Source organism: Rhizobium sp. 01L419 (assembly GCF_056400025.1).
The window spans coordinates 571,744-628,871 of the sequence record NZ_JBFTSM010000002.1 but is presented as its reverse complement, the minus strand read 5'-3'; the positions used below and the strand labels follow the sequence as shown (position 1 = coordinate 628,871).

53 protein-coding genes (2 of these 53 only partly in view) are annotated in these 57,128 nt (G+C 60.5%); 31 read left to right on the top strand and 22 right to left on the bottom strand.

Features of this window, described 5'->3' with window-relative positions; translation table 11 throughout:
- The 6 genes from AC1DUP_RS06690 to AC1DUP_RS06665 form a co-directional block, all read left to right on the top strand.
- Window positions 1-1,118, top strand: partial view of an ABC transporter substrate-binding protein gene (locus AC1DUP_RS06690; RefSeq protein ID WP_113307545.1) — the 3' portion only. Its footprint begins 139 nt before the window's first position; 1,118 of the gene's 1,257 nt are visible here — the last part of the coding sequence; the start codon falls outside the window, past its left edge; its stop codon occupies window positions 1,116-1,118.
- Complete coding sequence (locus tag AC1DUP_RS06685) at window positions 1,115-2,032, top strand: carbohydrate ABC transporter permease (RefSeq protein WP_113307544.1); 918 nt, start codon at window positions 1,115-1,117, stop codon at window positions 2,030-2,032. The genes AC1DUP_RS06690 and AC1DUP_RS06685 overlap by 4 nt, the downstream gene beginning before the upstream one ends.
- Window positions 2,032-2,889 carry a carbohydrate ABC transporter permease gene (locus AC1DUP_RS06680; RefSeq protein WP_113307543.1) on the top strand — a complete coding sequence of 286 codons (858 nt, stop codon included), beginning with the start codon at window positions 2,032-2,034 and terminating at the stop codon, window positions 2,887-2,889. Before AC1DUP_RS06685 ends, AC1DUP_RS06680 begins: the two co-directional genes overlap by 1 nt.
- An 11-nt stretch (window positions 2,890-2,900) precedes the next feature.
- Entirely contained in the window at window positions 2,901-3,857 is a 957-nt protein-coding gene (locus AC1DUP_RS06675) for an SIS domain-containing protein (protein ID WP_113307542.1), read from the top strand.
- On the top strand, window positions 3,854-5,155 hold the full coding sequence (locus tag AC1DUP_RS06670; RefSeq protein ID WP_113307541.1) for a D-tagatose-bisphosphate aldolase, class II, non-catalytic subunit: 1,302 nt from the start codon (window positions 3,854-3,856) through the stop codon (window positions 5,153-5,155). The genes AC1DUP_RS06675 and AC1DUP_RS06670 overlap by 4 nt, the downstream gene beginning before the upstream one ends.
- 71 nt (window positions 5,156-5,226) lie before the next feature.
- Window positions 5,227-6,297: a sn-glycerol-3-phosphate ABC transporter ATP-binding protein UgpC gene (locus tag AC1DUP_RS06665; protein ID WP_113307540.1), complete on the top strand. Its 1,071-nt coding sequence runs from the start codon at window positions 5,227-5,229 to the stop codon at window positions 6,295-6,297.
- 76 nt (window positions 6,298-6,373) lie between these two features.
- Here AC1DUP_RS06665 and AC1DUP_RS06660 read toward each other — a convergent pair whose 3' ends face one another.
- Window positions 6,374-8,602, bottom strand: a complete 2,229-nt coding sequence (locus tag AC1DUP_RS06660) for a methyl-accepting chemotaxis protein (RefSeq protein ID WP_113307539.1) — start codon at window positions 8,600-8,602, stop codon at window positions 6,374-6,376.
- An 812-nt stretch (window positions 8,603-9,414) separates the two neighbouring features.
- Complete coding sequence (locus AC1DUP_RS06655) at window positions 9,415-9,828, bottom strand: cupin domain-containing protein (protein ID WP_113296567.1); 414 nt, start codon at window positions 9,826-9,828, stop codon at window positions 9,415-9,417.
- Between the two features lie 259 nt (window positions 9,829-10,087).
- On the opposite strand from AC1DUP_RS06655, the gene AC1DUP_RS06650 reads away from it, so the two are divergent.
- On the top strand, window positions 10,088-11,278 hold the full coding sequence (locus tag AC1DUP_RS06650; RefSeq protein ID WP_113296568.1) for an MFS transporter: 1,191 nt from the start codon (window positions 10,088-10,090) through the stop codon (window positions 11,276-11,278).
- Window positions 11,279-11,335: 57 nt separating this feature from the next.
- Here the strand turns inward: AC1DUP_RS06650 and AC1DUP_RS06645 are convergent, their stop codons facing one another.
- The gene (locus AC1DUP_RS06645; RefSeq protein WP_477832263.1) at window positions 11,336-12,355 is read right to left on the bottom strand and encodes a LacI family DNA-binding transcriptional regulator; all 1,020 of its coding nucleotides are present in this window, start codon (window positions 12,353-12,355) and stop codon (window positions 11,336-11,338) included.
- A 168-nt stretch (window positions 12,356-12,523) separates the two neighbouring features.
- Between AC1DUP_RS06645 and AC1DUP_RS06640 the strand changes: the two genes are divergently transcribed.
- From AC1DUP_RS06640 to AC1DUP_RS06620, 5 genes are all read left to right on the top strand, one after another.
- Window positions 12,524-13,768: an ABC transporter substrate-binding protein gene (locus tag AC1DUP_RS06640; protein WP_113296569.1), complete on the top strand. Its 1,245-nt coding sequence runs from the start codon at window positions 12,524-12,526 to the stop codon at window positions 13,766-13,768.
- A 79-nt stretch (window positions 13,769-13,847) separates the two neighbouring features.
- Complete coding sequence (locus AC1DUP_RS06635) at window positions 13,848-14,768, top strand: carbohydrate ABC transporter permease (RefSeq protein ID WP_113296570.1); 921 nt, start codon at window positions 13,848-13,850, stop codon at window positions 14,766-14,768.
- Window positions 14,768-15,637 carry a carbohydrate ABC transporter permease gene (locus tag AC1DUP_RS06630; protein ID WP_113307537.1) on the top strand — a complete coding sequence of 290 codons (870 nt, stop codon included), beginning with the start codon at window positions 14,768-14,770 and terminating at the stop codon, window positions 15,635-15,637. The genes AC1DUP_RS06635 and AC1DUP_RS06630 overlap by 1 nt, the downstream gene beginning before the upstream one ends.
- A gap of 29 nt (window positions 15,638-15,666) precedes the next feature.
- The gene (locus AC1DUP_RS06625; protein ID WP_113307536.1) at window positions 15,667-17,598 is read left to right on the top strand and encodes a glycoside hydrolase family 127 protein; all 1,932 of its coding nucleotides are present in this window, start codon (window positions 15,667-15,669) and stop codon (window positions 17,596-17,598) included.
- A 10-nt stretch (window positions 17,599-17,608) separates the two neighbouring features.
- The gene (locus AC1DUP_RS06620; protein WP_113307535.1) at window positions 17,609-18,706 is read left to right on the top strand and encodes a sn-glycerol-3-phosphate ABC transporter ATP-binding protein UgpC; all 1,098 of its coding nucleotides are present in this window, start codon (window positions 17,609-17,611) and stop codon (window positions 18,704-18,706) included.
- Window positions 18,707-18,739: 33 nt separating this feature from the next.
- Here the strand turns inward: AC1DUP_RS06620 and AC1DUP_RS06615 are convergent, their stop codons facing one another.
- Complete coding sequence (locus tag AC1DUP_RS06615; protein ID WP_113307534.1) at window positions 18,740-20,038, bottom strand: alpha/beta fold hydrolase; 1,299 nt, start codon at window positions 20,036-20,038, stop codon at window positions 18,740-18,742.
- A gap of 95 nt (window positions 20,039-20,133) precedes the next feature.
- Between AC1DUP_RS06615 and AC1DUP_RS06610 the strand changes: the two genes are divergently transcribed.
- From AC1DUP_RS06610 to AC1DUP_RS06540, 15 genes are all read left to right on the top strand, one after another.
- Complete coding sequence (locus AC1DUP_RS06610; RefSeq protein ID WP_477832262.1) at window positions 20,134-21,279, top strand: M24 family metallopeptidase; 1,146 nt, start codon at window positions 20,134-20,136, stop codon at window positions 21,277-21,279.
- A 280-nt stretch (window positions 21,280-21,559) separates the two neighbouring features.
- Entirely contained in the window at window positions 21,560-22,348 is a 789-nt protein-coding gene (gene phnF, locus AC1DUP_RS06605) for a phosphonate metabolism transcriptional regulator PhnF (RefSeq protein WP_113307532.1), read from the top strand.
- Window positions 22,341-22,799 carry a phosphonate C-P lyase system protein PhnG gene (locus AC1DUP_RS06600; protein WP_113307531.1) on the top strand — a complete coding sequence of 153 codons (459 nt, stop codon included), beginning with the start codon at window positions 22,341-22,343 and terminating at the stop codon, window positions 22,797-22,799. The genes phnF and AC1DUP_RS06600 overlap by 8 nt, the downstream gene beginning before the upstream one ends.
- Entirely contained in the window at window positions 22,799-23,344 is a 546-nt protein-coding gene (gene phnH / locus AC1DUP_RS06595; RefSeq protein ID WP_113307530.1) for a phosphonate C-P lyase system protein PhnH, read from the top strand. Before AC1DUP_RS06600 ends, phnH begins: the two co-directional genes overlap by 1 nt.
- Complete coding sequence (locus AC1DUP_RS06590; RefSeq protein WP_113307529.1) at window positions 23,344-24,426, top strand: carbon-phosphorus lyase complex subunit PhnI; 1,083 nt, start codon at window positions 23,344-23,346, stop codon at window positions 24,424-24,426. The genes phnH and AC1DUP_RS06590 overlap by 1 nt, the downstream gene beginning before the upstream one ends.
- The gene (locus AC1DUP_RS06585; protein WP_113307528.1) at window positions 24,423-25,337 is read left to right on the top strand and encodes an alpha-D-ribose 1-methylphosphonate 5-phosphate C-P-lyase PhnJ; all 915 of its coding nucleotides are present in this window, start codon (window positions 24,423-24,425) and stop codon (window positions 25,335-25,337) included. The genes AC1DUP_RS06590 and AC1DUP_RS06585 overlap by 4 nt, the downstream gene beginning before the upstream one ends.
- Window positions 25,334-26,167, top strand: coding sequence for an ATP-binding cassette domain-containing protein (locus AC1DUP_RS06580; protein ID WP_113307527.1), 834 nt, complete (start codon window positions 25,334-25,336; stop codon window positions 26,165-26,167). The genes AC1DUP_RS06585 and AC1DUP_RS06580 overlap by 4 nt, the downstream gene beginning before the upstream one ends.
- A gap of 21 nt (window positions 26,168-26,188) precedes the next feature.
- A complete protein-coding gene (locus tag AC1DUP_RS06575; protein WP_113307526.1) occupies window positions 26,189-26,929 on the top strand; it encodes an ATP-binding cassette domain-containing protein in 741 nt (246 codons plus the stop codon).
- Window positions 26,916-28,088, top strand: a complete 1,173-nt coding sequence (locus AC1DUP_RS06570; protein ID WP_113307525.1) for an alpha-D-ribose 1-methylphosphonate 5-triphosphate diphosphatase — start codon at window positions 26,916-26,918, stop codon at window positions 28,086-28,088. The genes AC1DUP_RS06575 and AC1DUP_RS06570 overlap by 14 nt, the downstream gene beginning before the upstream one ends.
- A 217-nt stretch (window positions 28,089-28,305) precedes the next feature.
- On the top strand, window positions 28,306-29,127 hold the full coding sequence (gene phnC / locus AC1DUP_RS06565) for a phosphonate ABC transporter ATP-binding protein (protein WP_477832261.1): 822 nt from the start codon (window positions 28,306-28,308) through the stop codon (window positions 29,125-29,127).
- Window positions 29,128-29,182: 55 nt separating this feature from the next.
- Window positions 29,183-30,097, top strand: a complete 915-nt coding sequence (phnD, locus tag AC1DUP_RS06560) for a phosphonate ABC transporter substrate-binding protein (protein ID WP_113307523.1) — start codon at window positions 29,183-29,185, stop codon at window positions 30,095-30,097.
- 61 nt (window positions 30,098-30,158) lie between these two features.
- A complete protein-coding gene (gene phnE, locus AC1DUP_RS06555; RefSeq protein WP_113307522.1) occupies window positions 30,159-31,079 on the top strand; it encodes a phosphonate ABC transporter, permease protein PhnE in 921 nt (306 codons plus the stop codon).
- Window positions 31,080-31,082: 3 nt separating this feature from the next.
- On the top strand, window positions 31,083-31,937 hold the full coding sequence (phnE, locus tag AC1DUP_RS06550; RefSeq protein WP_113307521.1) for a phosphonate ABC transporter, permease protein PhnE: 855 nt from the start codon (window positions 31,083-31,085) through the stop codon (window positions 31,935-31,937).
- Window positions 31,938-31,967: 30 nt separating this feature from the next.
- Window positions 31,968-32,801 carry a PfkB family carbohydrate kinase gene (locus AC1DUP_RS06545; RefSeq protein WP_113307520.1) on the top strand — a complete coding sequence of 278 codons (834 nt, stop codon included), beginning with the start codon at window positions 31,968-31,970 and terminating at the stop codon, window positions 32,799-32,801.
- Window positions 32,802-32,924: 123 nt separating this feature from the next.
- Window positions 32,925-33,884 carry a trypsin-like peptidase domain-containing protein gene (locus AC1DUP_RS06540; protein WP_113307519.1) on the top strand — a complete coding sequence of 320 codons (960 nt, stop codon included), beginning with the start codon at window positions 32,925-32,927 and terminating at the stop codon, window positions 33,882-33,884.
- Between the two features lie 296 nt (window positions 33,885-34,180).
- Here AC1DUP_RS06540 and AC1DUP_RS06535 read toward each other — a convergent pair whose 3' ends face one another.
- From AC1DUP_RS06535 to AC1DUP_RS06515, 5 genes are all read right to left on the bottom strand, one after another.
- The gene (locus AC1DUP_RS06535) at window positions 34,181-34,597 is read right to left on the bottom strand and encodes an organic hydroperoxide resistance protein (protein WP_113296589.1); all 417 of its coding nucleotides are present in this window, start codon (window positions 34,595-34,597) and stop codon (window positions 34,181-34,183) included.
- A 159-nt stretch (window positions 34,598-34,756) separates the two neighbouring features.
- Window positions 34,757-36,082 carry a sensor histidine kinase gene (locus AC1DUP_RS06530; protein ID WP_113307518.1) on the bottom strand — a complete coding sequence of 442 codons (1,326 nt, stop codon included), beginning with the start codon at window positions 36,080-36,082 and terminating at the stop codon, window positions 34,757-34,759.
- Complete coding sequence (locus AC1DUP_RS06525) at window positions 36,079-36,819, bottom strand: response regulator (protein WP_113296591.1); 741 nt, start codon at window positions 36,817-36,819, stop codon at window positions 36,079-36,081. Before AC1DUP_RS06525 ends, AC1DUP_RS06530 begins: the two co-directional genes overlap by 4 nt.
- A 135-nt stretch (window positions 36,820-36,954) precedes the next feature.
- Window positions 36,955-37,995 carry an alpha/beta fold hydrolase gene (locus AC1DUP_RS06520; RefSeq protein ID WP_113307517.1) on the bottom strand — a complete coding sequence of 347 codons (1,041 nt, stop codon included), beginning with the start codon at window positions 37,993-37,995 and terminating at the stop codon, window positions 36,955-36,957.
- Window positions 37,996-38,132: 137 nt separating this feature from the next.
- Window positions 38,133-38,504, bottom strand: a complete 372-nt coding sequence (locus AC1DUP_RS06515) for a DUF488 family protein, N3 subclade (protein WP_113307516.1) — start codon at window positions 38,502-38,504, stop codon at window positions 38,133-38,135.
- Window positions 38,505-38,735: 231 nt separating this feature from the next.
- Here AC1DUP_RS06515 and AC1DUP_RS06510 point away from each other — a divergent pair, with 231 nt between their 5' ends.
- Both AC1DUP_RS06510 and AC1DUP_RS06505 read left to right on the top strand, forming a co-directional pair.
- Window positions 38,736-40,511: a cytochrome c biogenesis protein DipZ gene (locus tag AC1DUP_RS06510; RefSeq protein WP_477832260.1), complete on the top strand. Its 1,776-nt coding sequence runs from the start codon at window positions 38,736-38,738 to the stop codon at window positions 40,509-40,511.
- A gap of 42 nt (window positions 40,512-40,553) precedes the next feature.
- Window positions 40,554-41,312, top strand: a complete 759-nt coding sequence (locus AC1DUP_RS06505; protein ID WP_113307514.1) for an alpha/beta hydrolase — start codon at window positions 40,554-40,556, stop codon at window positions 41,310-41,312.
- Window positions 41,313-41,343: 31 nt separating this feature from the next.
- On the opposite strand, the gene dhaL (AC1DUP_RS06500) is transcribed toward AC1DUP_RS06505, so the two are convergent.
- The 8 genes from dhaL (AC1DUP_RS06500) to AC1DUP_RS06465 form a co-directional block, all read right to left on the bottom strand.
- Window positions 41,344-42,000 (bottom strand): dihydroxyacetone kinase subunit DhaL, encoded by a 657-nt coding sequence (gene dhaL / locus AC1DUP_RS06500; RefSeq protein ID WP_113307513.1) that lies wholly within the window; start codon window positions 41,998-42,000, stop codon window positions 41,344-41,346.
- Window positions 42,001-42,055: 55 nt separating this feature from the next.
- Window positions 42,056-44,146, bottom strand: a complete 2,091-nt coding sequence (locus AC1DUP_RS06495; protein WP_113307512.1) for a bifunctional sugar-binding transcriptional regulator/dihydroxyacetone kinase subunit DhaK — start codon at window positions 44,144-44,146, stop codon at window positions 42,056-42,058.
- 151 nt (window positions 44,147-44,297) lie between these two features.
- Window positions 44,298-44,945: a dihydroxyacetone kinase subunit DhaL gene (gene dhaL, locus AC1DUP_RS06490; protein ID WP_113307511.1), complete on the bottom strand. Its 648-nt coding sequence runs from the start codon at window positions 44,943-44,945 to the stop codon at window positions 44,298-44,300.
- Window positions 44,946-44,960: 15 nt separating this feature from the next.
- On the bottom strand, window positions 44,961-45,956 hold the full coding sequence (locus tag AC1DUP_RS06485; RefSeq protein ID WP_113307510.1) for a dihydroxyacetone kinase subunit DhaK: 996 nt from the start codon (window positions 45,954-45,956) through the stop codon (window positions 44,961-44,963).
- Window positions 45,957-45,978: 22 nt separating this feature from the next.
- Entirely contained in the window at window positions 45,979-46,749 is a 771-nt protein-coding gene (locus tag AC1DUP_RS06480) for an SDR family oxidoreductase (protein WP_113296599.1), read from the bottom strand.
- A 59-nt stretch (window positions 46,750-46,808) separates the two neighbouring features.
- Window positions 46,809-47,795: a substrate-binding domain-containing protein gene (locus tag AC1DUP_RS06475; RefSeq protein ID WP_113307509.1), complete on the bottom strand. Its 987-nt coding sequence runs from the start codon at window positions 47,793-47,795 to the stop codon at window positions 46,809-46,811.
- 95 nt (window positions 47,796-47,890) lie between these two features.
- Window positions 47,891-48,967, bottom strand: coding sequence for an ABC transporter permease (locus tag AC1DUP_RS06470; RefSeq protein ID WP_477832259.1), 1,077 nt, complete (start codon window positions 48,965-48,967; stop codon window positions 47,891-47,893).
- Complete coding sequence (locus AC1DUP_RS06465) at window positions 48,936-50,414, bottom strand: sugar ABC transporter ATP-binding protein (RefSeq protein ID WP_113307507.1); 1,479 nt, start codon at window positions 50,412-50,414, stop codon at window positions 48,936-48,938. The genes AC1DUP_RS06470 and AC1DUP_RS06465 overlap by 32 nt, the downstream gene beginning before the upstream one ends.
- 255 nt (window positions 50,415-50,669) lie before the next feature.
- On the opposite strand from AC1DUP_RS06465, the gene AC1DUP_RS06460 reads away from it, so the two are divergent.
- Window positions 50,670-50,942 (top strand): RpiB/LacA/LacB family sugar-phosphate isomerase, encoded by a 273-nt coding sequence (locus AC1DUP_RS06460; protein WP_113307506.1) that lies wholly within the window; start codon window positions 50,670-50,672, stop codon window positions 50,940-50,942.
- Window positions 50,943-50,948: 6 nt separating this feature from the next.
- Here the strand turns inward: AC1DUP_RS06460 and AC1DUP_RS06455 are convergent, their stop codons facing one another.
- From AC1DUP_RS06455 to AC1DUP_RS06440, 4 genes are all read right to left on the bottom strand, one after another.
- The gene (locus AC1DUP_RS06455; protein WP_113296602.1) at window positions 50,949-51,932 is read right to left on the bottom strand and encodes an ABC transporter permease; all 984 of its coding nucleotides are present in this window, start codon (window positions 51,930-51,932) and stop codon (window positions 50,949-50,951) included.
- The gene (locus AC1DUP_RS06450; protein ID WP_113307505.1) at window positions 51,929-52,924 is read right to left on the bottom strand and encodes an ABC transporter permease; all 996 of its coding nucleotides are present in this window, start codon (window positions 52,922-52,924) and stop codon (window positions 51,929-51,931) included. Before AC1DUP_RS06450 ends, AC1DUP_RS06455 begins: the two co-directional genes overlap by 4 nt.
- Window positions 52,921-54,459 carry a sugar ABC transporter ATP-binding protein gene (locus AC1DUP_RS06445; RefSeq protein WP_113307504.1) on the bottom strand — a complete coding sequence of 513 codons (1,539 nt, stop codon included), beginning with the start codon at window positions 54,457-54,459 and terminating at the stop codon, window positions 52,921-52,923. The genes AC1DUP_RS06450 and AC1DUP_RS06445 overlap by 4 nt, the downstream gene beginning before the upstream one ends.
- 78 nt (window positions 54,460-54,537) lie before the next feature.
- A complete protein-coding gene (locus AC1DUP_RS06440; RefSeq protein ID WP_113307503.1) occupies window positions 54,538-55,677 on the bottom strand; it encodes a sugar ABC transporter substrate-binding protein in 1,140 nt (379 codons plus the stop codon).
- 234 nt (window positions 55,678-55,911) lie between these two features.
- On the opposite strand from AC1DUP_RS06440, the gene AC1DUP_RS06435 reads away from it, so the two are divergent.
- Window positions 55,912-56,946, top strand: a complete 1,035-nt coding sequence (locus AC1DUP_RS06435; RefSeq protein WP_113307502.1) for a LacI family DNA-binding transcriptional regulator — start codon at window positions 55,912-55,914, stop codon at window positions 56,944-56,946.
- Here AC1DUP_RS06435 and AC1DUP_RS06430 read toward each other — a convergent pair.
- Window positions 56,918-57,128 carry the 3' end of an FdhF/YdeP family oxidoreductase gene (locus tag AC1DUP_RS06430; RefSeq protein ID WP_477832258.1) on the bottom strand. Its footprint extends 2,093 nt past the window's final position, so the window shows 211 of its 2,304 coding nt (coding positions 2,094-2,304); the start codon falls outside the window, past its right edge; it ends in the stop codon at window positions 56,918-56,920. The genes AC1DUP_RS06435 and AC1DUP_RS06430 overlap by 29 nt on opposite strands.

Sequence of the window (57,128 nt, the reverse complement as noted above, 5' to 3'; positions counted from 1 at the left end):
CAGATTTTGAAGCTGAGACCGGCATTCATGTCGATCTCCAGACCCTCTCCTGGGATGATATTCGCCCAAAGCTGGTAACGGCACTGGTCGCCGGCACGGCGCCGGCCGATGTTACCGAATTCGACTGGTCTTGGACAGGTCAGTTCAGCGCCGCCGGCTGGTACATGCCGCTGAATGATGTGATCGACAAGGAATCAATCGAGGATATCGGCGTTGCCAAGATCTTCACCGTCGATGGTCAGTTGCTCGGCGTGCCCTATACCAACGACTTCCGCGTGATGCTCGTCAACAAGAAGCATTTAGCGGATGCGGGCATTACCGAAATGCCGAAGACGCTTGACGCGCTGGTCACGGCGGCAAAGAAGATCAAGGAGAAGGGTATTTCGACCTATCCGATCGGCCTGCCGCTCTCGGCGACCGAAGGCGCTTCCACGAGCTGGTATCTGTTGACCAAGGCTTTTGGCGGCGAACTCTTCGACAAGGACTTCAAGCCGCTGTTCCTCACCCCGGATTCAGCCGGCTACAAGGCGCTCGCCTTCGAACTGAAACTCTTGAAGGACGGTCTGGTCGACCCGGCCTCGACAGGTCTCAAGGACAGCCAGATCAATGAGAGCATGTTTGCCCAGGGCCTCACCAGCATCATGATCTCGGGTGAGCCGGGTCGCTTGGGCCAGATGAACGATCCGAAGCAGTCCAAGGTCGCCGGCCAGGTGGAAGCGATCCTCGTGCCGACCGAAAGCGGTCAGACGCGCAGCTTCGGCCTTCCGGAAGCGCTTGCCATTCCGAATGTTTCGCAGAACAAGGAAGCGGCGGTCGCCTTCGTCAAGTGGTTCACCAGCAAGGAGTTCCAGAAGAAGAACGCGGCAAACGGCTTCCTGCCGACCCGCACTTCGGCTCTCTCCGAACTCAATACGGAAGGCAAGTTGACGAGCGGCGACGCACTTGTTGCCCAGTCCAAGACCGTCGAGCCTCTGTTCCAGCAGGGAACGCCGCCGTGGTATCCGCAGTTTTCGAGCGCGGTGAACACGGCGATCAACAGCGCGGCAAAGGACCAGGTCACGGTTGATCAGGCCATGCAGAGCATCGCCGATGCAGCCAAGCAGGCGATGGCGCAATGACAGTCGTCACCGCCCAAGGTGTCGCAGCCAAGCGTAGTGTCGGCCTCAACGCCGACACCATGCTCGGACTGCTGCTGGTGCTGCCGATCCTCGTGACGATGGCAGCTCTGGTCTTCTATCCGATGGGCCGGACGGTCTGGGACTCGCTGCACCGGGTCAATCCGATGCAGGCCGGAACGCCTTTCGTCGGACTGGAAAATTACACACGCATGCTGTCGGACGCCCAGCTGGCGACGACCTGGGCGAACACGCTCATTTATGTCGTCCTTGCCGTCGTTGCCGAGACCGTCTTCGGCGTGCTTGCTGCGGCTCTCATCAATCAGATGAAAGTCGGGCGCCAATGGGTGCTAGCGGCGGTCATCCTGCCATGGGCCTTACCCGGCGTCGTCAACTCCGTCATCTGGCTGTGGATCTATCAGCCCGGCGCCGGCCTGTTGAACGGCATTCTCGTCGCGCTTGGCCTGCCTTTCGAAAATCATGTCTGGTTCAACGACCGGACGAGTGCCATCATCGCGGTCACCGTCGTGCATGTCTGGCGCATGATGCCGCTGACGATCGTCATCGTGCTCGCCGCCATGCAGAGCATCCCGTCGCATCTCTACGAGGCTGCCCGCATCGACGGTGCGACACGCGTGCAGATGTTCAGCCTGGTCACACTTCCGCTCGTGCGCAGCGCCATCGCCGTTGCCATGACGAATGCGACGGTCAATGCCTTCAATCTCTTCGACGAGGCCTGGGTGCTCGCCGGATCAAGCCTCGAAACGCGACCGATCCTCGTGCAGATCTATCTCGAGACATTCCAGAACCTTCGCTTCTCCTACGGCATGGCTCTGTCGGTCGTCATCACGCTGGTCTCGCTGCTCGTCTCGCTCGTCTACGTCCTCCGCGTTTATCGCAACACACGGTTCGACTGATGAAACCAACCATTCTCTATCGTCTGATGATATGGACGGGTCTTGCCGTGCTGCTGATCTGGTCGCTTGGCCCGATCTACTGGACGATCGCAAGTTCCGTGACGCCGACGGAAGATTTTTCCACGCGGCCGATCCATTTCTTCCCGCAGCATTTCACGCTCGACCATTATTCGCGCCTGCTCGGCATCAACATTTCGCGGATTGGGGGTGTGGAGGTGTGGAAGCAGTTCCGCGCTGCGCTGCTCAACAGCGTGATCACGTCGGCCGCCGCCACGGCTCTCTGCGTCGCGATCTCGGCGCTCGGCGCCTATGCATTCACCAGAATGCGCTTTCCCGGGCGTAACCTGCTGTTCGGTGCTGTCGTCGCGACACTCGCAATCCCCGCCTATGCGGTGCTCATCCCACTCTATCAGATCATGATAAAGATGCATCTGGTCGACACTCATACCGGCGTCTCGCTGATCTATGTCTCGGCCTATCTGCCGCTCTCGCTCTGGCTGTTGCGCAGCGTCTTCGAGCAGCTTCCGATCGCCCTCGAAGAGGCAGCACAGCTCGATGGCGCGGGCCGCCTCTTCATCTTCTTCAACATCGTGCTGCCGCTCGCCGGACCCGGCCTGACGGCGGCGGCCATCCTTACCTTCCTGGGGGCCTGGGGCCAGTACCTCGTTCCCCTCATTTTCTCGCCGCAAGCGACGAAACCCCTGACGGTTCTCATTCCCGAATTCGTCACCAAGAACTTCATCGACTACGGACTGATCACGGCAAGCGGATCGATCGCCATCGTCATCCCTGCCCTGGTCGTCATCTTCCTCAACCGGTACCTCGTCAGCGGCCTGCTGGCAGGTTCGGTCAAATAATCGGAGACATCATGAACACGACCGAAAAGGTAATCTTCGAGCAGTTTCCCTATTGGGAAACAGCCATCGGTTCGAATACTGCAAGCGGCAGCGCGGACGATCTCCTCGTCTTCGTCGGCTGCGGCACTTCCTTCAACCTCGCCTTGTCTCTGGCCGCCTATGCCAACAGCCTGAAGCGCAAGGCGATCGCGGTTCCGGGCGCGGAATGGTTGAACCGGCCCGCCTACTTCTGGCCAGAATGGCAGAAGACCCATGTAGTCGCGCTGTCGCGCAGTGGCGAGACGACGGAAACGGTCGCCGCGGCAAAGGCAAGTCGCGCCGCCGGTGCCTTCGTGACTGCCGTGACGGTCGAGCCCGAGAGCGCCCTTGCCAAGAACTGTGACCAGCTGATCTGCTCCCCGACCCATCCCGAAGAGGGCATCGTCATGACGGTTTCGGCAAGCCTGATGGTGTTGCTCAGCCTGCAGCTGATCGGTCAGACCGTGCCTGCCTCGACCGTCGCATCGGCACGTCAGCTCGCCAATACGCTCGATGCCGCTCTGCCCGACATCATCAAGGATCGTTCGCACTTCGTCTTTCTGGGCGGCGGCCCGCTTTTCGGCATTGCGCTCGAGGGCGCGCTCAAGCTGATGGAAATGAGCCAGCTGATGACGCAGGCTTTTCATCCGCTCGAATATCGCCACGGGCCGATCAGCCTTGTTGACGAGAAGACGGCCGCCATCATGCTCTACAGCTCGGACCAGAGACAAGCCGAGGCAAAGCTCGCCGGCGAGCTGCGCGAAAAAGGCGCCGTCGTTATCGGTTTCGGCGGCCCAGGCGATCTGGAGCTTAAGGTCGACGTCGATCTGTCGCTTGCAGGTCTCGTGGTTCTGCCAGCACTGCAGATCCTCGGCGAACGCGCCGCACAAGCAAGGCAGATTGATACCGTCTCGCCGCGTCATCTCACCAAGGTGGTGACATTGGTATGAGCGCGGCCATCGATCCGAACCGCCAGATCGCCCTGGCAAAGCTGTTCGGCGCAAGAGACCTGCCCCTGCCCCGCGGCATCACATCGATTTGTTCTGCCCATCCGCTGGTCATCGAGGCTACGTTGCGACGTGCGGTGCTGCAGAATGAGGCGGTCCTGATCGAAGCGACCTGCAACCAGGTCAATCAGGAAGGCGGTTATACCGGCATGAAGCCGGCGGACTTCCGAACCTTCATCGAGCGTATCGCGGCAAGCGTCGGCTTCGCCGCCGAACGCATCATTCTCGGGGGCGACCATCTCGGCCCGAACCCATGGCGAAAGCTCGCTGCAGAGAATGCGATGGCGCGCGCCGAAACCATGGTGGCGGCCTATGTCGAAGCCGGGTTCGAGAAGTTGCATCTCGACACTTCGATGGGCTGTGCTGGCGAGCCTGTGGCGCTTGCCGACGAACTGACCGCCGCAAGAGCAGCACGTCTGGCGAAAGCTGCCGAAGAGGCGGCTCGTCGGAGTGGTCGACGTCTGCCGGTCTATGTCATCGGCACCGAGGTGCCACCGCCCGGTGGCGCGACGCATGCGCTGGACGAGCTGGAGATCACGCGACGGGAAGCAGCTCTCAGGACGCTTGATGTTCACCGCCAGGCCTTTGCCGAAGCCGGCGTAAGTTCGGCGATGGAACGCGTCATCGCGATCGTCGTTCAGCCGGGCGTCGAGTTCGGCAACGCCAATGTCGCGCTCTACAGGCCCGAGCGTGCACGGAAGCTGATCTCGGCGCTCGATGAGATGAGGGGACTGCTGTTCGAGGCCCATTCCACCGACTACCAGCCGGCAGCCGCGCTTTCGACGCTGGTCGATGGCGGGTTTGCGATCCTGAAAGTCGGTCCTGGCCTGACCTTTGCATTGCGGGAGGCGCTCTACGGTCTCGACGCGATCGCCGATATTCTCTCCAGGGGCGAGAGAGCCGGCGGGCTGGCGGCGACGATGGAGGAGATTATGCTTGCTCAGCCCAGCCACTGGGCCGGCCATTACAGCGGCACGACTGACGAACAGCGCCTGCAGCGACACTTCAGTTATAGCGATCGCATCCGGTACTATTGGCCCGACGCGCGGGCAGCAACGGCAGTCGACGAACTGCTCGCCCGGCTGCCGGAGGCAATCCCGGAAACGCTGATCAGCCAGCATCTCGCCCGTCTCTACCCTGATGTGGTCGAAAAGCGTGTCGCGCCGAAAGCCCGCGATCTTTGCCTAGCCGCCATTGATGCGGCGCTGGCTCCTTACGCCACCGCGACGGCGCCTCGGTAACAGAAGCATCGCATGTCGCTCTTTCCGAGCGAGCGCAGATCCGAAATCAGATTTTTCAGCCGGAGACAGTTATGGCGTCCGTAAACGTGGCAAATGTCCGCAAGAACTATGGTCACCTCGAAGTTTTACACGGGGTCGACGTCGACATCCGCGACGGAGAATTCGTCATCCTCGTCGGTCCCTCCGGCTGTGGCAAGTCGACTTTGCTGCGTATGATCGCGGGGCTTGAGGAAATCTCCGGTGGCAACGTCTCGATCGGCAACAAGGTCGTCAACAATGTCGCTCCGAAGGAGCGCGACATTGCCATGGTCTTTCAATCCTATGCGCTTTATCCGCATATGACGGTCGAAGCGAATATGGGATTTTCGCTGCGACTGGCGAAAGCCCCGAAGGACCAGATCAAGGCGCGTGTCCGCGATGCGGCACAGATCCTCGGCCTCGAACATCTGCTCGACCGCTATCCGCGAAACCTCTCCGGTGGCCAGCGTCAGCGTGTTGCCATGGGTCGCGCCATCGTCCGCCAGCCGCAAGTCTTCCTCTTTGACGAGCCCCTGTCCAACCTCGATGCCAAGCTTCGCGTGCAGATGCGCGCGGAGATCAAGCAGTTGCACCAGCGGCTGAAAACGACGACGGTCTACGTGACGCACGATCAGATCGAAGCCATGACCATGGCCGACCGGATCGTCGTGATGCGGGACGGCTACGTAGAACAGATCGGCTCGCCGCTCGACCTTTACGATCGGCCGGCCAATCTCTTCGTTGCCGGCTTCATCGGCTCACCGGGCATGAATGTCATCAAGGGCAAGATCAGCGCGTCCGGACCGCTTGAATTCATCGCCGACGGAGGGGCTCGCTTGCCACTGCCGGAGAGCGCTGCGGCTGCGCGCGGCGCGGAGGTGGTTTACGGCATTCGGCCGGAGCACCTGATTATCACGCAGGACGGCGTGAGTGCCGAGGTGGCGGTGATCGAGCCGACCGGAGCCGAAACCCAGATTAACGCCAGGCTCGGATCGGATCCGCTGGTGGCCACTGTCAGGGAGCGGCTTTCGCTACGCGCCGGCGACACTGTCAGGATGACGCCGGATATCGGCAAACTGCACCTCTTCGACGCCAAGACCGAAAAGCGCCTGTCGATCGACTAGCGGCTGCGTTGCGTCACCGAATGAAAACGGTGCGGCGATGACCGCCGCACCGTAGCTTGCTTTGACGGGTCGAACCTCAGAACTCTTCCCAGTTGCCGCCCTTCGTATCGAGTGCGGCATTTCCCGAGAATGCGGAGGCAATCTTGCGGCCGAGCGCCCGGGCGGGTGACGGCGCCGGCGCATCGTTTCGCCCGGCGCCACGAACAGGCGCGGAATGCGAAGCATAGCCTGCATCGTTCAGTTTGAACTGAGCCAGAAGCTGGTTGAGCGATGCAACCTCCTTCGCAAGATTGTAGCTTGCAGCGGTCGACTCTTCGACCATGGCAGCGTTCTTCTGCGTATCCTGATCCATCTGATTGACGGCGGTGTTGATCTGGTCGAGGCCCAACGACTGCTCCTGCGATGCTTCGACGATCGCAGCGATATGGCGGTTGATTTCCTGAACCTCCGAAACGATCGCCTGAAGCGCCTTGCCGGTATCGTCGACCAGCTGCACGCCTGCATGGACCTGCGCGTTCGAGGCCGTGATCAGATCCTTGATCTCTCTGGCAGCCGTTGCGGAGCGTTGTGCCAGTTCACGGACTTCCTGCGCGACGACGGCAAAGCCTTTACCCGCTTCGCCGGCGCGGGCTGCTTCAACACCGGCATTGAGCGCCAGCAGGTTCGTCTGGAAGGCGATATCGTCGATGACGCCGATGATGTTGCCGATTTCACCGGAAGACTTGGAGATCTGCTCCATGGCGAGCACGGCCTTGCGGACCACCTCGCCGGAATGTTCGGCACCGGTCTTGGCACGCGCCACGAGCTGGCCTACATCCTGGGCGCGCTTGCTGGAACCCTTGACGGTCGTGGTGATTTCTTCGAGAGCCGCAGCCGTCTCTTCGAGTGCTGCCGCCTGCTGCTCTGTGCGCTTGGCGAGATCGTCGGCAGCCGACTTGATCTCGTTTGCTCCCGAATCGATGCCGCGAGCATTCTGCGATACCCGGTTCAACGCAGATTGCAGCTTGTCGGCGGAGTCATTGAAGTCGCTGCGCACGCCATCGAGTCTTGTCACGAAGGGCTGCGCGATCCGGTAGGACACATCGCCGTCGGCGAGCTTCGACAAGCCGGCAGCGAGATTGTCGACGGCAAACTGGACATCGGCAGCATCCTTCGCCTTTTCCTTCTCGCGCTCGATCTGCTCTCTTTCGCTCATGCTGCGATTGGCTTCTGCCTCCTGCTCGAGGCGAACCCGCTCGATCGCATTCTGCTTGAAGACCTGGACGGCACGGGCCATTGCGCCGATTTCGTCAGGTCGGGCCTGACCTTCGACCTCGACATTGATATCGCCTGCGGCCAGACGTGCCATTGTGCCGGTCGTCTTCTTCATGACCGACGCAATCGAACGCGCAAAGACGAGGAAACCGAGCAGTGAAATGAGCGAAACGACAACTGCGCCGATCGCCGCCATCCAGAGCGCCTGCTGCGATGCTTCCACGATCTCCGTCACATCGGAGCCGATTTCAAAAACACCGATCTTGCGGCCAGAGAAATCTTCGAAGGGAATGGCGGCAACTTCATAATCCTTGCCGCCGAGAGAAGCATGGACTCGGACGCGGTCGCCGTTGAAACCCTCTTGCAATTGCTCCTGAGTGAGGATCGTCTTGTCGCCGAAGGTCGAAGCCTGCGGCACAAATTTCCCGTCCTGCAGGATATGGACCGCAACTTCTGCATCGACGGCATTTGCCAGGGGAGCAAAATAGTCATTCGTGAGCGACGTGCCGACATCGACGACGCCGACAGTCTTGCCGTCCTTGATGACTGGTGCCGAGGCAAACATGCTGACCGCGGTGCGTCCAGGTTCGATGCCGGCATTCAGTTTGCCCTGCGTCAGCGCCGCAACGATCATCTTGCGACGTCCCTTGAGGTCGTCGCCGAAGGTATCGGGCGAATGGATACGTGCGACCGCGGACCCGTCGGAATTGCTGAAGGTAATGAGCTGAAGACCTTGCACCTTAATTGCCGGCAGGCTGGCCGTGTATTTTGCCAGAATGGCTGCTCGATCATTCTTGGCAATCAGATCAGCAGTTTCAGGCTCACCGGCAAGGGCTACCGCAAGCCCGGCTGCCGCCCGCTTCTGAGCCTCCATGTCCGCCTGGATCACGTGCAGGTCCGCCGAGAGCTCCTTCTGAAGCGATTGATCGCTCATCACGTTCTGGCGATACCAGGCAAGACCACCGATTGCCACGCTTGCAAACAAAACGGCGGCGAACCCGTAGGCTGTGATGCGGATCCAAATCGGCCGCTTAATCTGCTCTTCACTCATATTATTCCCTCATGCGTCGAATAGCCTAATCCTTGAGGGAAAAACTTGTTTTTTACTTAATTTTGAATAGTCAATATTATCCAAACAACTCATAGGTTATCTCGCTGCCAATGCGGCGCTGGCGGTGGAAAAACGACCAACTCTCGTATAGGTTGCTGATCATTTGCTGTCCCGTTGATTTCGAAACCGCCACCTTAAGGGGGGCAACGGTCTCTCCATCAACAAACATGAACGTTCGGCCTGACGAGCGTTTCCAGCAGTTCCAAGGCCCTGGCACAGGCGATACGGCGAGCCGTCGAAGTCGCAAGCGGAACCGACGCAATTGCACGGGGCAATCCAGATCCTCCGCCCGTCAGGCCTGCCGCCCTATCTCGCACAGGTAACTCCCCTGCCGCCAAATTCTTTCGTCGCCTGGGATTCGGCAGATTCCGGCGTCCGCGTGCTTCTTCAGATCGTCGATGCGGAAAGCCGGGGCCACGGGCAGGCGGAACAGCTTCGCAGCCTCTTTAGCCTGACCGTTGCGGAAACGAAGGTTGCTGTGCTCGTCGGCAGAAGATGCTCGGTTCCGGAGACCGCAAAAGTCCTTGCCCTTTCCCATCACGGTCAAAACGCATACGGCAAGGCTTCTGTCCAAGACAGGGGTGCGATCTCAAGCGCCATTTGCGCGGTTGGTGGCTTCCGTTCCTGCGAGGCCCGGTCGGCCGTAATGCCGCCTCTATCGCCGAGCGACAACGAAGGGCGTTGTAAAAAACCGAAAATACGGGAAGGTGATGAGTCAACACCCCTTCCCGCTCATCGTATCAGCCTCGCGATCAAGGATCGGCGGTTGTCAGCTCCATTTCCTTGGTATCGACGACGAATACGGCCAGAATTTTTGCCGGCTTCGTCTTGCTGGCATTCGCGCTCACCAGATGATGATCGCCAGGCACTTCGATCCAGTTCTCACCGGTCTTGAAGACCTTTTCTTTGCCGTCGTTCACCTTGCTTCTGATTTCGCCTTCGATGACCGTGGCGTAGATGAAGGCGCTCTTCGCATGGGTGTGCGCCGGATTATATCCACCTGGTCCATATTCGACGAGGACGCCGCGCATGCTTTTGCCTGGGACATTCGGCAATTCATGATCGAAGACGACTGTGATCTTGGCGTTGTGGGCCTGCTGGGCCGCGATGGCCGGGGCTGTAGCAAGGGTCAGCGCCAGCACGGCAATGGTCATGGACTTGAGCATCGTATCTTTCTCCTGTGGGGCTCGCTACGATGCAACCAAGCTAAATCCATACACGGCGGAAGGTCAGATATACGATAGTTTGCTGTCCAAGCCCGCGGCCATCAGAACACATTCCGAGGGGCGGTCGACAACCAGTTAAGGTTGTTGTTGCGGTTGCCGCCAACAACATATATCTCGGAAATGCCACTCGAAATTGTCTTTTTCGCCATCGTTGCGATTGAGGTCAAAATCCCAACCGATCCCATCCCGGAGCGATCGAATGCATATCCAGCCGCAACATCGGATCTATATCTGCTTCTTTCTCTTCGCCATCTCGATGGGCGCGCTGCTCTCACGATTGCCCGATCTTCAGGACGCTTTGGGTGTCAACAAGTCCGAACTCGGCCTCACGCTGATCGGCGCGGCGATCGGTGCGCTTATTTCCCTGACCTTCGCGTCGCCGCTCATCGCTCGGGTCGGGGCGCGCAAGACAGCATTTCTGACGGTGCTCGGCACCTCCGCTCTGCTGGCAACCATCCCCTGGGCCAATGCCGCTTGGCTGGTCTTCTTCATTCTTCTCTGTGAGGGCTTGCTGGCGGGAGCGCTGGAGATCAATCTCAATGTCGAGATCGACCGCATCGAAGCCCAGCTCGGCCGAGGTGTGATGAACAGGGCACATGGCTTTTGGAGCCTTGGATTCTTCCTGACCGCTCTCGTCTCCTCGGCCGTTCGTCAGGCCGGCGTGCCCATGCAACTGCATCTTGCGCTGACCTTAGTCTTCGTTTTGATTGTCGGCACGGTTGTGATCTCAGGCATGAAGAACGCACCGGCCCGCGCCGGGCTCGAGCATGTGGAAGGACCGAGCATAGCGCTGCCGACCTGGGGGCTCATGCCGCTTTGCGTAATTGGCATTGCCGCCTTTCTGGTAGAAGGCGCCGGCATCGACTGGTCGGCGATCTACATGCGCGACGCCTTCGCGGTGGAACCTTTTATCGGCGGCCTTGGGCTGACGCTGTTCACCTTCTTCATGGCCGTGGCTCGCCTATTCGTCGATCCGCTCGTTGACCGGTTTGGCGCGCGCGCCGTAGCCACTTTTCTGCTGGTTTTCTCAGTGGCGGGCCTCTGCGCCGTATGGCTTGCGCCGCACCCTTATGTGGCGCTGTTCGGCTTTGCGCTGATGGGCGGCGGCTGCAGCGCGGTCTACCCTCTGGCGGTTTCCGCAGCAGCGCAGCGGACCGATCGCCCGGCCCATCTCAATGTCGCGGCCCTCGGGCAAATGTCCTTCGTCGTGTTCTTCCTGGCGCCGCCACTGCTCGGCTTCGTTGCCGAGCATGCGGGCATCAGGGTCTCCTATCTCGTCTGCCTGCCGGTCATCATTGCCGCCCTGTGGTTGACGAAAGCGCTGAAGCCGCGTGAGGTTGAGAACAAGACGAGCATCGAAACCACAGCCGATCAGGCAGTACGCGGTTAAAACGCTCGATCGTGGTCGCCTTACCGTGGCGGCACGTGATCCATTAAAGGCTCAGCTTTAATCAGCTTGCCCGGCAGAACGGCGATAGACGAGCGTACAGGGTAATCTCTCGACGCCTGGATCGACCTTCTCGCCTTTCGACAGGCCGAGGATCGCGAGCCCTGCCCGGTGACCGAGTTCCTTGAGCTCCATGTCAACAGTCGTCAGGGGCGGACGCGTCTGCCGTGAGACGACTTCCCAATTGTCGAAACCCACGACCGCGACATCACCGGGGATCGAGATGTTTCTGTCGCGCAGTGCATCGATGACGCCGCGGGCGATCTCGTCGCTGCCGCAGAAGATCGCATCCGGTTTCGCCCCGGATCGCGAGAAGATGGTCTCGATCGCCGCATGCCCCCATTCTTCCGACCAGTCTCCGAACATGACCTCGGCCATCGGCCCGACAAGCTCGCGGTAGGCCTCCGCGCGAATGCAGGCGGCGCGATAATTCTGCTCGCCGGTGATATGCAGGATACGCGATCGGCCGAGACCCTGGAGATGCTCGACCGCAAGCCGCGCGCCCTGTGCGTCATCGGGATGGAAGCTGACGCTGTCCGACGGTCCCTGCGCGAAGACATAGACGACCGGGATGCGCAGCCTGGTCAACTCCGGCGGCGGCTCCAGGTCGATGCGCGTCGCGGTGAAAATGATGCCGTCGACCTGCCTGTCGAGCAGCGCTTCGAGGTGCAGTTTCGCAAGTCGCGGATCGTTGTTGGTGGCGCAGAGGAAAAGCGAGACACCATGGTCGACCAGCACTTCCGATACGCCGCTCGCCATCGGCAGTGTCAGACGCCCATAGGTATCGTTGGTCAGCATGCCGATCGCATGGCTGCGCTTCGTCAACAACCCACGCGCGAGCGCATTCGGACGAAAACCGATCTCCTCGGCGATCCGTCTCACCTTTTCACGCGTTTCGGCATTGGTTCTCCCAGTGCCGTTCAGCGCGTTCGAAGCCGTTGAAATACTCACCCCCGCGGCCTTCGCCACGTCACGGATCGTATGCCGGCCGCCACCCGATTCCTTCAAATTCGCACCCATTCAACTGACTTGTTAAAACCTTTTAGCAGAAATAATTTAGTTGCTAAAAGGTTTTAACAAAAACATGGCCATTCGATGCATACAGCCTGTCGACATGAAAAATTTTCTCATCTAACGTTGTGTTTGTCTCGAGGCAGAGGAGCCTCGCATAAGAGAAGGGGAACCCACATGCTACATTTGAAAACCACGATTGCCGCTGTTGCGCTGCTGGCGAGCTCTTCTCTCGCCAGCGCCGAAGAAATCACGCTCTGGGTGCGGACATCATCGGGCGCGGTGCTTCAAGGCCTGGCCGAAAAGTATAATGCCGCGCATTCCGACAAGGTCAATGTCACCCAGATCACTGCTGAGCAAATGGTGCCGAAGCTTGGCGCCGCAATCGCTGGCGGCGCTGCACCTGATGGTGCGGTCCTCGACCTGATCTACCTGCCGACCTTTGCAGCCAATGACAGCCTTGAAGACATCAGCGATTTCGTCAAAAGCCTGCCTTACGCGGCTGCACTTAGCCCGTCGCACATCCGCCTCGCTACCTATGACGGCAAGGTCTACGGCGTGCCGGCACTGCCTGATGCCTCCATCATCGCCTACAATACCGACCTCTTCAAGAAAGCTGGTCTTGACCCGGATAAGGCACCGGCCTCGCTCGAAGAGATCGCTGCTGATGCCAAGAAGATCCATGCGCTCGACAAGGAAACCTACGGCTTCTACTTCGTCGCCAATTCAGGCAGCTGGCTGATCTACGACTTCCTGCCGCATCTGTGGGCCGCCAATGCCGACGTGCTGAGCGAAGATGGCCGCACTGCCACCGTCGATACGCCGGCGATGCGCGACACTATTGCCGCCTATCGCGACATGTGGAAGGAAGGCGCCATCCACCCAACCTCGCGTTCGGGCAATGGCAACAACGCTGTCGAAGCCTTCGCCTCTGGCAAGGTCGGCATCCTCATGACCGGCTCCTACATCGTCAACCTGCTGACCAGCAAATACCCCGACGTGAAGTTCGCGGTTGCCCCGATCCCGGGCCCGAAGGGCGGCGCATCGAGCTTTGCGGGCGGCGATACGGTAGCGCTCATCAAGGGCATCAGCGAAGAGAAGAAGAAGGTCGCTCTCGACTTCGTCAAGTTCTACATGGAGCCCGAGCAGCAGGTCTACATCACGCAGGAATCGGGCATGCCGTCGCGCACCGATCTTGCCAAGGAAGCCTATGCCAAGTTCGACCAGCGCAATCTCATCGCCTACGACATTCTGGCCAAGGCACGCACGCCCTACACCTTCTCCTCGGATGAGCTCTTCGTCAGCCGTACGGGCCCGTTCCTCAACCTGATCCAGGGCACGATCTTCGGCGACGATGTCGATGGTTCGATCAAGAAGGCGCAGGACGATTTCACCAAGATCCTCGACCGCACCAATCCGTAACTGAATCTGAAGCGGGGCGGTTTTCCGCCCCGCATCCCGGATTGCCGACACGCGGTTTTGAAATCTTCGAGGAAAAATAGTGGTCGACACGCCGACAACTCATACAAAACAGCCGATCTCCGGGGAGCCGGAGCCGAAGGGCTGGCTGGGGCTGGCCTTCATCCTGCCCGGCTTCCTCTTCATCCTGGTGCTGTTTCTCATTCCGCTCGCCATGACCATATGGATGAGCTTCTACAACTGGCCGCTGCTCGGCCGGAAAAAATTCATCGGCTTTGCCAACTACAGCGAACTCCTTGGCGACATGCAGCTCTGGCATTCGCTGGGCTTCACGATGCTTTATACCGTGCTGGTGACGACCGCGATTTTCGTGGTGGCCTTTCCACTGGCATTGCTCGTCGATCGCCCGCTGCGTTCGGCAGGATTTTTCCGCACGATTTTCTTCATGCCTGTCGTGATCGGCTTCGGCGCGGCCTCCACACTCTGGATGTGGCTGCTCAATCCCGATAGCGGCGTCTTCGCGCAGGTACTGCGCGGAATCGGCCTGATCAGTTCGGCTCCGCGCCCACTCGAAAGCTTCTGGCCGGCGATGGCCGTGATCATCCTCATGGTTGTCTGGAAGACCGCCGGCTTTACCATGGTCATTCTGCTGACCGGCCTGCAGGGCATCTCCAACGATGTCATCGAGGCCGCCAAGATCGATGGCGCCAGCGTCTTCAGCCGCTTTCGCCGCATTACCCTGCCGCTGATGCGCAATTCGCTGGTACTGGCGCTGGTGCTCAACGTCACCTCCTCCATGCTCGCCTTCGACCAGTTCTTCATCATCACCCAGGGCGGGCCGGAAAACAGCACGATCTCGGCGGTATTCTCGATCTACCTGGCGTCCTTCTCGTCCTATCGGCTTGGCTACGGCTCAGCGCTCTCCTTTGCGCTGCTGGTCGTGCTGGTCGCCATCAGCGCCATTCAATTCGTGCTGTTGCGCGAGCGCCCGGAGGAAGGCTAATGACCTCGACGCAATTCAGTACAAACAGCAATCCGCGCGGTGGCCAGACGGGCTATCTGCTCTTCCTGCTCGCATCGATCCTGCTTGCTATCTTCTTCATCATGCCGATCGTCTGGTCGCTCGCCAATTCCTTCAAGCCGGCGGCCGAAGCACTTGCCAATCCGGCCGCACTGTTTTCCAAGACCTTCTCGCTGGAGAACTACCGGCGGCTCGAAAATGTGGGCGCCGGCTGGTATGTCTATGCTGCCAATTCGGTGATGATCGCGATCGGCACTGTCCTGCTGACCATTATCGTCTCCGTGCCTGCCGGCTACGGCTTCTCCAAGTTCAGGTTTCCGGGCCAGTCGATCCTCTTCGTGCTGATCATGGCGACGATGATGATCCCGTTCCAGTCGATCCTGACGCCGCTGTTCCTGATCCTGAAACTGCTCGGGCTGCAGAACAACCTGTTCGGCCTGGTGCTGATTTACGTCACCTTCCAGCTGCCGTTCTCCGTCTTCATGATGCGCAATGCCTTTGACGCCGTGCCGAAGGCGCTGATCGAGGCTGCGCGCATCGACGGCGCATCGCAGGCGACGATCCTGCGCCGCATCATGCTGCCGATTGCGCTGCCCGGCGTGGCGACGGTGGCGATGTTTGCCTTCCTCAATTCGTGGAACGAGTTCCTGGCCGCGCTTATCTTCCTGTCGGACCAGAACAAGTTCACATTGCCGATCATGCTGGTGAACGTGTCCTCCGGCCTCTACGGCATCATCGACTGGGGCGCGCTGCAGGCCGGCATCGTGGTCACCATGATCCCCTGCATCATCCTCTTCCTTCTTCTTCAACGCTATTATGTGCGCGGCCTGACGGCCGGCGCCGTGAAATGAGACGCGGCCCGCCCGCTCAAGGAGTTCCCATGCCCATCGCCCAGAAATCCCAATCACGATCCCCGATCGACCGTTACGTGCCGGCCGACCATACGCGCGTCATCTTCAACGGCGGCTTCTGGAGGAGCTGGACTGAGACCGTCCGCAACGTGACCATCCCGACGCAGCACATGCGGCTCGACGAGGAAGGCTTTCTTGAAGTGCTTGATTTCGACAAGCCGGCCGGGCCGCTGGCTCGGCAGATCCAGCCGAGCGGCCTGTCTATGCAGCATTTCTTCGATTCCGATTTCGGCAAATGGATCGAGGCAGCAAGCTATACGCTGAAGAATAATCCGAACCCTGACATCGAGGCAAAGATCGACGCGATCGTCGAGAAACTCGAACATGGCCAGATGGCCGACGGCTATCTCAACAGCTGGTTCATCCGCCGCGAACCGGAAAAGCGCTGGACCAATCTGCGCGATCTGCACGAAATGTACTCGATGGGCCATCTTCTGGAAGGCGCCGTCGCCTATTTCGAAGCGACGGGCAAGCGCCGCTTCCTCGATGTGATGATCCGCGCCGTCGACCATATCATCGACACGTTCGGCCGTGAGCCAGGCAAGCTGCGCGGTTATGATGCACATGAGGAAATCGAACTGGCGCTGGTCAAGCTCTACCGGGTGACCAAGGATCCGCGCCACCTCGATCTCGCCACCTATTTCGTCGACGAGCGCGGCCAGATGCCGTCCTATTATGACGAAGAGGCGCGCAAACGCGGCGACGATCCGGGCGACTACGTGTTCCACACCTATGCCTACAGCCAGGCACACATGCCGGTGCGCGAACAGACGCAGGTCGTGGGTCATGCCGTGCGCGCCATGTATCTGTTCTCGGCGATGGCCGACCTTGCCTTCGAAAATGACGACGAGAACCTGAAGAGCGCCTGCGACCGGCTGTTCGACAATCTGGTGGGACGCCAGCTCTATGTCACCGGCGGCCTCGGTCCCTCGGCCTCCAACGAAGGCTTCACCCGCGAATATGACCTGCCGAATGAGACTGCATATGCCGAGACCTGTGCTGCGGTAGCCCTCGGTTTCTTCAGCCATCGCATGGCTCAGATCGAACTCGACAGCAAGTTCACCGACAGGCTCGAAACCGTGCTCTACAACGGCGCGCTGTCCGGCATCTCGCGCGACGGCGAACATTATTTCTATGAGAATGTGCTCGAAAGCCACGGCCAGAACCGCCGCTGGAAATGGCATTATTGCCCCTGCTGCCCGACGAATATCGCCCGCTTCATCACTTCGCTCGGCCAGTATTTCTACTCGACCAAGGCTGATGAAGTGGCGATCCATCTCTACGGCGAAAATGCCGCGGAGCTCTCGGTCGGCAACGCATTCCTGCGCCTGAAGCAGAACACCGAATATCCGTGGAATGGCGATGTCAGGATTTCGCTCGGCCTTGACCAGCCGAAGCGTTTCACGCTGCGCCTGCGCGTTCCCGGCTGGTGCCGCCATGCCGAGGCTTTCATCAATGGCGAGGCCATCAAGCTCGATGTCAGCAAGGGCTATGCCGCAATCGCACGTGAATGGAAGGATGGCGACGAGGTTCGGTTGGCCTTCGACATGCCCATCGATCGCCTTTATGCCCATCCTGCCGCGACCGAAGATAATGGCCGCTTTGCGCTGCGGCGCGGGCCGGTGATCTTCTGCGTCGAGGAAGCCGATCTCGGCACCGAGCCGCAGCGCCTGAGGCTGCCCTCACAGGGCGAGATTGCCGCAAGCTTCGACGCAACGCTTCTCGGCGGCGCCACGGTTCTCGAAGGCGATGCGCTCGAAGCTGATGCTTCGGACTGGCGGGACACGCTCTATCGCACTCAGCCACCGGCGCTGAAGACGACGCGGTTCAGGGCGATCCCCTACCATCTCTGGGCAAACCGAGAGCCGGGCGCGATGGCTGTCTGGCTGCACGAAAAGTAGGGAGATCACAATGGCACGCCTTGAACTGCGCAACGTGGTGAAATCCTACGGCATCTACGAAGCCGTGCGCGGCATCAACCTCAATATTGAAGACAATGAATTCGTTGTCTTCGTCGGCCCATCCGGCTGCGGCAAATCGACGACGCTGCGCATGATCGCCGGCCTGGAGCACATCACCGGCGGTGATATCGTCATCGGCGATCAGGTCGTCAACCGGCTTGGGCCCGGCAAGCGCGACATTGCCATGGTATTCCAGAACTACGCGCTCTATCCGCACATGAGCGTGCGCGAAAACATCTCCTTCTGCCTTGAGCAGCAGAAACTGCCGAAGGCGGAGATCGACGAGCGCATCAGCCGCGCGGCCGAGACCCTGCATATTACCGAGCTTCTTTCGCGGCGCCCCGGCCAGCTTTCGGGTGGGCAGCGCCAGCGTGTGGCCATGGGGCGCGCCATCGTGCGCAATCCCAAGGTCTTCCTGTTCGACGAGCCACTGTCCAACCTCGATGCCAAGCTGCGCGTGCAGATGCGCACCGAGATCAAGCGCCTGCATCAATTGCTGCCGACCACGACTGTCTATGTCACCCACGACCAGGTTGAGGCCATGACCATGGCCGATCGCGTCGTCGTCATGAATGGCGGCATTATCGAACAGGCCGGACCACCGCAGGAACTTTACCATCATCCTGTCAGCCAGTTCGTGGCCGGCTTTATCGGCTCGCCGTCCATGAATTTTCTCAACGCAACGCTTGAGGCTGAGGGCGACGGGCTGGTTGTCGTCCTGGAAGACGGTAGCCGGCTTGCGGTCCCTGCCACGCGCGCCCAGGAATACCGGGCGCATGCCGGCGAGGCGGTCATCTTCGGAATCCGGCCGGAATCGATATCGAGCCTGACGCCGAAACCGGGCTTTGAAACCATCGAGGCGAATGTTGATCTCGTCGAGCCGCTGGGTCCGGAAACGATGATCTACTTCGACATCGGCTCAGTCATCATGTGCGCCAACGTCGATCCGGAGAGCGATCCGCGCCCACGCACGAAAATGCCGCTCTCCTTCAACATGAACCGCATGCATCTCTTCGATCCCGTCGGCGGCAGGTCTCTTTCGACCTGATCTCCGGTGGGTGCAGCGACGAACGCCCTCGGCTTAGCCGAGGGGACCGCCGCGATCGCGTACCATCTGCCTCAGACGGGTGAAGACCGCAGGCGATTGGCGCACGCCGTCATGCTCGAATTCGTTGGTCACCCAGGTCTGAACATTGCCGACATCACGCGCGGTCGCAAGCGATAGCTCCGCGTCGACATACATGTCGTCAAAATAGACCGCGGCGGCCACTGGGATCTCGTTCGATATCAATAGGGCTGGATCATAGAGCGGCTCGAATCCATCGTAGCGCGCCAGCGCTTCCACCGCATCGCGGAATGGCCGCAGCGAGCGGATTTCCTCGAACATCCACGGATACATCATCTCGCCGGTCAGATAGAGCGGCCGGCTCCCCTCACCGAATTCAGCAAACTCCGACCGGATGCGCTCCGCCGCCCAGCCGGTCGCGCCCTTGCCCTGTCCGTAGATGCTCTCCTGCAGCACCACGAACATCGGGTTGCCGTCGTAGGAGGTCAGCGACAAGGCCGAGGCGAGGAAGGCATCGGAGAACCGCGTTTCCTCCGGATCGGAGAAGGCTTCGTCCACCAGCCAATGCACATTTTCGTAACCCGGCGCCATGCCGAAATCGATGCCGATGGTCTGCAGCCTGCGCACAGTCAGGCGGTCCCCGTCAGGCAGTCGGACATCTTCGGCGTCGATGCGCTCGGCGATCCGGGCAATGCGATCGCGATCGGCGGGATAACGCTTGTAGTACTCCCGGTTCTTGGCGGCGACGCGCGGATAGGTGCGGCGATAGACGTCATCCGCAGTGGCTGAGAGCCCCGCAAGACCGCCCGCGACATAACAAGCAGCCAGCCCTTCGGGTGCATGCGACAGATAGGTGAGCGTCAGGAATCCGCCATAGCTCTGGCCGAGCGTCTCCCATCGCGTGCCGCCGAACACGCTCTTCCTGAAATACTCGCAATCGGCGACGATGCTGTCGGCGCGGAAATGACTGAGATAATCTGCTCCTGCCTTTCCATCCGCAAACGCTGCCATGGTGGCGCTCTCTATGCGCGTGCTTCTGCCCGTGCCACGCTGATCCAGCAGCACGACACGATAGGTCTTGAGCGCCTCGCCAAGCCAAGATGGACCGCCGCCGATCGGCCGTGGCGACTTTCCGCCTGGGCCGCCTTGCAGGAAGAGCAGGATAGGCAATTTTTCCTGCTTGCGCGCGGGATCGCAGGCCTCGCGCGCGAAGACCTTGATCGACGCGCCATCGGGCCTTTTCCAGTCGAGCGGTACGTCGACGAGATGGTCGCGGACTTGGACGCCGGGTATCGTGTATTCGCTGACGAGCATGTGAAATCCTGTGGAATGTTTGTCGACACAGTGCCTACAATTGCCCTATGCTGGAATCAAGCACTCAATTTCGGCAAAAATTACGGATATATAGCGTGTCTCTTCCGATCTGGTCCCATCCTGTCGCCGCTATCACAGGCGAAGAAAGAAGCGGCCGCCTGTCGAGCCTGCGCGAACGTATGCAGGCCGACGGCATTGCCGCCACCCTGCTCGGCCCGACCGGAAGTCTACGCTATTTCACCGGCCTCGTCTGGCACCTGAGCGAGCGGCTGCTCGGCGCGGTCGTGACCGACGACAAGCTCACCTACATCGTACCCGGCTTCGAGTGTAGCCGCGTCGAAACCCTGCCGCATCTGCCGGGCGACATTGCCGTTTGGGAAGAAGAGGAAAGCCCCGCCGCATTGGTCTCGCGGCTGGTCGGCCCGTCCGGCAAGCTCGCGCTCGACGATGCGCTGCCGCTTGCCTTCTACCACGCTTTTACCGGCGTGATGGGCGCTGCTCGTCTTGTTGACGGCGGTCCAATGATCCGCGCGCTGCGGGCCATCAAATCGCCGGCGGAGATCGCGATCATCCGCTACGCGATGGGCATCACGCTGGATGTTCATCGCAAGGTCCACGATATGATCACGCCTGGTGTGGCCGCCTCGGATGTGGTGCGCTTCATCGACCAGCAGCATCGGGCTGCAGGTGCGGAGGGTGGCTCAAGCTTCTGCATCGTCTCGTTCGGCGAAGCCACCTCGCTGCCGCACGGGGCGGATGGTGAACAGATCCTGCAGGCTGGTGACGTCATTCTCGTCGACACTGGCTGCCGCATCGATGGATATCACTCCGATCTGACGCGCACCTATATGCTCGACAGCGGCTATGGCGCATTCGAACGTGCATGGGCAATCGAGCGCGAGGGACAGCAGGCCGTTTTCGATGCAGCAAAACTTGGTGCGCCCTGTGAAAGCCTCGATGCTGCAGCCCGCCACGTGTTGGCACGGCATGGCCTCGGCCCGGACTACAGCCTGCCCGGCCTGCCGCATCGCGCTGGCCATGGCCTCGGCCTCGAAATCCACGAGGCGCCTTATATCGTCCGGGGCAATAAGACCCCACTGGCACCTGGCATGTGCTTCTCGAACGAGCCGATGGTCGTATTCCCGGGCGCATTCGGTGTTCGCCTCGAAGACCACATTTACATGGCCGAAGACGGCCCGCACTGGTTCACAGTGCCGGCAGAAAATCCCTGCGCGGTTTAAGTCTCGTTTCGCAAGCGTGCCCGAACAAGGCCACCTGACGCCACCGGTCCTTCGTAACGGGGTTGCGCGTCGGGCATTGGCGTGAGCCGATGACGCCTGTCGGTCGCTGTCGCTGTCGCTGTTGATCTGATCCGTCAGCCCAGACCTTGCGGATCGGCTCGCCCCGCCTTGTCACGACGGCTTGGCTAGTTAGTGACACTACGCATCTCCGCCACTTACACAAAAGCGTCACCGATCGCCGTTATGTTAAGTCATCCGAATGAATTTAGGATTCATCCGAATGATTGAAGAACAACATTCGATCGACGCGAGATCACGGTCTGGCCAGTGGCAGATCGTCGAAAAACAGATCAACAGGGATATTGCGTCGGGCGCGCTCCAACCGGGAAGCCGGTTGCCGACGGAAACCGAGATCATGGAGCAGTTCGGCGTCGGCCGCCACACCGTGCGGCGGGCGATTGCAGAGCTTGCCTCAGCCGGCAAGGTGCGGGTCGAACAGGGACGCGGCACTTTCGTGGAAGAGCACTCGGTCCTCATCTACAATATCGCCCGGCGAACACGCTTCCGCAAAAACCTGCTCGAACAGGGACGCGTCCCCTCCGGCCAGCCCGTCTCGGAGTCCGAGATCGTGGCGCCGCCCGGCGTCGCTGCGGCGCTGAAGCTTCCCGAAGGCGCAAAGGTCTACATGATCGCCCGACGCGGCTTTGCCGACGACGTGCCGATCAGCCTCAGTCACTCATACCATCCGGTGGAGCGTTTCCCAAACATGCATCTGCGGCGCCGCGCAGGTGAATCTGTCACCAGCATCTACGCTGCCTTCGGTATTCCTGACTATATCAGGCAGAGCACGATGATCCTCACTCGTCGCGCGATCGGCGATGAGGCGCAGCTTCTCGCACAGTCGCAGCAGCAGCCGGTGCTCGTCGTCCAGAAGACCGACGTCGACATGGAAGCCCGGCCGATCGCTTATTCCGAGACGGTCTGGGCTGGCGAACGCGTGCAATTCAGCATTGACAATGAGCCGGAGGATCGCGTTGCGACCCCGGCGAAAGGACAGGACGATGAATGACACCACGGAAGCCGGCGCCCCCCCTGCCAGCTTCAGCCATGCAAGCATGCTCGACATACTTGCGAGGGCCGATGCCGAAGAAATCAAGGCCGTCGCAGAGGATTTGCTCGATGAACTCGGACCGGTTGAGGTTTTCGTAAACCGCACCGGCCTCGCGATGCTGCCCTATACCGATACCGTGCAGAACATCGCCTTCCACCTCGGCGAGGTGCTGATGTCCGAAGCCCATATCCGCCTGCCGGATTATGGCGTGGACGGCTATGGCGCTATCATCGGGCGCGATCTCGAACATGCGATGGCCATGGCTGTCATCGATGCGAGTTTCACAGCCGAGATCGGCAAGGCTGGCATCGAGAATTTTCTGACCAGCGCACAGCATCGCCAGACAGAGGACGACGAAATCAAGCTGCGCAAGGTCGAAGCGACGCGCGTGCGCATGGAGACCTTCTGATGACACAGAGCTTGCTCCTTCCGACTGATGAAGACATGCGCTCCAACGCCACCTTCGACGCGCTGATGTGGGCACTTGCCCGCCCCGGTCGCGTCCAACCCCTGCCCTTTCCGGGCCTTTTCGCACTGGCCGAAAGCCTGCTCGATCGCGAATGCAGCTTCTTTTGCGCAGACGAAAGATTGAAAGCCGATATCACCAGAACCGGCGCCAACGCCGTTGCCCTGCCGCAGGCGGAATATGTCTTCGCATCGATCAGCGATAGCACCGCGGTGTCGGCACTTTCGGCGATGCTGTCCGGCAACCTTCTCTATCCTGATGCATCGGCAACGATCTTCGCGCAGGCACAGATCGGTGCAGGAACTCGGCTTCGCCTGGCCGGCCCCGGCGTGAACGGTTCCATCGATATCGATATCGGCGGTGTGCATCCGGATTTCTGGGCACTCCGCGCCGAAGCAATCCGCTATCCGCTTGGTTGGGACATCTATCTTGCCGACGGTGCAAGCCTGATCGGCATTCCACGCTCTACAAAGATAGAGGTGCTTTGATGGCCTATGTTGCAACACGTGGCGGCGAGCACGCCATTGAACAATCCGAACGCCTCTATCGCGAAGAATTGGGGCAGATCGACAAGGCCCGTGTCGACGCGATCGGCGAAGGCCTGCCCTATCTCGTCGACCGCGTCATGGGCGAGGCATCGCTTTATGCGCCGGAGCTTGCCGCACTTGCGCTCGCCCAGTCCGGCGGCGATCTCTACGAAGCTGTGCTGCTGCTGCGCGCCTATCGCACCACCCAGCCGCGCCTGACGATCGCCGAACCGGTTCGCCAGCAGGATCTCTTCACCGTCAGGCGTATTTCGGCCGCCTTCAAGGACATCCCGGGCGGCCAGATCCTCGGACCGACGCTCGATTATTCGCACCGGCTGCTGAATGTCGACGTGCTGAACGGTACGGCTCTCGTTCCCGAGCCTGTGGAGGCGGCAGACACACCGGCGCCGGCCACGCAGCCGTCGCTGACGGACTGGCAGAAAGCGCAGGGCCTGATCGCGGAGACGCCGACCGAGACCGTGCCGCTCGACGAGATCCCCGATGTCACCCGCGAGCCACTGCTCTTCCCGGCAAGCCGCGCGCACAAGCTGCAGAGCCTTGCGCGTGCAGATACCGGCGGCACCTTGGCGCTCGGCTACTCCACCATGCGCGGCTATGGAAGCGTACATCCGACCGTCAACGAATTGCGGCTCGCCGAAGCCGAAGTGCGCATCCGCCACCCGCGCGGCACGCTCTTCAGCGCCGGACGCGTGCGTGTCAGCCAGACGGAAGTCATCTCCAAGAGCAAGGGCCTGGAGCTCGGCTTTTCCGCCACCTTCGGCTGGAACGAGGTGAAGGTCATCGCCGCCGCCTCGCTCGATCTCGCATCCAATCAGCCCAATCCTCATCCGGCCTCGAATGAGGAGTTCGTCCTCTACCATACGGAACCCGTCGAAAGCTCGGGCTTCTGCATTCACTTCAAGCTACCCCACTATGTCACCTTCCAGTCGAGCCTCGATGCACTGAGGCGCGTGAAGGCCGACAAGGCAGCCAATGAAACCAGCGCGGCCAAGCAGGCCGAACTCGAAAAGGCAATGCCGTGAAACTCGATCAACTGACCAAACCTTGGGCGGCCTTCAGCTACGGCTTCCTGGACGAATCCGCCAAGCGCGAGATGCGCCGCCGCATCCTGAAGGCCATCGCCATTCCCGGTTATCAAGTCCCCTATGCCAGCCGCGAGGTGCCGATTGCCCGTGGCTGGGGCACCGGCGGGCTGCAGGTAACGCTGACCCTTCTCAAACCGACCTCCGTCGTCAAGGTCATCGACCAGGGGGCCGACGATTCCGTCAATGCCAGCAGCATCCGCAAGTTCCTGCGCCGCGTCGGCTCGGTCCGCGAAACGCTGGATACGCTGGAGGCCGATATCATCCAGTCGCGTCATCGCATTCCTGAGGAGAAGCTGCGCGAAGACCAGATCCTCGTGCTGCAGGTTCCCAATCCCGAGCCGCTGCGGTCCGTCCAGCCGGACATGTCGGAAGCCCGTATCATGCATGGCGATGCGGATTACGGCCAGCTCTGGCTGACGCTCTACGAACAGCTCGTGCGTTCCGGCCGCATCATGCAGGGTTCGAGCTATCCGAGCATGGTCAATGGGCGCCATGTTATGACACCTTCGCCGATCCCCCGCTGGGACGTGCCGAAGATGAACCAGGCGGCGAACCTTACGATCCTCTCCGCCGGCCGCGAAAAACGTATCCACGCCGTGCCGCCCTACACGCGCGTCGAACCGCTCGTCTTCGACGACGTGCCCTACCGGGTCGAGGATCATGCTGACAAGATTTGTCACCGCAGCGGCGTAACAGGCTACTTCATGAACGAGTTGCCGCAAGACGACGGCTCTTCGGCCTTCGAGGTCTCCGACAGTCAGTACGGCGTCAAGCATATCCAAAAGCGGGATGGCGAGGCCGTTGCCATCGGCGAGACCTACTACAAGCAAGGCAGGATCGAGCAATGAGTGCCGCAAATCTTTCTGCTTCCAATCTTTCTGCTTCCGGGCGCCAGCCGCCGCGGCTGATGCTGTCCTCGCCCATCCTGACGATGAGCGGCATCCGCAAGAGCTTTGGCGATGTGCAGGCGTTGCGCAGCGTCGATGTCACCGTCTATCCTGGCGAAGTGCTCGGCATCGTCGGCGAATCCGGCTCGGGTAAATCGACGCTGCTGCGTATGATGAACCTCGAAGACAGAGCCGACGGCGGCGAATACAGGCTGGCGCTGCCCGGCCGCGAGGATCTCAACCTCTTCACGCTCGACCGTTTCGAGCGGCGCATGCTGCGAGCACGCCATATCGGCATCGTCTACCAGAACCCGCATCTCGGGCTCCGGATGAACAACACGAGCAGCGGCAATGTCGCAGAGCGGCTGCTGATTGCCGGCGAGCGGAATTTCGCGAGACTTCGTGCCCGCGCCAGGGGCGCGCTCGATGCTTCGGAATTCCCGGTCGCGCGCATGGATGCCCGGCCCGCGGAACTCTCGGGCGGCATGCAGCAGCGCGTGCAGCTTGCCAAGGCAATCGCGCTTGAGCCGGCCCTGCTCCTGCTCGACGAGCCGACGACGGGGCTCGATGTCAGCGTCCAGGCGCTGGTGCTCGACACGCTGAAGCGGTTGCAGCGTGAACGCCGGATCACCATCGTCATCGTCTCGCATGATCTCGGTGTTATCCGCACGATGGCAGACCGTGTGATGGTGATGCGCAATGGGGAAGCCGTGGAAGAGGGCCTCGCCGACCAGATCTTCCAGGATCCGCAGCATGAATATACCCAGCAGCTCGTGCATGCGAAGCTTTGACAGGAGACCCAGCCGGTGAACATGCACACACATCCTGCCGCTTCTGCGCAGACGATCCTCTCCGTTCAGGGCCTGGGCAAGCATTTCGAGATGCACCATCTGAAACGCACCCTGCACGCTTTCGACAATGTCGATTTCGAGCTACGCGAAGGGGAGTTCATCCTGCTGACGGGAGAAAACGGCGCCGGCAAATCGACGCTGCTGCGCACGCTCTACCGCTCCTATGTGCCGCGATCAGGCCACGCCTATTATCACACGCGCGAAGGCGTCATCGACCTGACGGTCGCAGCCGATGTCGATATCGCCCTTCTGCGACGCCGGGAAATCGGCTTCGTGACGCAGTTCCTGCAGGCCCGTCCGCGCGTAGCGGCGGATGAGCTGGTCGCCGAGCCCCTGCGCCTTGCCGGCCGGCCCTATGAAGAGGCGATCGAAGAGGCTCGCCGCTGGCTTTCGGCCTTCGGCGTCAAGCCGGGGCTGTGGGCCGCCTATCCCTCCACCTTCTCCGGTGGCGAGCAGCAGAAGGTCAATCTGGCGCGTGCGCTCATCCTGCCACAGCGGCTTCTCTTCCTCGATGAGCCAACCGCCTCGCTCGACAAGAATGCGCGCCGTGCACTCGTTGCGCGTCTCGCAGAGTTGAAAGCTGCGGGCGTCGCGATGATCGGCGTCTTTCACCACCCCGACGATGTCGCGGATCTCATCGACCGCGAAATCAGCCTTCAAACCCGACAGATCCAGGATGGAGCAGAGAATGTGGCTGAGTGATTTCGAGATCGTGCTGCGCGATAGAATAATACCGCGTGGCGCAATCAGGATCGAAGACGGTATGATTGCCGAGGTGCGTGACGAGCCGGTGGCGACAGCCGATATTTCCGGCCACGGGAGGCTTCTGCTGCCCGGCTTCATCGATATGCATGGAGACATGATCGAGCGCGAGATCGAGCCGCGGCCGAATGTGCGCTTTCCGCTGGAGCTCGGTATCTTCGAGCTCGACAAGAAACTCGCCGGCAACGGCATCACGACGGCTTATGCGGCTTTGTCCTTCCACGCAAACAGCAGTTACGGCCACATCCGCTCGGAAGAACATTCGCGCTCGATCATTCAGACGCTGGTCGAGCTCCGGAAGAGCGATCTTCTGATCGACCATAAGGTTCACGCACGCTTCGAAATCACCTTCACCCATGCCCGCACCGTCATCGAAGACCTGCTGCGGGCCGGCGCTCTCGATCTCGTCTCTCTGATGGACCACACGCCTGGCCAGGGCCAGTACCGCGATGTCGAACGTCATATCGAGAGCATAGCGCGCAACAACAAGATCACCCTCGAACAGGCCGCCCAGCGTGTTCAGCAGCGCATGGAAAACCGCGCCCAGAACAACGACGCAGTCGATAATCTCCAGGGCATCGCGGCGACAGCGCGCGACCACGGTGTCATCATCGCCTCCCATGACGACGACAGCGTCGAGAAGGTCGCAATCGTCGAGGGACTGGGCGCGCGCATCAGCGAGTTTCCGGTGACGATGGCGGCGGCGCAGGAGGCCCGCAAGTTTGGGCTGGCGACCGCAATGGGTGCACCGAATGCGCTTCGCGGTCTTTCCTATTCGGGCAATCTTTCTGCCCGCGAAGCCTATGAAAGCGGCGTTCTCGATATCCTGGCCAGCGACTATCACCCCTCGGCCATGCTGCCGGCAATCATCGCGCTTGCAGAAGCCGGATCCGGCGGATTACCGGCCTCTGTCGCATTGGTCAGTGCCAATCCGGCGCGGGCGCTTGGCCTTGCGGATCGCGGCGCAATCGAGACCGGGCTGCGGGCCGACCTCGTCATTGCCGAACGCGGTCGTCTTCCGCGGGTGCGCGCCACCTTCTCCAACGGCAGGCAGGTCTATTCGGACGGGATTGTTTCGCGATTCCAACAGGCTGCATAAAAAGCCTGCGGCGAAAATACTCTGCCGCCTTCTCTCGACAAAATACATCCGGAATTTCCGGATGTATTACTTCACAAAAATGGCATAACTAACGGCAATTATTGGATAATTACTTTATAAAAATGTCACACTGCAATGATATGTTTCGTTTCATAGACTGATAGTTAAGTACAATTCAACCTCGTCTCTGATGGCGTTGACAAGCAGGGGGCTTCCGGTGCTTGAACTTCACTCCCTCAAGAAGAATTTCGGTCAAACACACGCGGTCGACGACGTAAACCTGTCCATCGACGCGGGCCAGATGGTTGGCATCATCGGCCGCAGCGGCGCCGGCAAATCGACATTGCTCCGGCTGATCAATCGCCTGATCGATCCGACATCCGGCACGATCATGTTCGAGGGCAAGGACATTACCAAGCTGCGCGGCCGCGAGCTGCGCCTGTGGCGCGCCTCCTGCGCCATGGTGTTTCAGCAGTTCAATCTGGTCGAGCGTATGGATGTGTTGACCAATGTGCTGATCGGCCGTGTTGCCCAACACGGCTTTCTCTCGTCCATGCTGCGTCGCTTCACGGACGAAGAAAAGGAAATGGCGATCCGCGCGCTCGATCGGCTCGATCTCGTACCGCAGGCATTGCAGCGGGCCGGCACATTGTCCGGCGGACAACAGCAGCGTGTCGCGATCGCCAAGGCGCTGGTCCAGAACCCGAAGATAATGCTTGCCGACGAGCCGATCGCCTCGCTCGACCCCGCCAATGCGACGCGCGTCATGGAGGCGTTGCGCAAGATCAACCGCGAGGACGGCATTACCGTTCTCGTCAATCTTCATACGCTCGACACTGCCCGCAACTATTGCGAACGCATCATCGCCATGCGGGCCGGGCGGGTACGCTTTGACGGCGCGCCGGCAGATCTCACCCAGGAACGGGTTCGCGAAATCTATGGCACTGACGATTTCGATGTAGAGATCGACGAGGCCGTGACATCCACCGCATTCAACGCAGGCCGAACCCCAAAAGAGAAGGTCTACCAGGCGGTATGAGTTTCGCCCGCGGCCCCGCAAGGCCGCGGGCTTTTTTTGCAACAGGAGAGTTGGAATGAAAAACGTCCTCATGCTTGCGGCCGTAACGGCTGCGCTTGCCCTTTCCAACCAGGCCCACGCCGACGGTTGGAAAGACCAGTACAAGACGATCCGCCTGGGCGTTCTCTCGGGCGAGAACGAAAAGGACCGCATTGCACGCCGCGTTGGCTTCCAGCAATATCTGGAAAAGGAACTCGGCGTGAAGGTCGAGATCTTCACCGCCGGCAACTATGACGGCGTCATCCAGGCGCTCGCCTCCGACCAGATCGAATTCGCCTTCCTCGGCTCCTCGGCCTATGCTGCCGCTTATACCGAAACCAATGGCGGCGTTGAGCCGCTGCTCGCCGGCCAGGAACAGGATGGCTCGACTGGCTACTATTCGGTCATCACCGTTCGCTGCGATTCCGGCTACAAGTCGGTCGACGACCTCAAGGGCAAGGTACTCGCTTTCGCCGATCCGGATTCCACCTCCGGCTATGCGGTGCCCTACTATAACCTCGTCAAGCAGGGCTACGATCCGAAGACCTTCTTCTCGGCCGCTCCCTTCTCCGGCGCCCACGAAACCGGTGTCATGGCCGTCGCCAACAAGCAGTTCGATGCCGCCGCGACCTATATCAACAACGACGTCAGCGGCATTCCGCAGCGCATGGAATCCAAGGGCATGATACCGAAGGGCGAGATCTGCCGTATCTGGCAGTCGCCTGAGATCACCAACGGACCTTTCGCCACCCGCACCAACCTGCCGGCCGATATGATTGCGGACGTCAAGGCGGCGGTAAAGGCAACGCCGGAAAAGGCGCCTGATGCCTTCAAGGAGATGAGCGGGGGCGACAATTCCACCTCCAAGGGCTATGTCGACGTCGATCCCCAGCGCTACCAGTGGATCGTCGACATGCGCGACTGGCTGAAGAAGCAGCGCCGTAACGGCTGATATCCCTCCACGTCAGGCACGGGGCGCCGTATATCCGGCGCTCCCACGACCGGGATCCGACATGACGACAGCGACACCCTCCATTACCATCCGCCAGTTCGAGGCCGAATACCGCCTTATCCGCAGCCGCGCCAAAATCGTGCAGCTCATTTCGGTCACGCTCTTTGCTGCCGCCGTCCTGCTGACCGCCTGGACGGGCGGTTTCTTCGACATGACCGAGGTCAACCTGCCCTCGGGTGAACGCATCACGACCTGGAAATTATGGGCCTCGCTACCCCGGCTCGGCGAATATCTCTATAAGACGCTGCCACACTTGCGTATCGAAACGCTCGGTTCGGACCTTTCCGAATGGTTCTGGCGCTGGCCGGTCTGGCTCGAACTACTCGGCGAAACGATCCTGATCGCTTATGTCGCCACGTTCCTCGGCGTCCTCGGCGCCTTCATCCTCAGCTTCCCGGCCGCTCGCAACCTCAGCCCCAACAGCTTTCTGCTGATCGCCTCCCGCCGCTATCTGGAGGTCATCCGCACTGTCCCTGATATCGTCTGGGCGCTGATCTACGTCTTCTGCTTCGGCGTCGGACCGCTTGCCGGTGTGCTGGCGATTGCCACCCATGCGACGGGTTCGCTCGGCAAGCTCTATTCCGAGGTCAACGAGAATATCGACATGCGGCCGCTGGAAGGCGTCAGGGCTTCGGGGGGCACCTGGTTCCAGCAGATGCGTTATGGGGTCGTGCCGCAGGTCATCCCGAACATCATCAGCTACACGCTGCTGCGCTTCGAGATCAACGTACGATCATCCTCGATCATCGGCTATGTCGGCGCCGGCGGCCTTGGCCAGGAGATCCGCACCGCCATGTCGCTTCAGGAATATACCGATCTCTCGGCGCTGTTTGTGATCATCCTCGTCACGGTCGTGATCATCGATTTCCTGAGCGAGAAGCTGCGCCACCGCATCATCGGCATCGAAGGCCGGAGTACCTGAGACATGACGAACACCTCTTCCCTTTCCGAGCTGCATCAGCGCGTTCCGGGCGCCTTCACCGTGGCGCCGCGCGTGCGGCTGATGCGCTATGCCGGTGCTGCAGCGCTTATCCTGCCGCTCATTGCCGGCCTCTATCTCTTCGACTTTTCGCCAACCCGTATCCTGAATGGTCTCACGCGGCTCGGCATGATCTTCTCCTTCATGTTCCCGCCCTATATCTGGACGACCTGGCAGGAATGGAGCGACGTACTCATCGGCCTTGGCCAGACGATTTCGATGGCCTTCCTCGGAACGCTGCTTGGCGCAATCATCGCCTTTCCGCTCGCGTTTCTTGGCGCGAAGAACATCATGCCGCTCGGCTGGGTGCGGCTGTCAACCCGCCGCGGTTTCGATGCACTGCGTGCCGTCGAACAGATCGTGCTTGCACTGATCTTCATCCGCGCCTTCGGCCTCGGCCCGCTTCCGGGCGTTTTCGCTATCGCCGTCTCGGAAATCGGCACCTTCGCCAAGCTCTTTTCGGAAGCGATCGAAAACACTTCGCGCAAACCCGTCGATGGTGTTCTAGCGTCAGGCGGCGGGCCTCTGCAGACCATCCGGCTTGCCATCATGCCGCAGGCTATGCCGGTGATCCTGTCGATCATGCTCTATAATTTCGAATCCAACACCCGCTCCGGCACCATCCTCGGCATTGTCGGCGCCGGTGGTATCGGCTTTCTGCTGGCGGACCGCATTGCCGCCTATCACTGGCCGGAAGCCTGGACGATCATCTTCCTGATCGTCGCTGTCGTTTATGCTATCGATCTTTCCTCCGCCTGGCTGCGCGGCAGGATCATTGGCAAGAACGACAGCGCGCGCTAAGCGGAGGAAAGGCGCGGCGAGGGAAACGGAATGGCAAGAATAATGGTGGTCGGCAATGCCAATGTCGACCGGATCTGGTGGCTCGACCGGCCGCTAGTACCGGGTGGAAGGCTTTCCTGCCAGTCGATCGAAAAACGCTATGGCGGCGGCGGTTTCAACACCGGCCTGGTCCTGCTCGACCTCGGCCATGAGGTTGTGCTGGTCACCCGCCTTTACGACGACGATGAAGGACGCGCCTATCTGAACGATCTCGGCAAGCGCGGCTTCAATACCGATTTTGTCAGCCTCGTGCCCGGCGCTACGGCAGCAGTCGATATTCTTGTCGACTCCAACGGGGAACGCACCATCATCGCGCCGGCCAGTCGCCGCCGGCCAGCGATCGAGACCCTCCCATCGATCGAAGCGTCGCTCGTCTATCTCAATATACGGCAGATGAGTTCGGCCGCCTTGCGGCAACTGGAGGATTTCGACCGGGTGGTTTCACAGTATCCGCTCTCGACCGAACGCCGGCCGGCGAATGTCCTTATCGCTTCACGCTCGGACGTGAAAGGAACGGCGCAGACCGCCTGGCAGACCGCTGCCGAAATTGCCGCGCCGCGTCTTGAAACGCTCGTACTGACGAGCGGCATGCAACCCATCGAGATCGTCAGCCAGGAGCATTCCGTTGTCGTCGAGGTGCCGCCGGCCGCCCCGGTGCGCGATACGACGGGCGCGGGAGACTATTTTGCCGGCGGTTACATCGATGCCATCGTCAGAGGTCTCGATGCCGGCGCGGCAGCGCTCGCCGCCTGTAAGATCGCCGCGTTACGGCTTGCCACTTCCGGATATGACGGCCCTGAAGGCCAGTCCCCACGCGGCTCTTGAAACACGGTCTCGCAAATCTCACTTGATATCCTCCATTGTTCAACTGTCGAACTGACAGCCCTTCGCTTTCAGCAATCGCTGCCGGTCCTCAACATCGACGCGTCGGGCGTCGGAGGAAATTTCATGGGATTCATTGATCGCGACATTCAGCCGTCATCCGATGCCGGGCTGCTGGATGCCTATTCCGAAACGGTGTCGAACGCCGTTGATACAGTCGGCCCGGCTGTCAGCCGTATTGAACGCGTCGGCGGGCGGGCAGGACACGGTTCCGGTTTTGCCATTTCGCCTGACGGCCTCGTCGTCACCAACAATCATGTCGTCGGCGATGCAAAGGCCGTGACCATCAAGACACCCGACGGCGCGGTTGTCGAAGGCCGCGTCCTTGGCCGCGACGAGGATACCGACCTTGCCCTCATCAGGGCCAATGACTGGTCCGGAGCCTGGGCACAGCTTGCCGACTCGAAGAAGCTGAAGCGCGGGCACATCGCTGTCGCGATCGGCAATCCGCTCGGTTTCGAATGGACAGTCACGGCGGGCGTGGTGTCTGCGCTCGGGCGCTCGATGCGCGCTGCCAGCGGACGCCTGATGGAAGATATCATCCAGACTGATGCGGCCCTCAACCCCGGCAACTCGGGCGGCCCGCTCGTCTCGTCGTCGGGTGAGGTGATCGGTGTCAACACCGCCGTCATCCAAGGGGCGCAGAGCATCGCCTTCGCCGTCGCATCCAACACCGCCAAGCATGTGGTCTCTGACATTCTGCGCTTCGGTGAGGTCCGCCGCGGATATATCGGTATTGCGGCCGATACAGTCGAGCTGCATCGGCGCATCGCGCTCGAGGCCGGCGTTCCACAACGCACGACCGTTCGCCTGCGTCGTGTTGAAGACGGCGGCCCCGCCGCACGGGCCGGTCTTCGCGAGGGCGATTATCTGCTCGCAATCGGCGGACAGCCGGTATCAGGGATAGATGATGTCGTCCGGCTTCTGGACGGGGCCACCATCGATGCCGACGTCGATGTGCTGATCTTCTCTGTCGCTGGCCGGATAGAACAACGCTCTGTTCGACCTGCGAAACGAGCGCAGTAAATAAGCTCCACCATCAATGCGCTGGGAAAATCAGCCGTTGAAAAAGACAAGGCACCCGTTTCTCGGCGGGTGCCTAGTGTGTCTGCTTCTCGCGATATCAGATCGCGATGACTATAGGAATCCAGGCGTTGCCGAGGCTGCCGCAAGCAGGCCCAGCAGAGGCGATGGTTCGCTAGAGAACACGTCGTAGATGCAGGGAGCTGCAAAAACGGTTACTGCCAAAATGCAGATGATGACCCTTTTCATCAAAACCTCCGCGGACGCAGCCGAGCTGCGCCCCATTTGCACTGAACGCCTTAGATGAGATTCAGCTCGACATTGATGTTGCCACGCGTCGCCTTCGAATAGGGGCATGTCTGATGCGCTTCCTCGACCAGAGCGCGGGCCACTTCCGGCTCCAGGCCGGGCAAGCTGATGTTCAGGCGGGCCTGAAGGAAGTAGCCCTCGCCGGTCATGCCGAGATCGACTTCGGCATCGACGGCGGTATCGGCAGGAAGCCGGAACTTGCGCTTGCCGGCAGCAAGGCCCATTGCGCCGATGAAACAGGCCGACCAGCCGGCTGCGAAAAGCTGCTCGGGATTGGTGCCGGCATGGGTACTGCCGGGAGGGGACAGCTTCACATCAAGCTGTGCATCGCTGCTGCGGGCGGAGCCGTCCCGGCCGCCGGTGGTGTGGGTCTTGCCGGTGTAGAGAACCTTTTCAATCGTCGTCATGAGTGCACTCCTTGGTTCATGCCGCTCTCTGCGGCATCTGGTGACGGAGTGGTTTCTGGAGGTCTGACGTATCCCGCATGTTTCTGAAATCGGCCGAACTGTATCAAAGCGTAGCACCGGTCTATCTGGACATTTTCGCATACAAATGCCGCGAAAAAATCAGTTGGCTCGGATGGTGATTTCGGCCGCGAGCCCGCCGCCCTCGCGGTTATGGAGCCGCACCGAGCCGCCGATCGAGGCGGCCAGCTGCTGGGCGATGGCAAGGCCGAGGCCTGTACCGCCGGTCTCGCGATTGCGCGACTGCTCCAGCCGGAAGAAGGGCTGCATGGCAGCTTCGAGCATGGCATCGGGAATGCCCGGACCGCGATCCATCACCGTAATGGCAATATCCCCCTCGCCTTTCCGCTCAACGCTGATTTCCGCAGCACCGGCAAATTTCAGCGCATTATCGACGAAATTCGTGAGAATGCGGCGAAGCGCATGCGGCTTGGTCGACGCAATGCCCTGGACGATACCGACGACGCTCACAGCCTTGCCGGTGTCCTGATAGTCATAGGCGATACTGTCGATGAAGGATGAGAGGTCGATGCGCGAAAACTTCTCGCCATTGCCGTGAGCGCTGCGGGCATAGGCGATGCCGTCCTGCACGAGCCGTTCGATCTCGCCGAGATCCCTCACCAGCTTGTCTCTCTCCGGCGAATCGTCAGTCATGTCGGCGCGCAGCCGCATGCGCGTGATCGGCGTCTGCAGGTCGTGGGATATCGCCGCGAGAATCTGTACTCGCTCTTCGAGATAGTGGGCGATCCTCTCGCGCATGGCGTTGAAGGCACGCGCCGCATGCGCAACCTCGCTAGGCCCAGTCTCGGCGAGCGGCGGACCTTTCCTGTTGGGATCAAGCGCATCCGCCGCCGCCGCAAGTGCGCCAAGCGGGCGGATCGCCTGACGTACGGCAAACCATGTGCAGAGCACCAGCAAGGCCATCTGGATGGCAAGCACATAGGGCAACCATGCCGCAATCGGCATGGGAGGCCGCGGCGTGATGTCGATCGTCAGCGGGCTTCCGTCGGTCAGCGTCAGATGTGCCTGCAATCGGCTGATATCGCCTGGAATGGTTTCCATGCGGATCGGATAGGTGCCGCCGATCGCCTCTTCGATCCTGCCGCCGATTTCCCTGCCCTTGCTGGAATTGTCGGGCACGCCTGGCAGACCCGGCCCAAGTTCGAAACGATAATTGCCGCGGCTGAGACGATCGAGCAGGTCGCTGCGTTGATCCGCCGGCAGGCGGTCGAGAACGGCGATCGAGGTCGCGACATCGCTTTCGAGCGTGCCGAGCATGACGGCCTTGGCCGACATGGAACGCTCGACGAAGAGGACTGTGAAGGATAGGCCATAGGCAATCGCCAGGCCCGCCAGCAGAATGAAGAAAAGCCGAGCCCGCAGCGTGCTCGGCCAGAACCCGGAGCGAAGAGCAGCCCCCACGCTCATGACCTGGCCTCTTCAATCTCCACCGGAACGGAAAAGACGTAACCCTCGCTGCGCACCGTCTTGATATAGGTCGGCTCGCGGGCATCATCCCCCAGTCGCTGGCGAACGCGGCTGACGAGCAGGTCGATGGAGCGGTCGAAAAGTTCCGAATCGCGACCCTGTGTGAGGTTCAGGAGTTGGTCGCGGTTGAGCACCCGCTGCGGATGGTCGATGAAGACGCGCAGCAGCCTATATTCGGCGCCGCTCAGTGCGATCTCCGTTCCTTGCCTGTCGAGAAGATGCCGGCCGACCGTATCCAGGCGCCAGTCGCCGAAGCGAAGCCACTGTCCCGCCTCCGAAATCTGCAGGTTCGGCGGCAGCGCGCGGGTGCGCCGCAAGACGGCCTTGATGCGTGCCAGCAATTCGCGCGCAGCAAAGGGTTTCGGCAAATAGTCATCGGCGCCCATCTCCAGCCCGATGATGCGGTCCATCTCGTCGCTGCGGGCTGTCAGCATCAGGATCGGCGTTGCCTTGTGCTTACCGGCACGCAGCTCACGACAGAGCACGAGCCCGTCGTCACCCGGCATCATGACATCGAGCACGATAAGATCGACCGTGTTACCTTCGAGAAAGCTGCGCATCTGGCGGCCATCGGCGGCGACTGACGTCCGAAGCCCGTTCTTCTTCAGATAGCTCGAAACCAGTTCGCGGATTTCACGATCGTCATCGACGATCAGGATATGGTCGACGTGCTCCATGTCGGGACTTTCGGATCCTCTATCTGTTGGCGCAGTAGAATTGTTATCTCAGACGCAGACTCACTGCTTACTGTTTTGACTCTGAATTGGCTGCCGCGAAACAGGGAATTCCGTTCGCGGCAGCCAAGGCAGGCTTTAGAAGCGATCGACATCCAGGATGGCCTGCGCAAAGGCCTGCGGTGCTTCTTGCGGCAGGTTGTGGCCGATGCCGCCGGCGATGTTGCGATGCTCGTACCTGCCGGTGAACTTCTTGGCATAGGCCGAAGGCTCCGGATGCGGTGCGCCATTGGCGTCGCCTTCCATGGTGATGGTCGGTACGGTGATAACAGGAAAGGCAGCGAGCTTCTTTTCCAATGCATCATACTTCTTTTCGCCATTGGCAAGACCAAGGCGCCAGCGGTAGTTGTGGATGGTGATCGCGACATGGTCGGGGTTTTCGAAGGCTTTGGCAGAGCGGTCGAAAGTTGCGTCATCAAATTTCCACTGCGGCGAAGCAAGCTTCCAGATCAGCTTTGCGAAATCATGCCGGTTGGCTTCATACCCCTCGCGGCCGCGTTCAGTGGCGAAGTAGAACTGATACCACCAGGCCAGCTCGGCCTGCGGCGGAAGCGGCTTCTTGTTCGCCTCCTGACTGCCGATCAGATAGCCGCTGACCGAGACCAAGCCCTTGCAGCGCTCCGGCCAGACAGCGGCCAGGATGTCCGCGGTGCGGCCGCCCCAATCATAACCGCCGATCACGGCACGCTTGATGTCAAGCGCATCCATGAAGGCGATGATATCGGTGGCGATGGCAGCCTGCTGACCGTTGCGCGGTGTCTTTGCGGAGAGGAATTCGGTTGAGCCATAGCCGCGCAGATAGGGGATCAGTACCCGGTAGCCGGCATCGGCAAGCGCAGGCGCCACATCGACGAAGCTGTAGATGTCGTAGGGCCAGCCATGAAGAAGGAGCACAACCGGGCCATTTGCGGGACCGGCTTCTGCATAGCCGACATTAAGAACGCCAGCCTTGATCTGCTTCAGCGGTGCAAAGGACGTATGCGAGCCTGCCGTGATGGCGGGCGCGGTAGCCTGTGACTGGGCACCGGCGGCGCTGGTCAGGCCGAATTCGACCGCCGCCATGGTCATGGCAGCAACACCGAAAAAACGACGACGCTGAAGATTGATTTCGCTGGACATTGGCTCTCTCCGTTTCAAGTTGATGACAAGGAAAAAACAGCGCGCATGTATCCCCGATGTTTCGGGTATCCGCTTCAATTGCATGGGAATGTAGCATCCGGCCTTCCGGATACGTTCTGATACAATTGGCTGCCTTCTCAATCGAAAATCCGTTGGATGAGGAAGTCACGGAGCACTACGGCATTGTTGTGCTCGTCATCGCTGGTGGCATAAAGCAGCGTCACCGTGCCCTTCATTGCGAAATCGGTCACGGGCTTCAGCTCTTCCTCTTTGTGCTCAAGCTCTGCGGTGTAGCGCCGGTGGAACTCCTCCCAGCGATCAGGCTGATGATTGAACCAGTGGCGCAGCTCGTTGCTTGGCGCGACATCCTTTAGCCACGCAGCCAGTGCAGCACGCTCCTTACTGAGACCGCGCGGCCAGATGCGATCGACCAGCAGTCGGGCGCCATCCGCATCCACCCTGGCCGCATAGACCCGCTTGAGCTTTATCGTCTCAGCTCTGACTGTCATTTGATCCTCCTCATTCACCGATCATCCCTCTTCTTGCGGGATCCCGGCTGGGTGAAGCGCTTATCCATGGAAGATAGCGCAGCCCTCATCGGAGCGCTTCCTACACTTCGGTACATATTGCCGAGAAACCGGACACATCCGAGATACATCGCCTCGACCAGATTGGCGCCATCGCTGGTCGGGCCGCATCGCCCTCCAGAGCCTGACAACCCGGTATCAAAGGAAACGATGATGACGCTTCTTATCATTGCCTATCTGGGAGGGGCGCTGACCATATTCAGCCCGTGCATCCTCCCGATTCTTCCCTTCGTCTTTGCCCGCGCCGGACAACCATTCCTGCGCAGCACGCTGCCCATGCTGATCGGCATGGCCGCCACGTTTGCACTTGTGGCGACCCTTGCCGCCGTTGGCGGCAGCTGGGCGATCAACGCCAATGAATATGGCCGTCTTGCCGCGCTGGCCCTGCTTGCCGTCTTCGGCGTCAGCCTGATTTCACCGCGTATTGCAAGCTTCGTCACCCAGCCGGTCGTCAATTTCGGCAATCGCCTGCTGAACACTTCCGGCAAGACCGGTTCTGCGCCGACAACGGTGAGCGCCTTTATCCTCGGCATTGCGACTGGTCTGCTCTGGGCGCCCTGCGCCGGGCCGATCCTCGGTCTCGTGCTGACGGGGGCGGCACTTCAGGGCGCCAATCTGCAGACGACCTTCCTGCTGCTGGCCTATGCGGCGGGTGCGGCTACCTCGCTCGCAATCGCCCTCTCCGTCGGCGGCAAGATCTTTGCCGGCATGAAGAAGTCACTTGGCGTCAGCGAGCGAATTCGTCAGGGCCTTGGTGCTGCCGTGCTTGCAGGTGTCGTCGTTATCGCACTCGGTCTCGACACCGGCCTGCTGTCGCAGCTCTCCTATGCCAGCACCGCATCCTTGGAACAGGCCGTTCTCGACACCGCGAATGTGAAGCCAACCGATGGAGCATCGTCCGAGGTAGCAAGCAACGACAAGATGATCGGCCTTGCCGATGYGAAGAGACCTTTCCATAGCGATCTGCCTGTCGAAGGCCGTGCGCCATCATTTGACGGCGCCGTCGAATGGCTTAACTCGCCACCGCTGACCATGGAACAGCTTCGTGGCAAGGTCGTACTCGTCGATTTCTGGACCTACTCCTGCATCAACTGCATCCGTACTATCCCCTATGTCCGCGCCTGGGCTGAAAAATACAAAGACCAGGGCCTGGTTGTGATCGGCGTGCATGCCCCGGAATTTGCCTTCGAAAAGAAGATCGACAATGTCAAAAAGGCCATCGGCGATTTCAACATCGGCTATCCGGTCGCAATCGACAACGACTACAAGATCTGGCGTGCCTTCGATAACAGCTACTGGCCGGCCCATTACCTGATCGACGCCAAGGGCCAGATCCGCGAACATCATTTCGGCGAAGGCAACTACCGACAGACCGAGCAGGCGATCCAGGACCTGCTGCGCGAAGCTGGCAGCGAGATGCCGACAAGCACACCCGTCGTGCCGGATGCGAAAGGTGCCGAGATGAGCCCCGACCTGAAGGACATCGGCTCCGGCGAGACCTATATCGGCTACAAGCAGGCCACCGGCTTTGCCTCCAACGAGAGCATGCGCGCCGATGCTACCAGGGACTATTCGGTCAAGCAGCCGGGTCTCAACCAGTGGGGTCTTTCGGGCAAATGGACTGTCGGCGCCGAAGAGGCGACCCTCGATCAGGCAGGCGGCGGAATCTCCTACCGCTTCAGCGCCCGCGACCTACATCTCGTTCTTGGCCCAAGTGCTGACGGCAAACCGATCCGCTTCCGGGTGACGATCGACGGCAAGGCGCCAGGCGCCGACCATGGAAGCGATATCGATGCCGATGGAAACGGAACGGTGACATCGACCAAACTCTATCAGCTCGTGCGCCAGTCCGGTGACGTGGAAGCACGCAACTTCGAGATCCATTTCCTCGATCCAGACGTCCAGGCCTACGCCTTCACATTCGGTTGACATTCGTTCTCACATTCTACTTGAACAACAGGAGCAATGACCATGAAACACAAGTATTTTTCTACCATCGCCCTTGCCTTTGCCACCAGTGCCATCGCTTTTGCTGCCCAGGCGGCCGAGGTGAAAAACATCGTCATCGTCCATGGTGCACTCGCCGATGGTTCCGGCTGGCGCAAGGCAAGCGATATCCTCGAAGGCCGCGGCTTCAACGTCACCATCGTCCAGGAACCGATCACCTCGCTTGCCGATGATGTCGCCGCAACCAACCGGGTGCTTGACCTACAGGATGGCCCGACCCTGCTCGTCGGCCACAGCTACGGTGGCATGGTGATCACCGAAGCCGGCAACAGCCCCAATGTCGCGGGCCTGGTCTATGTCGCGGCCTTCCAGCCGGACCAGGGTGAAAGCCTCATCAGCTTGGCGAGTTCCAAGCCGGCCGGCGGCATGAATATTCGTGAGACGAAGGACGGAAAATACCTCTATCTCGACCCTGCCGCCTTCGCCAACGACTTTGCCGCCGACCTGCCGAAGGACGAGGCCGCGTTCCTCGCAAAGTCGCAAGTCTTCGCCTCCAAGGAGGCCTTCTCGGCCAATGTCAGCGATCCCGCCTGGAAGACAAAGAAGAGCTGGACGATCGTCGCCACCGAAGACCGTTCGATCAATCCCGACCTCGAACGCGACATGGCGAAGCGGGCAGGAAGCGATGTCACCGAGATCAAGGCAAGCCACGCCGTCTTCGCGTCTCAGCCGGAAAAGGTCGCCGATGTGATCGCGAAGGCTGCTGAGGCAGCCGGCAAGTAGTCAGGTCAAAAGCAGTACCGGAGCCGGTGGATCACTCCACCGGCTCGTTTTCCGTGAATGTGTCCTTCATCGCCCTGATGATGATGACGGCCGATGCGGCCCCGGGGTCGATATGTCCGAGGGATCGCTCCCCAAGACGAGCGGCGCGGCCGCGGGTGGCGACCATGGAGCGCGTGGAGCGTGCACCAATATCGGCAGCCTCGAGAATCTCGCGCCACATGTCCGAAACATTCGCCTGCCGGTCGCGGGCAGCGGCAGCGGCTTCGGTTGCCGGGATCCAGGCATCCAGCATCGTCTTGTCGCCGCGTTGGCCCTTGCCTCGGTCCCTGATACCTGATGTCATCGCCTCGACGATTGCCGCCTGCCCGGCGGCTGACAGCGTTTCGTCCTGCTTCAGCACCTGGGCTGCCTTGCGAAAGGCCGTGGCATAGAGCGGCCCTGTCGATGCGCCGACGGCATCGAGAAAAGCGGACGCTGCGATCGAAAACACCTCCGACGGCAGCGTTTCATCGAGGTCGTGTTTTGCCAGTTCGCCATTCACCGCCTGGAAGCCAAGCGCCATGGTGATGCCATGGTCGGCATCGCCGATCGCCCCGTCCAGATCGGAGAGATGGTCTTTCTCAGCCGAAATCGCCACCGATATCCGGTGAAACATCCTGCTGAGGCTGCGGGCCGCGTTTGCCGGCATGATTATCCTCCCAATTCATGCAGCCCAGCCCCCTGGGATGCTGTCTTCCATTTTTTCAATTAACGACCCTGAGGAATGCCGTATCGCAGGGATGGTGGAGCATATCCGTCAGTTCCCGGTCGAGATGCAGGATCGATATGGATGCTCCGACCATGTCGAGCGATGTGCAATAATGCCCCACCCAATTGGCCTCGATCTTGATGCCCTTTGCGCTCAGCCGCTGTTCCACGCGCCTGAAAAGAATATAGAGCTCCATCAAAGGCGTGCCGCCGAAGGAATTGACCAGCACGGCGACACGATCTCCCGATACAGCCTTCATCTCCGAAAAAATCCTGTCCATGACGACGTCGACGACGGCATCGGCGCTCATCATCCTCTCGCGCATTACGCCAGGCTCGCCATGGATGCCCATGCCGATCTCGATGTCATCAGGGCCGATCTCGAAGTTATGGCGACGCGTCTGAGGCAGCGAACTGGGTTCAAGCGCAACACCCATGGTGAAGGTCCGTGCATTGGCCTTGCGGGTCACGGCTTCGCAGGCATCGAGCGAAAGACCGCGGTCGCAGGCAGCACCGGCGACCTTGAAGATGAAGAAATTGCCGGCAACGCCGCGGCGACCGTCCCGATCCTCCAACGGCGAGGAGGAGATGTCGTCGGTCGTCACGACGGTACGGACCTCGATTTTGTCCTCTGCAGCCATTTCGGCGGCCATCTCGAAATTCATGACATCGCCGGCGTAATTGCCATAGACGAAGAGTACTCCCGCTCCGCCCGATGCCGCCTTGGCGCATTGCAGGATCGGCCCCGGCGGCGGCGAGGAGAAGATATTGCCGACCGCGACCGCATCGGCGAGCCCCTTGCCGACATAGCCGAGAAAGGCCGGTTCATGCCCCGTCCCTCCGCCGACGACCAGACCGACCTTGCCGGCTCGCGGGCCTGAACGGGCAACGAGCGACCGGTTGGAACTGTCGACCGGGCGAAGGTAATGCGCATGCGCCTTGACGACGCCGTCGAGCATTTCTTCGACGACATCGTCGGGGTCGTTCAGGAACTTCTTGATGTGGGTGCGGAAGCCAGTCAGCGGCGTGGAGATCTCGTTGTCGACCTTCGGTCGCGGCGAGTGCTTCTGATCGATCTCCGTCACGCCATCGGCATTGAGGATGCCCCGGCCGGTGGCGGCATCGGTGATGAGCACACTGACATAGCCGCCGCGAAGCGCAGCAAGGATGGCCGGAACCTTGTCAAAACCGCCTGCAACGGCGATGCGCATCTTGATCTTCTTCAGCAGGTCGAGGGAGATGCCGACCGTGCGGTCGTCCAGCGGCCCCGCGACAAGGCGTCCATGACCGTCGATGAAGCGGCCAGCCACCACGCCTGTCGCATCCTTTGCGAGATACTCCTGCAGGGACACGGAATCGAAAAAGCCGCTTGTGTGGATCGTGGAATTCGGCCGCATGGAGGCGATACCGAAGATCACCTTGTTTGCCTGCGAAAGCGCTTCGAACTGCCGGTCGATCAGCGGTTCACGCAAGAACACGTCGCGCACCGCAGGGCTGGAGACGATGGCGGGTGCTGCAATATTGATGAGCTTGGCATCGACGGCATCGGCAAAGGCCGCGGCGCAAAGCTCTGGCGTATAAGTGAAGGTCGCGCTCGTTCCACCCGTTGCCTGCACGACGGTCATATCCTGCAGCCCCGATATGGAGGCCTGCTCGCCGACCGCCATGATCGTACGCCCCCAGACGACCGCAAGCGTGTCGCCGGATTTCAGGATCTTCTGCAGCGCCTGGGCGCCCGCAGAGCCGAGCCGTTCAATCAATGGACGGGCATTGTCGTCGCTCGGCACGACCAGACAGTCGTGCAGCCCGAAGTGCCGCTTCAGCTCCTGAGCGATGGTCAGCGAGCTGAGCCGCGCCGGCTCGATGGAAATATTGACGATGCCACGGGCACGCGCATCGGCGAGATAGCTGTTCACCGTCGCCCGCGAAATACCCATCGTTTCGGCGATATCGCCCTGGGTCATGCCGTCTTCGTAGTAAAGCCAGCACGCCCATACGTAGGGATCGTCCCCGTAGCGCAACGGAATGGGCTCAGCCGCGATATCAGCCGTACCGTTCTTTCGTGCCGATGATGTCTTTGCGACCATCCTGCCTGGTTTCCCTCATCCAAATCGACGGCGAAGATGAGCGTAAAAGCTGCAGTTTTCAACATGCCCTCGCCTGATTGTTCCCGGCCGCCGCGGCGGCCGGGACGGTGATGCAAGGGAGGATCACGGGCTCTCACCAAAGCCCGATCTGTCAAGCGGGCTGGAGCCTCGTCTCCACACCATCAGCCAGCGACTTCAGGATCAATGCGCAGGAGGTTGCGCCCGCATCGAGCACGCCAAGCGAACGTTCGCCAAGGCGGCTGGCGCGACCGATCTTGGCGACGAGATCGCGCGTGCTGTCCCGTCCGGCTTCGGCTGCCGCGACAAGTGCCGTAAGCGCCTCGTCAAAGGACTTGCCATTGCCGATAGCCGTATCGAATGCGGTGATCGCCGGTACCAGCGTATCGAGCAGCGTCTTGTCGCCAACCTTGGCCGAGCCGATCGCCTTGATGCCGTCGAGGCCATTGTGCAGCATGGTGCTGAAGGTCGCGGTATCGATGGCGTCAGACTTTTCAATGGTTTCGGCGAACTGGGTGAACATGACGCCATAGAGTGGCCCCATCGACCCGCCGATCTCCGTCATCAGGACCGTGCCGAGGGTATCGAGGGCCTGCGCCAGCGACATGTCCGCCCCCTTGATGCGTTCGGCAGCCATGCCGAATCCCTTGGCCATGTTGACGCCATGGTCGCCATCACCGATCTTGCCGTCGATTTCGCTGAGGTAGGCGCGATTCTCGATGATCAGGCTCGCGACCGAGAGCACAATATCGCCAGATCCGGCATTCTGAAATTGCTGCATTCTGCCTGCCTCCCTTCAGAGCATTGCCGGGCACTGAACGTCGACATCCAGTAGCCGCTTCAGTTCTTCGTCCAGCGCCATGACCGTCAGCGTTGCGCCGACCATTTCCAGCGACGTGAAATAGTTGCCGATGTAGACCTTGCTGATCTTCAGTCCGCGTCCGGTGATCTCAGATTCGAGCGTATCATGAAGAATGTAGAGTTCGTTGAGCGGCGTGGCGCCGAGACCAGAGACGATGATTGCCACCTCCGTTCCTGCGGCAAGTTGGTGGTCATCGAGAACGATCCTGGCCATCTCCTCGGCGACTTCCTTGGCCGATTTCAGCGGTTCGACCCGCACGCCGGGCTCGCCATGATGGCCGATGCCGACTTCCATCGTACCCGGTTCGATCACGAAATTCGGATGGCCGACGGAGGGCAGTGTGCAGGGGCCGAGGCCGACGCCGATCGAACGGCAATTATCGATCGCCTTCTGCGCGGTCGCCCGCACCTCTTCGAGGCTAGCACCTTCGGCAGCCTTAGCCGCGCCGCACTTCCACATGAAGATTTCGCCGGCAACGCCGCGGCGCTTTTCACGCTCCTCGGGGCCTGCTGAACAGACGTCGTCGTTGGCGACGACGGTGGCGATTTCGATGCCTTCCTTCGCGGCAAGCTTGATCGCCATCTTCACATTCATGTTGTCACCGGCATAGTTGCCATACAGGCAGACGACACCTTTGCCGCCATTCGCCTCGCGGGCGGCATCGAGGAAGCTCTTTGCGGTCGGCGAGGAAAAGAGTTCGCCAACGGCAACAGCATCCAACATATTGCGGCCAGTATAACCGATGAAGGCCGGCTCATGGCCCGAACCGCCGCCGGTGATGACGCCGACCTTGCCGGCGACCGGCGTGTGACGGGCGGCGATGACACGGGAATTTTGTGCGGATAGCCTGACGATGTCGGCATGGGCCTTGACGAAACCCTTGACCGTATCTTCGACGACCTCATCCGGATTATTGATAAACCTCTGCATTATAACTCCTATCTACTGCGCGTCAGATAATGGTGTAGCCGCCATCGACCAGAAGGTCCGCGCCATTGATCATATCGGCGCCGTTAGACGCCAGGAATACCGCCGCCGCCGCAATTTCCTCGGGGAACGCGAAGCGTCCGGATGGGATACGCTGTTTCAGCGCCTCACCGCGCGGGCCATCCCATGCCTTCCTGCCGAGATCGGTCAGGACGACGGTCGGAGAGATCGTGTTGACGTTGATGCCGTGCTTTCCCCATTCGGCAGCCAGCGTCTTGGAAAGACCGATGACGCCAAACTTTGAGGCACAATAGGCAACATGCTGATCGATGGCGACAGTGCCGGCCTGGGACGCCATATTGATGATCTTGCCGCCCCTGCCCGCCTTGATCATGGCGCGGCCGGCAGCTTGAGAAATCAGAAACGTGCCCTTGAGATTGATGGCGATGGTCTTGTCCCACGCATCAAGGCTGAGTTCCTCTGCAGGCGCGAGCATGACAACGCCGGCGCTGTTGACGGCAATGTCGATGTGACCGAACGCGGCCACCACATCGGCAACCACTTTTTCGACGGATTGCGGGTTCGATACGTCGCAGACGAATGATTTCGCCCCGTTGCCGAGTTCGTCGGCCTTGGCCTTTGCGACCGATTCATTGATGTCGACCACGCCGACAATCGCGCCTTTGGCGGCCATGGCGGATGCGATGGCGCTGCCGATGCCGGACGCACCGCCCGTGATCAGAGCGACCTTGCCGCTCAAGGAAAAGTTCAAATCAACCTGTTTTGAATCAGTCATGGCGTTCTTCTCAACCTGTCGGGATATGGGGCGGGATCTTCCTCCCGCCCCAGGGAGGATCACTTGCGGGTGGACAGCAGCTTATCGACGTTTTCAGCCGTCACCGGGGTCCACGGAACATTATAGGTCTTATCCTTGCCGTCGTTCCACGGCATATCCTTGTAGGTGGTCCAGATATCGGATTCCGGCTTATAATCGCCCTTCTTGGCATTGTAGATCGCCAGATCCAGAGCGCCCTGCGCCTGGGCACGGGCATCCTGAAGGATCGAGGTCATCTCACCGGCTTTGGCAGCCCGTAGCGCATCTGTGACGCCGTCGATACCGGCGATGGCGAAGCTCTTGACGTCGAGGCCGGCAGCCTTGATTGCCTCGATGGCGCCGAGCGCCATTTCATCATTCTGGCCGATAATGCCGTTGATCTGGTTCGGGTGCGATGTCAGCCAGTTCTCCATCAGGGTCTGGGCTTCGGCGCGCGACCAGTTTGCGGTCTGGTCTTCGAGAACCTTGACGTCAGGGCACTCAGCCAACGCCTTCTTGTTACCCTGCAGGCGCTGGATCTGCGCCGACTGGCCGACCGGGCCCTCGATGATCACGACGTTACCCTTGCAGCCGATCTTGTCCAGCACGCTCTTGGCTTCGAGATAACCGGAAACCGTATCGTCGGAGCCAACATAGGAGGTCAGCTGGTCGGAATTGACGCGGGTGTTGGAGCCGATGACCGGAATGCCGGCATCGACGGCGGATTGAACGGCAGACGCACCTGCATCGACGTCGATTGGGGCGAAGATGATGGCATTGTACTTCTGCGTAATCATCGTCTTGAACTGATCCTGCTGAACCAGCGCGTCATAGCGGCCATCGAAAACCGTCAGTTCGACCTCGCCGCTCTTGACGGCCGGATGTTCCTGCAGGGCTGCCGTCCAGATCTGCATGAATTCCGCATTCAGGCCGTAGGGTGCTGCGCCGATCTTGATCTTTTCCTGGGCTGCGGCAGACGTCGCCAGCAGCGCTGTTGCCGAAGCAAGCGCAATCAGAAGCTTTCTCATTTTAATTCTCCTCCACTTTGGGTTTAGGCGGCCGGCATGGCTTGCCTGTCGGACGGGGCGAACGAAGCGCCTGCCCCGAATTTCTGCTGATGAGCTCAGGCTCCGAAATTTCGTTTCTGGTCGAGCATGACGGCGCCGACGATCAGCGCACCCTTCAGGACCTGCTGGTAGTAGGACTGGATGCCCATCAGATCGAGACCGTTGTTCATGACGCCGATGATGAGCGCGCCGATCAATGTTCCCGTCACGCGGCCAACACCGCCGGAAAGGCTCGTGCCACCGATGACGACTGCCGCGATCGCATCCAGCTCATAAGCGACGCCGGCCTGCGGCAGACCCGAACCGGTGCGGGCGCTGAGCAGGATACCTGCAAGCCCTGCGAGGCCGCCGGAGATCACATAGACGGTGAAGCGGATACGACCCGTATTGATGCCCGAGGTCTTGGCCGCATGCGGATTGCCGCCGACGGCGTAGATATAGCGGCCGAACCGCGTACGGTTGAGGATCCACCAGGAGACCGCAAACACGACCGCAAGCACGATGACCGGAGCAGGAAGGCCGAACACATCGCCGGTGCCGATCCAGCGGAAGGCGGGTGTGAGTGCGGGAACCGGACGGCCCCCACCATAGATCAGCGTCATGCCACGGGCAGCCGAGAGCATGCCGAGCGTGGCGACGAAGGCAGGCACCGAGAAGCGCGAGACGATCGCGCCGGAGATCGAGCCGCAGACAACACCGACCAGGACACCGACCAGCAGGCCGATAGCGACCGGATAGGGCGAACCGATGACGCCGGCCGTTTCCGAAGTGGTGGCAAAACTGGCGCTGACGATGCCGGCGAGTGCCACGACAGAACCGACCGACAGGTCGATGCCGCGCGTCAGGATCACGAAGGTCATGCCGATCGCCAGCACGCCGTTGATGGACGTCTGCAGCAGAACGTTGGAAATATTGCCGCCGGTCAGGAAGAACTCATTCGAGAACGACAGGATAACGACCAGAAGCAGGAAGGCGAGGAAGATGCCGTATTCCTGCACGATCAAACGGCGCTGCTCGGTCTTGAACCAGCCGCCCGCACTTTTGTTCTCACTCACTGACACTGCCTGCTCCTCTGCTGCCGGACGAACGCCCTGACCCTGGTCAGGTTGATAAGTGGACGAGTGATTGGGCATTCGTCTCCTCCCGGCTGTATATTCCGGCGCTCTTGCCGCCGCGCATCACCATGATGCGGTCCGACATGCCGAGAACTTCGTCGATTTCCGATGAGATCATGACCACGGTGCCGCCGCCTTCGGCGAAGTTGCAGATGATGCGATAAATTTCCCGCTTGGCGCCGACATCGACGCCGCGTGTCGGCTCATCCAGCAGCAGGACCTTGGGGTTGCGCAGGAACCATTTGCCGAGAACGACCTTTTGCTGGTTGCCGCCGGAAAGGCCCGACACCGGCATGGTGTCGCGCGCTGCCTTTATCTGAAATTGCTCGCGCATGCGCTTGCTGGCATCCACTTCCTTTGCATGATCCATGGAAAAGGCTGGGCTCAGTTCAGGCAGGCTTGCCATGCAGATATTGGCGCGAACGGAATCGGAGAGATTGAGCCCCGTCTGCTTTCGATCTTCGGTTACCAGCGCGAGACCATGGGCCATCGCATCCGATGGCTTTGCAACCGAGATCGCCGCACCATCGACCGAGATGCGTCCCGCAGACGGTTTGTCGAGCCCAAAAAGGCAGTTGAAAATCTCCGTGCGGCCGGAGCCCATCAGCCCGTATATGCCGAAGATCTCGCCCTTACGGGCGGCGAAGGAAATGTCCTCGATCTTGTTCGGGCACGAAAGCGCACTAACCTCCAGACCGATCTGCGGTGTCGGCGTATTGGTCTTGACGTATTCTTCGGCAAGTTCCCGCCCGACGATCATGCGGATCAAGCTCGGCCGGTCGATCTCCGACAAGGCGCCGGCACCGACGAAGGAACCGTCGCGGAAGACCGTGTAGGAATCAGCGATCTGGAAGATTTCCGATAGGCGGTGCGAGACGTAGACGATACCGCGTCCCTGCGCCTGCAAGCGGCGGATCGCCGCAAAGAGCTGCTGGGCCTCACGCTCGCCGATGGCCGATGTCGGTTCGTCCATGAAGATGACTTCGGCATCGTGGCTGAGCGCCTTGGCAATCTCCACCAACTGCATCTGCGCGACCGAAAGGTTCATCATGTACTGGTTTGCGCGGATATCGAATTCCAGCCCATCGAGCAGCCTCTGCGCCGCGCGGTTCATGGTGCGGAAATCGATGCCGCCGAAACGGGCTGACGGCTCGCGGCCGAGATAGATATTCTCGGCAACCGTCATGTGCGGAACCGGGCTCAGTTCCTGCTCGATGATGGCAATACCGGACGCGAGCGCATCAGCCGGCCTGGAGAAATCCACCTCCTGGCCACGCCTGCGGATCGAACCGGCATCGCGCTTGTGAATGCCCATCAGAATTTTCAGGAATGTGGACTTGCCCGCGCCATTGCCGCCGCACAGCGCATGGACCGAGCCGGCGCGAAGTTGGAAGCGGCCGTCGCGCAGGGCTGCGACACCGCCAAAGGACTTCTTGAGCCCTTCCACTTCCAGCAGAAATTCCACGTCAGTCTCCTCCACGCATACGTCTGGCGAGCAAATTCCAACGCGCCATTCGACATCAGGAAACCTCCGCCCGAATGTCGATGCTGACAATATTCGACTCGCGTTCGACAAATGTCAAGCGATATGAAATCACGTAAATGTCAGGGTGCCAGAGAGCCAGGAACGGTGTCGAAAACCCAGCAATTGCTGGGCTAAGAGCGATATCCCGACGGGAAAGAGGGCTTGCGGAACATCATGCTGACGTAGCGCAAAGAGATTATCGACGGCGATTATGATCGCGCCCTGCTCTTCTGCGGAACGGACGTCGGCGTGTCGATTTCTGCTAACAAGCATCCGGGCGGCGCTGCCCCACGATACCTATTCTGCCGAGCGCGCCGCCAAGTCATCACCACCGTGGATGCATGCGTGGTCGGCCCCGAACTCGCCAAAGCGATCGCTGATACCTACCTCGCCTGCAGCCTCGACCCGAATCGTCTATCGGTCGAACACGTCAAGGCAATCGAACGCCTGGATGAAGCGAAGTACTGAGTTTCGTCACGAGACCTTCTGCCGCCCGTAAAGCAGCAACATGCCGATGATGACCGCCCCATAGATGAGCTGGCGGCCGGCCTCCTCGATCTGCATGACCGAGAGGATCGACTGGAGGAGGGTGATCAGGATGACGCCGGCAACGGTTCCGAGATAAGAACCTTTGCCGCCGAGGACATGTGTGCCGCCAAGCACCACGGCTGCGATCGAGGGCAAGAGATAGGCGTCACCCATGGATTGGGATGCTTTCGAGGCGTATCCGGCGAGAAGCACGCCGCCGAGCGCGCTAAGCCCACCTGACATGATGAAGGCCAGCAAGGTGATCCTGCGGGTGTTGATGCCGGACATATACGCGGCGCGCTCGCGATTACCGATTGCATAGAGCGCCCGGCCGAAAGTCGTTCGCGTCAGCAGGAAGACGGCAAGCAGGCCGACGGCCAACCACACCAGAACGCCATTCGGAAGCCCCGGTATGGCATAGCCGGTTGCCAGGAAGCGCATGGCGGCAGAAGCCGAATCCTGTGGCGAGAAACCGCCGGTGTAGACGACCATCAAGCCTTGCGCGACGGCATTGGTCGCAAGCGTGATAATCATCGAGGGAATGCGCAGATAGGCAACCGCGATGCCATTGACGAGACCGATCGCAGCACCACAGAGAATGCCGAATGGGATTGCGAGAACCGCACCCGTCGTTCCGTAAGCAGTGGCGGCGCAGGCCATCATCGCCCCTGTCGTCACGACCCATGGCACCGACAGGTCGATCTGCCCGAGCAGGATGACCGCCATCATGCCTGTTGCGATGACACCAAGGAAGGAAGCCACCTTCAACTGCTGCAGCAGGTAATCCGGCGACAGGAAGTTGGAGGAATAGAGCGAGCCGCCGAGAAGCAGCAGGATGATACAGCCAAAGGCGATCGCCACAGCCGGATCGACACCGCGCAGCCGGGCGGGCACGGGAATTTGCCGCATGGTGGAAGCATCCTCGCTCATTGGAACCACTCCAGGCGATTGCGGACCCGCGACAGGCCGATGCAGCCGATACTGACTGCCAGCATCAGCACCACTCCCTGGAAGAGCGGCTGCCAGAGCGGATCGAGATCGAAGACGAACAGCAGGTCGCCGATGGTGCGGAAGGCCAGCGCACCGAAGACGGCACCGACGGCGCTTCCCTTGCCACCCGCGAGCGAAACGCCGCCCAGCACCACTGCCGCGATCGAATAGAGCGTATAGGCATTGCCGCTCGCAAAAGCTGCCTCGCCCGTATAGGAAAAGAAGGTCAGGTAAAGCCCGCCGATGGCCGAAAGCAGCCCCGCCAGCCCATAGGCGGCGAGCTTCGCCCGTTTCACCGGCATGGCCGACATGTAAGCGGCGTTTTCCGCCGAGCCGACCGCATAGGCGGTGCGGCCGAGCACCGAACGGCTGAATGGCACCCAGATCACCAGGACGACAAGCGCGAGCACGACGAGGCTTGCAGGGATGACGCCAAAAAGTTTCGAGGTAAACACATCGGCGAGATCTTCATTGACCGAGCCGCCGGGTGTGGGCCGCAACAGCAGCGCCAATCCGTAAAAGACCGCACTGGTCGCAATCGTGGTGACGATCGGCTGCAATCGACCGAAGATGATGACGAGCCCATTCAGCAGGCCGCAGGCGAGACCGGTCAAAAGTACGGCCACGACACCCAACCCAGTCTGCAGCGGCGTGCCGACGACGAGCCATGAGGCAAGGCAATTGCACAGGATGAGGATCATGCCGATCGAAAGGTCGATGCCCGATGTGATGACCACGAAACATTGCGCCATCGCCACGAAAGCGAGCAGTGTCGCCTTGTTGGCGGCCGTCTGCACCACATTCGGCGTGAAGCCGGCCGGATGGTTCGAGACATAGATGATGAACATCAGGATGAACAGAAGCGCTGCAAAGAGCGTACCCTTCTGCTGAACGTACCAGTACCGCCATTCGCCGCCCGCCTGCGTGCTCATTGGGCTATCCTTTGCTGCGCTTGGCCGGCGCCGATGTTGAGGGCGGCGCTCACCAGCTCGCGCTCGGTAATCTCGTCTCCCTCGAGGATGCGCACGATGCTGCCATCATACATGACGAGCACGCGATCGCAGCATCCGGCCAGTTCGTCATAGTCGGTCGAATAGAAGATGATGGCCGCGCCCGCGTCGGCAAGCTTGCGCAGCAAAGCATAGATCTCCTGCTTTGTGCCGACATCGATGCCGCGGGTTGGATCGTTGAGCAGAATGATGCGCGGGCGGTTCATCAGCCATTTGGCGATCACGACTTTCTGCTGGTTGCCGCCTGACAGCGAGGCGACCGGCATGTCGATCGTCGCGGCCTTGATCGCTAGAAGCTTCAACAGCTCGTCGATCTCGCGAAGCTCCGCGGCCCGATCGATCACGCCATTGCGTGAAACGCGGTCGAGTGCGGCGATCGACAGGTTCTCGCGCACCGTCATGGGGAGCATGAGGCCCTCGGTCTTGCGGTCCTCCGGAATCAGCGCCATGGAGATATCGCCTGATTTCGCAGCACCTGGGCTCTTCAACCTTACCGGTCGGCCATTGACCGCCACCTCGCCTTTCAGGTCGCGCAGCACACCGAAAAGCGCCAGCAGCAATTCGCGCTGCCCTTGCCCATCCAGCCCGCCGAACCCGATGATTTCGCCGGGCCGCACGTCGAAATTGATCCCGGAAAGCCGGTCTTCCCAGGAGAGATTGCGGCAGGAGAGCACCGGCGCATCTGCCCTCGATCGCAGCGGCTTGGGTGGAAAGACATTGGTATATTCGCGTCCGATCATCAGTTCCACAACCTGCTGGTCCGTCTTGGTGCCGGCAGGATAGGATTCGATGCTGCGGCCGTTTCTAAAGACCGTGCAGTCATCAGCGAGCTCGGCAATCTCGTGCATGCGATGGGAAATGTAGATCAGCGCCATGCCCTCGGCACGCAGTTGCTTCAGCACGCCAAAGACCTTCTCGACATCCGACTGGGTTAGCGCCGAGGTCGCCTCGTCGAGGATCATCAACCGCGGCTTGCGCGCAAGAGCCTTGGCAATCTCCACCATCTGCCGACGGGAAAGCGGCAGGTCCTTGACAAGGGACGAGGGATGGATATCGGCCGCTCCGGCACGGGCCAGCGCAGCTTCAGCAATCTGACGCTGCCTGTTGCGGTCGATCATGCCGAAACGAAGTGGCGGATTGCTGATAACGATATTGTCGGCCACCGACAGATCGGGAATGAGCGACAGTTCCTGGAAGACGCAGACGATGCCCTCGGCATTGGCGGCAGCCGGTGAGGCGAAGGAGACCTCGCTCCCGTCAAGCAGCATGCGCCCCTCATCAGGCGCGACTACCCCTGCCATGATCTTGATGAGGGTCGATTTACCGGCGCCGTTCTCCCCGAGCACGGCATGGATCGCGCCCGGGCGGACTGCGATATTGGCTTCCTTCAGCGCAATCGCGCCGCCGTAGCGTTTCGATATGCCTTCCAGGCGCAGAAGCGGTTCGGAAAGGGTCATGCATCCAGCCTCCATTCGGTCGCGTCGAGTTCGAGACTGCGGGCGCTCGCGCCCGCAGTCAGGTCCGGATGGTGGGGATTACTGGTTTTCCTTGGACTGCCCCATGATCTCCTGTGCGGTGAAGTTGATACCGCAGGTCGGGAAGGCGTTGCCGACGAAGAAGTTGTCGGATTGGGTGGGGTAATAATCCTCACCTTCTTTGAAATCGGGATCCGAAACGAGTGCCGTCGGCAGCTTAACGGCCTGGGGCACGACTTCGCCTTCAAGAGCGGCGATGGCCGTCTTGATAGCGACGGCGACTTGCGCCGGACCGGTACCGGCCGACGAGCATTTCAGACCGTCGCCAGCATGGGCCGCGCAGAATTTGCGAAAGCCGTTCTCCGTCTCACCGCCGAAGGGCACGAAAGCATGCTTCGCATCGATCATCGCCTGCACGACGCCGGTGTCACCGCCTTGGGCAGTGATGCCATCGAACGGACCATTGGTAGCGATCGCATCGGCCGTTGCCTTCTGGGCCACGCCGTCGTCCCACTTGCCGACGACTTCAGTCACGGTGAACTTCTTGCCGGAAGCGTCCAGCGTCTCGTGGATGCCGTTATGGCGATCCGTATCGACGGAAGTTCCAGCAACGCCGCGCACTTCGAGGATCTTGCCACCCTGCGGCAGGTGCTTCACCAGCCAGTCAGCCCAGATGACACCGAGGCCCTTCTGGTCGACATTGACGTTGATCGCATCCTTGGTGTCGAGGATATTGTCGAAGGCGACAAGAACGACGCCGGCTTCCTTGGCGCGCTTGATGACCGGACCGAAGGCTGTCGGGTTCTGGGCGTTGACGACGACGGCATCATAACCCGCATCGATGAAGTTGTTGATCGCCGAAATCTGGGCCGGAACGTCCTCGCCGGTCGACACAACCTTGAATTCTTTGAGTTTGGCGGCGACATCCGGCTGGGCAGCGTAGGCCTTTGCCGTTTGCACCATCTGGATGCGCCAGGTGTTGGCGATATAGCCGTTGGCAAGCGCGATGCGGTAAGGACCATCCTTCTTCGGATATTGCAAGAACTGGGTTTCGGCCGACCACGGAACCATGCAATTCGGATCGGCGGCGGGGCCGGACACGACCTTTGGCTCCGCCATGGCCGTGCTGCAGAGCAGCGCAAGCGCCGACGCCGAAAACGCGGCGACACGTGCCATTTTCGCTTTCTTCACCTTGAGCATTGAATATCTCCTCCCTCGGGCGGACCGAGCCGCCTCTCCACAAAGTCTTATTGGCATGCTGATTCCCGGAAGGTTCCATCCCATCCTTTCCGGTGCAATTTTAACGTAACATAGTTGACAGCGCTGTCAAATCGGATTTGCTAGCGCTGTCAAATGCAAAAGCGAAGAACAATATTTCGCAACTGCGAGATAAATTACAGATCCGCACGATTTTGTTGTATAGAGCGAGAGCACATGCGAAGAGTAACTTTGGACGATGTGGCAACTTTGGCCGGCGTCAGCCCGATCACAGTTTCACGCGTACTTCGCAAGCCCGACGCGGTCTCGGAAGCGCTGCGGCGGCGTGTCAATGCCGCCGTCCAGGAACTCGGCTATGTGCCGAATATTGCGGCCAGCCGGCTTGCCTCGTCGCGCACGCACGCAATCGGCGTCATTGTGCCGACGCTCTATAACGTCATCTTTGCCGAATATCTCTTTGCTCTGCATGACGTGCTTGTCGGGGCGGGCTTTCAGGTCATCGTCGTCAACAGCCGGTATTCCGAGCAGGAAGAGGAAAATGCCATCAAGGTACTGCTCGGCCAACGGGTCGAAGCGATCATCATCGCCGGCATTCATCATACACCGCTTGCCCATCAGCTTCTGATTCGGGCGCATTTGCCCGTTGTCGAGACATTCGAGTTGTCGCCGGATCCGATCGACCTCAATATCGGCATGCTGCAAGATCGCGCTGGGCAGGCGGCAACGCAGCATCTCATAGACCGCGGCTTCAAGCGTATTGCCTTTCTGGCGGGCAATCTCGACCATCGTTCACAGTCCCGCTTCGACGGCTATCGCCTGGCAATGCAGGAAGCGGGCCTGGAGAACCTTGAGATCGTCACCCAGCGGCCGCGGCACAGCTCGGTTGCGCTCGGCTCCGATCTCCTGGCCCTGATGCATGAACGTGGTGACCGCCCGGAAGCGATCTTCTGCACCGACGACAACGTGGCGCTCGGCGCCATGCAGGAGTGCCGCAAGCGCGGCATCCGCGTGCCTGACGATATCGCCATCATCGGTTTTCATGATCTGGAATTTTCTGCCTGTGCGTCACCCTCCCTCTCATCGATAGTGACGAGGCGGTTCGAGACGGGCAAGCTTGCCGCCGAAAAGGTACTGGCGGCCCTCAATTCGACGAGCCGCCATCCACCGAGCCAGATCGATCTTGGCTTCGAAGTCATCGCCCGCGAAAGTACAGGCATGACCATCAGGCAGCAGCTTGGGCCTCGCTCTTAGAGATCCTGACCGGAACCCCCTTGTAGCTCGGCGTGCCCGACTTGCGGTCATAGTGATCGAGCGCGATCACCGCATTCATTTCCGGATAATAGCCGGCCACCGAACCAACGGGGATATTATACTCGACAACCGTGAAACCGATGACGGTTTTCCCACCCCCGTTGCGGGTAGCTGAGCGGATA

Bases quoted from the DNA above. Each gene is read 5' to 3' on its own strand.
- AC1DUP_RS06685 (WP_113307544.1), top strand. From the start codon at position 1,115: ATGACAGTCGTCACCGCCCAAGGTGTCGCAGCCAAGCGTAGTGTCGGC.
- AC1DUP_RS06680 (WP_113307543.1), top strand. From the start codon at position 2,032: ATGAAACCAACCATTCTCTATCGTCTGATGATATGGACGGGTCTTGCC.
- AC1DUP_RS06675 (WP_113307542.1), top strand. From the start codon at position 2,901: ATGAACACGACCGAAAAGGTAATCTTCGAGCAGTTTCCCTATTGGGAA.
- AC1DUP_RS06670 (WP_113307541.1), top strand. From the start codon at position 3,854: ATGAGCGCGGCCATCGATCCGAACCGCCAGATCGCCCTGGCAAAGCTG.
- AC1DUP_RS06665 (WP_113307540.1), top strand. From the start codon at position 5,227: ATGGCGTCCGTAAACGTGGCAAATGTCCGCAAGAACTATGGTCACCTC.
- AC1DUP_RS06660 (WP_113307539.1), bottom strand. From the start codon at position 8,602: ATGAGTGAAGAGCAGATTAAGCGGCCGATTTGGATCCGCATCACAGCC.
- AC1DUP_RS06655 (WP_113296567.1), bottom strand. From the start codon at position 9,828: ATGCTCAAGTCCATGACCATTGCCGTGCTGGCGCTGACCCTTGCTACA.
- AC1DUP_RS06650 (WP_113296568.1), top strand. From the start codon at position 10,088: ATGCATATCCAGCCGCAACATCGGATCTATATCTGCTTCTTTCTCTTC.
- AC1DUP_RS06645 (WP_477832263.1), bottom strand. From the start codon at position 12,355: ATGGGTGCGAATTTGAAGGAATCGGGTGGCGGCCGGCATACGATCCGT.
- AC1DUP_RS06640 (WP_113296569.1), top strand. From the start codon at position 12,524: ATGCTACATTTGAAAACCACGATTGCCGCTGTTGCGCTGCTGGCGAGC.
- AC1DUP_RS06630 (WP_113307537.1), top strand. From the start codon at position 14,768: ATGACCTCGACGCAATTCAGTACAAACAGCAATCCGCGCGGTGGCCAG.
- AC1DUP_RS06625 (WP_113307536.1), top strand. From the start codon at position 15,667: ATGCCCATCGCCCAGAAATCCCAATCACGATCCCCGATCGACCGTTAC.
- AC1DUP_RS06620 (WP_113307535.1), top strand. From the start codon at position 17,609: ATGGCACGCCTTGAACTGCGCAACGTGGTGAAATCCTACGGCATCTAC.
- AC1DUP_RS06615 (WP_113307534.1), bottom strand. From the start codon at position 20,038: ATGCTCGTCAGCGAATACACGATACCCGGCGTCCAAGTCCGCGACCAT.
- phnF (WP_113307532.1), top strand. From the start codon at position 21,560: ATGATTGAAGAACAACATTCGATCGACGCGAGATCACGGTCTGGCCAG.
- AC1DUP_RS06600 (WP_113307531.1), top strand. From the start codon at position 22,341: ATGAATGACACCACGGAAGCCGGCGCCCCCCCTGCCAGCTTCAGCCAT.
- phnH (WP_113307530.1), top strand. From the start codon at position 22,799: ATGACACAGAGCTTGCTCCTTCCGACTGATGAAGACATGCGCTCCAAC.
- AC1DUP_RS06590 (WP_113307529.1), top strand. From the start codon at position 23,344: ATGGCCTATGTTGCAACACGTGGCGGCGAGCACGCCATTGAACAATCC.
- AC1DUP_RS06580 (WP_113307527.1), top strand. From the start codon at position 25,334: ATGAGTGCCGCAAATCTTTCTGCTTCCAATCTTTCTGCTTCCGGGCGC.
- AC1DUP_RS06575 (WP_113307526.1), top strand. From the start codon at position 26,189: ATGCACACACATCCTGCCGCTTCTGCGCAGACGATCCTCTCCGTTCAG.
- AC1DUP_RS06570 (WP_113307525.1), top strand. From the start codon at position 26,916: ATGTGGCTGAGTGATTTCGAGATCGTGCTGCGCGATAGAATAATACCG.
- phnD (WP_113307523.1), top strand. From the start codon at position 29,183: ATGAAAAACGTCCTCATGCTTGCGGCCGTAACGGCTGCGCTTGCCCTT.
- phnE (WP_113307522.1), top strand. From the start codon at position 30,159: ATGACGACAGCGACACCCTCCATTACCATCCGCCAGTTCGAGGCCGAA.
- phnE (WP_113307521.1), top strand. From the start codon at position 31,083: ATGACGAACACCTCTTCCCTTTCCGAGCTGCATCAGCGCGTTCCGGGC.
- AC1DUP_RS06545 (WP_113307520.1), top strand. From the start codon at position 31,968: ATGGCAAGAATAATGGTGGTCGGCAATGCCAATGTCGACCGGATCTGG.
- AC1DUP_RS06540 (WP_113307519.1), top strand. From the start codon at position 32,925: ATGGGATTCATTGATCGCGACATTCAGCCGTCATCCGATGCCGGGCTG.
- AC1DUP_RS06535 (WP_113296589.1), bottom strand. From the start codon at position 34,597: ATGACGACGATTGAAAAGGTTCTCTACACCGGCAAGACCCACACCACC.
- AC1DUP_RS06530 (WP_113307518.1), bottom strand. From the start codon at position 36,082: ATGAGCGTGGGGGCTGCTCTTCGCTCCGGGTTCTGGCCGAGCACGCTG.
- AC1DUP_RS06525 (WP_113296591.1), bottom strand. From the start codon at position 36,819: ATGGAGCACGTCGACCATATCCTGATCGTCGATGACGATCGTGAAATC.
- AC1DUP_RS06520 (WP_113307517.1), bottom strand. From the start codon at position 37,995: ATGTCCAGCGAAATCAATCTTCAGCGTCGTCGTTTTTTCGGTGTTGCT.
- AC1DUP_RS06515 (WP_113307516.1), bottom strand. From the start codon at position 38,504: ATGACAGTCAGAGCTGAGACGATAAAGCTCAAGCGGGTCTATGCGGCC.
- AC1DUP_RS06505 (WP_113307514.1), top strand. From the start codon at position 40,554: ATGAAACACAAGTATTTTTCTACCATCGCCCTTGCCTTTGCCACCAGT.
- dhaL (WP_113307513.1), bottom strand. From the start codon at position 42,000: ATGCCGGCAAACGCGGCCCGCAGCCTCAGCAGGATGTTTCACCGGATA.
- AC1DUP_RS06495 (WP_113307512.1), bottom strand. From the start codon at position 44,146: ATGGTCGCAAAGACATCATCGGCACGAAAGAACGGTACGGCTGATATC.
- dhaL (WP_113307511.1), bottom strand. From the start codon at position 44,945: ATGCAGCAATTTCAGAATGCCGGATCTGGCGATATTGTGCTCTCGGTC.
- AC1DUP_RS06485 (WP_113307510.1), bottom strand. From the start codon at position 45,956: ATGCAGAGGTTTATCAATAATCCGGATGAGGTCGTCGAAGATACGGTC.
- AC1DUP_RS06480 (WP_113296599.1), bottom strand. From the start codon at position 46,749: ATGACTGATTCAAAACAGGTTGATTTGAACTTTTCCTTGAGCGGCAAG.
- AC1DUP_RS06475 (WP_113307509.1), bottom strand. From the start codon at position 47,795: ATGAGAAAGCTTCTGATTGCGCTTGCTTCGGCAACAGCGCTGCTGGCG.
- AC1DUP_RS06470 (WP_477832259.1), bottom strand. From the start codon at position 48,967: ATGCCCAATCACTCGTCCACTTATCAACCTGACCAGGGTCAGGGCGTT.
- AC1DUP_RS06455 (WP_113296602.1), bottom strand. From the start codon at position 51,932: ATGAGCGAGGATGCTTCCACCATGCGGCAAATTCCCGTGCCCGCCCGG.
- AC1DUP_RS06450 (WP_113307505.1), bottom strand. From the start codon at position 52,924: ATGAGCACGCAGGCGGGCGGCGAATGGCGGTACTGGTACGTTCAGCAG.
- AC1DUP_RS06445 (WP_113307504.1), bottom strand. From the start codon at position 54,459: ATGACCCTTTCCGAACCGCTTCTGCGCCTGGAAGGCATATCGAAACGC.
- AC1DUP_RS06440 (WP_113307503.1), bottom strand. From the start codon at position 55,677: ATGCTCAAGGTGAAGAAAGCGAAAATGGCACGTGTCGCCGCGTTTTCG.
- AC1DUP_RS06435 (WP_113307502.1), top strand. From the start codon at position 55,912: ATGCGAAGAGTAACTTTGGACGATGTGGCAACTTTGGCCGGCGTCAGC.